Source organism: Rhodoglobus sp. G.S.4 (assembly GCF_056619605.1).
In genome coordinates this window covers 633,054-689,948 of sequence record NZ_CM152748.1, presented here as the reverse complement: position 1 = coordinate 689,948, position 56,895 = coordinate 633,054, and the positions used below count along the sequence as shown (strand labels likewise).

Genomic DNA, 56,895 nt, shown 5'->3' with positions numbered 1-56,895 from the left:
CGAGACAACGGTGATGCGCTTCGCCGAGGCCCGTTTGAGGGCATCCACCATGATCAGTTGTTCCATGAGCCACTCGTTGATGGGCTCAGTGTGCGACTGGATGACGAAGGCGTCGCAGCCACGAACACTCTCGTCGTAGCGAGCGTAGATCTCACCATTCGCGAAGGTGCGTGCGTCAGTGGGGACGAGATCGCTACCGAGCTCTTCAGCAATGTCGAGCGCGAGTTGAGGATGTGCCCGCCCGGAGACAAGCACGAGTCGCTTTTGACCGGAGATCTTAATGCTGGCCACGTGGTGACTCGCTCTCTGCCGCGGTTACGGCGTTGGTCGGTCAGGCAAAGTATCGTCGCTTGCTGCTTTGGCTGCGTGAGCCGCTGCAGTTCCCGCCCGATTGGTTTCAACCCAGCCACTGATGTTGCGCTGTGGAGCAACATTGATACCGAGAGACCCTGCCGGTACATCTTTTCGGATGACCGACCCTGCCCCGGTATACGCTCCGTCAGCAATTCTAACCGGAGCGACGAAGACGTTGTGTGACCCACTTCTCACATGAGAGCCAACTACCGTTCGGCTCTTGTTCACGCCGTCGTAGTTTGCCGTGATAGTTCCGGCGCCAATGTTGGATTGTTCGCCAACCTCGGTGTCACCGATGTAGCTGAGGTGCGGCACCTTACTTCCCTCGCCGATAGTGGAGTTTTTGGTCTCCACGAAGGTTCCGATCTTGCCGCCAACGCCGAGTTTCGTGTTCGGGCGAAGGTAAGCAAACGGACCAACGGATGCATTCGCACCGATCACGCTGAGCGTCGCGTCGGTGCGTTTGACGACAGCATTCTCGCCAACTTCACAGTCAACAAGGGTGGTGTCTGGCCCGATGATGGCACCGGACAGCACGAGCGTTGCTCCCTTGAGCTGGGTGCCGGGCAGAATTTCGACGTCAGGGTTGAGAGTGACGTCGGCGTCGATCCAGGTTGTGGCCGGATCTTCGATGGTTACGCCTTCCCGCTGCCACTTCTGCACAATGAGTTCGTTCATACGACGGGCCGCTTCTGCCAGTTGTACGCGGTCGTTGACCCCGGCGACCATCCAGCCGGCGGCGACGGGCATTGCTGAAACGATTGCTCCGACACCCCGTAGCAGGCCGACGACATCGGTGATGTATTTCTCGGCCTGGGCGTTGTCTGTGGTGATGCGCACGAGCTGCTCACGCAGCGGGCCAACGCTGAAGACGTAGGTGCCGGAATTGATTTCGGTGATCGCGATCTCGTCGGCGTTAGCGTCTTTTTGCTCGACGATGCGGTCGAGGCCGCCATCGACCCCACGCACGACGCGGCCGTAGCCTGTGGCGTCTTCAAGGATTGCCGAGAGCACTGTTGCGGCGGCAGACTCGGCGCGGTGTTGCGCGAGCAGCGACGCCAAGGTAACGGAGTCGAGCAATGGAACATCGCCACTGACAACAACGACATCCCCGTCGAAGTCTGCTGGGAGCGAATCAACCGCAACTTCGACGGCACGACCGGTGCCGGGAACATCGTCTTGATCAACGATCAGGATGTCGGGCATCAACTCGGAGAGTGTGGCAACAACTTCGTCACGCTGGTGGCGCACAACAGCGATTACGTGGTCAGGGTTGAGCTCGCGTGCGGCGGCAACCACGTGGCCAATGAGTTCGCGACCAGCAAGGCGGTGCAGAACTTTAGGCTTGGCAGACTTCATGCGGGTGCCTTGGCCAGCGGCGAGAACAATGACGGCGAGTTTGTGTTCGGTCATAGACCTATTGTGCCCTGAATGAGCCGCACTGAAAACGCCCCCTCACGTGAGGGAAAAGGTAAGAACAAGCTCCGCCTCTAGGATTCGAACCTAGACTGGACAGCTCCAAAGGCTGCCGTGCTGCCATTACACCAAAGCGGACCGCACCCGAAGGCGCTAACCAATTCTGCCAGATCATTGGCGCTCTGTCGTCCAACTAGCCCGATTCGGAGCCTTCACACACGATTGTGGCCGTTTCGGGGGGCCGCAACAGCACACATCCGGGTTGTGAAACTGAGATAATAACCGGATGCCCCAACGCGACGAAGTCGACCGAATTGTCGAAGCGTGGTCGCGTGAGCGCCCCGACCTCGACTTTGCGCCTCTGCATGTTTTGAGCCGGGTTGGTCGTCTCGCGAAACATCTGGAGCGAGCCCGCAGGGCGGCGTTCGCTGTTGCCGGTGTTGAGCCGTGGGAATTCGATGTGCTGTCGGCGTTGCGCAAGGCGGGAGCTCCGTATCAGTTGAGCCCGACCGCGCTAGTGCAACAAACGATGGTGTCGAGTGGAACGATGACGAATCGCATCGACCGGATGGTGGCGCGAGGCCTCGTGGAGCGCCGCACTGACCCCAACGATGGTCGTGGCGTCATTGTGCTGATGACGGCGAGTGGTCGTGAGCGCGTTGATGAGGCCATCACTTCTCTCGTGCACGATGAAACTAAGTTGCTGTCTCGTATGTCCCCGCTCGAACAAGAACGATTGAGCTCGCTGCTCAGAAAGTTGAGCCTCGACGGTGAATAGCCCGCAAGAGCAGACTGCGTTCCGGCGAATCTCTCCCGGTCTCGGTCTTGCACTTGGTGCTTTTGGTCTTGCTCTGCTGATCAGTTTTTTGGTGCCAGCGATCCCGACGCTGACCGCGTGTGTTGTGTTGGGCATCCTGTTTAGCGCGCTGCCGTGGCGCACTGCGGTGCGTTCTGAGGTGAAGCCGGGCCTCGCAATTGCTGCCCGTCGTTTGTTGCGTATCGGTGTGGTGTTGTTGGGTTTCAAGCTGAGCCTCGTGAACATTGCCGAGTTGGGCTGGTTGGTGCTCGGCATGATTGTCGCAATCGTCATCATCACGTTTTTCTTCACGTGGGGATTGGGGCGGATGCTGCGCCTCCCCGGTCAGCAGCCGATGCTGATTGCTGCTGGCTTTTCGATCTGTGGCGCTTCGGCGATTGGTGCGATGGCGGGCATGACGCGCGCGAAAGACTCCGACACTGCGACTCCGATCGCGCTTGTCACCCTGTGCGGCACTCTCGCTATCGCACTCCTGCCTGCTCTTCGCCCCCTTCTCGGTCTCGATACTGCCGAGTTCGGGATGTGGGTTGGCGCGAGTGTTCACGATGTCGGTCAGGTTGTCGCGACGGCTCAGATTGCGGGAGCAACTGCACTTGCCGTTGCCGTAGTTGTGAAGCTCACGCGTGTTGCGATGCTCGCCCCAATGGTTGCTCTTGCGGGGGTTGTTGTTGCCCGCAGCGACCGCCGGGCGGCCACCGCGGGCACCCTCACTGCTGCTGACTCAGCGTCTATCGACTCTGCCGCGCAACTTACTCGAGCGAAGCGGCCTGCGATTCTCCCCCTCTTTGTCGTCGGCTTTCTCGCTGCCGTGCTTGTGCGCACGTTCGTGCCGTTGCCTGATGGCTTTCTTGAGGTAGCTGCCTACGGTCAAGAACTCGTACTGGGCATGGCTCTCTTTGGGCTTGGCGCCTCGATCAGCCTCGGCAATCTCATTCGCACTGGCGGTCGCGCCCTCGGCGTCGCCCTTATCTCGTGGGCGGTCATCGCGCTGCTGTCGCTTGGTGCGGTGGAGATTGCGCGCGCCGCTGGTGTAGCGGCGCTCGGCTAGAGCCAGCGTCGAACAGCTAGAGCCAGCGCCGCACGGGAGCCACGAACCAGCGCGATTCTGGGTTCTTTCGCAGCACGATTTTCTCACCGATCGTGGTTACAGAAATCAGTGAAGCACTGACCGCGAACACTGCGGTGATTACCGAGAGGGCGAGCATGATTGGATACTCCTCGATGAGTTGATCGGCAAGCCAGTAGGTCAGGAGCGTAAACGCACTCATGAGTGCGGCTGGCAACGTCAGCACACCGAGGATGAGAGCGATGCCGAGTCCAACTTCGAGAGCCGGGATGGCCCAGCCAAAGAAGTCGGGAGCCCCACCGAGGAACGTGGTGGTGAATGCCTCGAAGAAGTCAGGCACGCGATTGTTGGAGACAGCGCTGTCCACGACGAGTCCGATGTCCGCCCCGCCAAATCCTGCCTTCAGCTTGAACAATCCTTCATTCAGCCACAGGATGCCGAGGCCAACCCTCGCCGCTCCCGTGATGACGGAAGCGACGAGGGAAAGCGCACGGTTCATCATGAGAGTGAAGCGGAACCGAAGATTGCCTTGACCTTGTCGCAATAGATGACGACAGTGTCGTAACCGGCAACATCCACGCCATCAAGCGTGAAGGTCTGGCTGGCTTCGTCGAAGACAACCGAGTCGATCAGCATGCCCGCTGCAACGGCATCCTCATCGGAACCGTTGGTCAAGTACACGTGCAGGTCGGGGCCCTCATCGGAGGAGTAACCCGAGAGAACGATCTCGGAGTCGCTGACGGTGACCGTGCCAGCCACTGACTTGTCTCCAGCACCCTCAAAGGTGCCGGTGCGGGTTACCTCATCAGTCTGCGATTGCGAAGCCTCAGGGGCTGCAGGTTCACTGCTTGACGTGTCGGTTGCTGCACCGCTACAAGCGCTGAGCATGAGCGAGAGAGCCAAAATTGCGGATGCGGTGAGTGCTGTTTTTCTCATGGGAGAGTTCCTAAGTTCGATGGTGCGTGGAGGATGCCGGCGGGCGTGACACTCGCTGACGACTACGAACTTAGGCACCGGCATCCGCCTCTATGGCGAATGTTTCACGAGCGTAAGAATTGAAACCGGTTACGCCATGACCGCCCGGATTAGGCTGGGGTCATGGAGAACAAGGCGAACGTGACCATCGTGGAAGACGATGCCACCGTGCTCTCCGTTGTCTCCGAATACCTGCGCGGGCGCGGATATTCCGTCACCGGAATTAGCGATGGAATCCAGGCGCGCGACGCACTGCGTGGTCCCCTTCCTGACGTGCTCATTCTCGACCGGATGCTGCCAGGCGTCGGCGGCGATGAACTCTGTCGCCAAGCGCGAGCGGCATCACCGCAACTGCCGATAATCATGCTGACCGCTCTCGATGCTGTTGAAGAACGCATCGATGGTCTGGAACACGGCGCAGATGACTACATCGCCAAACCCTTCTCACTTCGTGAGTTGCAGCTGCGAATCGATGCGATGGTGCGCCGAAGCCGAAGCTCGCACGTCACCTCCGAGATGTTCACCCTGGGCCAGTTTCGGGTAGACCCCGCCCATCGCAAGATTCTGCTCGATGGCAAAGAGATGACGTTGACTACCCGCGAATACGAGCTGTTTCTCTTTTTGCTCCAGAACCCCGATCGGGTTCTCAGCCGCGACGACATTCTGCGTGAGGTGTGGGGTTGGAGTTTCGGCGAAGCCTCGACCGTCACCGTGCATGTGCGTCGCCTGCGCGAAAAAATTGAACCCGAACCGCGTTTTCCCCGCTACCTCCTCACCGAGTGGGGTCAGGGCTATCGCTTCAGTGTGAAGGGTGCCGCATGATCCTCAACGCCAACGAACTGCTCCAGATTCTTGCCACCGCTGCCGCCTGCACCGCCATGGTGATGGTGGCCGCGATGATCGTGCTTCGCCTCAATCGACGCCGCACGATCGCGTTCCAGTTCACCATTGTGGTGATTGCCGCGATCCTGTCGATCGCCGTCTCGACAGTTGTCATCACCGCCCAAATGCATTTCTCCACCCACGACCTGCAAGTTGTTCTCGGCGTGGTCGCAATTTCCGCGCTGATGAGTCTCGTCGCTGCGTTAGTCAGCGGCCGTGCTGTTCACCGTGCCTTTGCGGCGCTGCGAGATTCCGTGGCCCGTGTGGGTGCCGGGGATGTCGTAGCCGCCGATTCGGGCACGTGGAAGGAAGTCGCCGAGGTATCAACGCAACTCTCTGAAGCATCCCTACGTCTCGCCGCTGCCCGCGACGAGATTGCGAGGCTCGATGCCTCTCGCCGCCAGTTTTTCGCGTGGATCTCCCACGACCTCCGCACACCCCTCACCGGCATCAGCGCGCTCGCTGAAGCCCTCGATGCGGGAACCGTCGATGATCCGAGCGACTACCTGCGCCAGATTCGAGCCCAAGTTGGCACGATGAACCGTCTCGTCGATGATCTCTTCGAGCTCTCGCTCATCCAGAGCGGCACCCTCAAGCTGCGCCCCGAGAACATCGAGCTGCTCGATATTGTGTCGGATGCTGTCGCCGACGTGAGCCAACTGGCTGCGGCCCGTGGCATCCAGATCAGCCATGCCGGGGTCGAAGGTCGGATGCTCTGGGCCGACCCCCATGAGCTCACTCGCGTTGTCGTGAACCTGCTCACCAACAGCATTCGCTACTCACCCGCCGATTCGCAGATTCTGGTGAGCGCCGACCAGCGCGACGACACCAGCCTCGTGCTTTCGGTGCTCGATCAGGGCAGCGGCGTTGCCAGCGAAGACCTCAGCCACATGTTCGAGATCGGATGGCGCGCTACCGAAGCCCGCACCCCAGAACAGCACAGCGGTGGCTCACCCGGTGCCGGGCTTGGGCTCGCAATCGTGCGCGGCATCGTCGAAGCTCACGGCGGCGGCGTGAACGCCGAAAATCATCCGGATGGGTTTCGGCTCAGCGTCGCTTTGCCGACAACCGCGGTGTAGTTACTACGCGAGAAGTTCTTCGAGCTCCAGCCAGCGCATTTCAACTGTGTCGAGTGCCTCTTGGAGGGCCTGCTGTTCGCCAACGAGCGCGCCAAGTCCAGCAAAATCTGACTGGTCGTGGGCGGCCATCCGCTGGTGAAGTTCAGCGATCTGCCCCTGCAGCTTCGTGATCTTGCGGCTGGCAGCAGCGTGCTCTTTTTGCGAGTTGCGCAATTCGGCGCCGCCCAGCTTGGGCTTCGCTTTCGCAGCGGTGGCATCCGGAGCACCGGCGGCAGCACCCGCGGCGTTGCCCGAGGAATCCTTGAGCTGCTGGTGACGTAATTCGAGATACTGGTCAACACCACGCGGAAGGTGACGGAAGCCGCCCTCCATTACCGCATACTGCTGGTCGGTTACACGCTCGATGAGGTACCGGTCGTGACTCACCACCAGCAGGGTTCCCGGGAACGTGTCGAGAAGGTCTTCGATCGCGGCAAGCATGTCAGTGTCGAGGTCGTTAGTTGGCTCATCCAGAATCAGAACGTTCGGCTCAGAGAGCAGAATAAGCAACAGCTGTAGTCGACGCTTCTGGCCTCCCGAAAGATCCTTCACCGGCGTCGAGAGCTGGGTGCTGGTGAAACCAACGCGCTCGAGCATCTGCGTCGGCGTCATCTCTTTGCCACCAGTGACATAGGTGCTCTTGTGACGACCGATGACGGTGCTGACGCGCTCATTCCAGATGTCTTCGAGCTCAGCGAGCTGCTGGGTGAGGGTGGCGACCTTGATGGTCTTTCCGCGCTTCACGCGACCACTCGTCGGGTTCAGGCTGCCGGCAACGAGCGACAACAGGGTCGATTTTCCGGCACCGTTGACACCGAGGATTCCGGTGCGTTCGCCTGGCGCAATACGCCACGTGATGTCATTCAGCACCGTCTTCTCGCCGGCAACGCCCGTTGTCGGATCAATGACGGGATACGTGACGGTGACCCCTTCGAGGTCAACAACGTCTTTGCCCAGTCGCTGCATCGCCATCGACGACAGTGAAACACTGTCCCGTGCTGGCGGCTCGTTCTCGATCAAATCGTTTGCCGCATCAATACGGAACTTGGGTTTCGTCGTGCGCGCTGGGGCACCGCGGCGCAACCACGCAAGCTCCTTGCGCATGAGGTTCTGGCGCTTTGATTCGGAAGCCGCCGCCATCCGGTCGCGCTCAACGCGCTGAAGAATGTAGGCAGCGTACCCGCCCTCGAAAGGTTCGATCAGTCGATCGTGGACCTCCCACGTTGCGGTACAAATCTCGTCGAGGAACCACCGGTCGTGAGTGACGACCAACAGCCCGCCGGCGTTCGTGCCCCAACGACGCTTGAGGTGGCCAGCAAGCCAAGAAATACCTTCGACGTCGAGGTGGTTAGTTGGCTCATCCAAGAAGATGACGTCCCAGTCACCGATGAGGAGAGCAGCGAGAGCAACACGACGACGCTGACCACCAGAGAGGTCGCCGACTTTGGCCTCCCAGGGGATGTCAGCAGCAAGGCCCGCAATAACGTCGCGAACCTTGGGGTCGCCCGCCCACACGTGCTCATCAATATCGCCGATCACGGTCTCGTGCACCGTTTTGGTGCCATCGAGCTCATCGGCCTGATCGAGCATGCCGAGGGTCACGCCATTGCGGCGCGTAACCCGCCCCTCGTCGGGGTCGAGCTTGCCCGAGAGCATCCGCATGAGGGTGGTTTTGCCGTCACCGTTGCGGCCGACGATGCCGATACGGTCGCCCTCGTCGAGGCCGATCGTGACATTGTCGAAGATTACGCGGGTCGGAAATTCAAGATGAAGGGACTCAGCGCCAAGAAGGTGTGCCATTCGGGCAAGCCTAGCCGGGTTAGTCGGTGATGATTCGCGCTCCGTGCACGGGACCTGTTGCCCGCACGACTGTCATTTGGGCTGCGCTTAACGCAATTTGTAGTTCTAACGCCGAATCAAGGTCAGCAGTGAGGAAGGCGACGGTGGGGCCAGAACCCGAAATGACGCCGGCAAGGGCACCATTCTTTTCGCCAAGTTCGATGACCGAAGCCAGCGATGGCTCCATCTTGAGTGCGGGAGCTTGAAGGTCATTGTGCAGGCACTCTGCCAACATATGTGGGTCGCCGGCACGCAACGCCTGCAACACATCCGCCTCAACAATGGGTGCCACCTGGGCGGGAAAGATGTCCTGAGAATGACGCTGGCGGTGGCGGTCGAGCTCTTCGTAGACCTCCGGAGTTGAGAGCCCGAAGTCGGCGAGCGCCAACACCCACTGAAACTGACCCTTGGCGAGAGCCGGGCTGAGTTGGTCGCCACGACCCGTTCCTATGGCTGTTCCCCCGGTAAGAGAGAACGGCACGTCGGCGCCAAGTTCCGCAGCCAGGGAGATCATTTCTTCGCGAGAGAGTGCCGTGCCCCACAGGGCGTCACAGGCAAGGAGCGTTGCTGCGGCATCCGCAGAACCACCGCCCATGCCTCCCGTAACCGGGACATGCTTATCGATTTCCAAACGCACGCCGCCACGGTAGCCAGTGCGGCGAGCGAGTAGTCGAGCGGCTTTGATCGCGATGTTCGAGCCATCGGTGGGCACTCGAGAAAGATTGACTGTTCCTGAAACAGAAACCGAGAAGTCGTCGGCGTGGAAAGCGCGAACATCTTCATAGAGAGACACCGCCTGATAGGCGATTGCAACGTCGTGGTAACCATCGTCAAGGAGCGAGCCCACTTTGAGGAAGACATTGATCTTGCCTGGGGCACGGGTGTGAACCATTGAGGAGGCTGCCGGGACGGTAGTCATGAACCAAACTTACCTTGTGTCACGGACCGTTCTGTGCGCTCAATCGCAGCCAGCTCGCTCTAGCCGGGAGAGTTGAGAATCAATTTACGGTGCGGAAACTACTCGGAAATACTCAACCCACGCGCAGTGGCATAACGCGTCGTCACTGACTCGGCCCATTCCGTGCTCACTTCACTCGCGTTGGCGTCAAACCAGTCAATGATCTGCGAGCGCTGCCATTTGCTTGCGCCAGCCATATCGAGAAAGGCGAACCATTCGTCTGGGTGCCTCCCGGTGCCGTCGAGCACATCGCGATCACTGGGAATGTTGTTCGTTTGTTCCGACATAACAACAACCTACCCCCGGGAGCTCACGCCCCACAGCACCCGGGGCAAGATTGTTAGCTTCCGAACGCTTCGGCGATTAACTCTCCCGCTAGTTCCTCAGGGTCGCAGTCGACACCGTGGCGCTGAAACCATGAACACACGTTTCGGCAATCGCGCTCAACCAACTCAATACCGCTCGGATTACTGACGATGTCCACAATCTGTGGCACATCAATGACCACAACCCGACCGTGATGCACGAGCAAGTTATACGGCGAGAGGTCACCATGCGCATACCCGGCCCGCGCAAAAATACGCATGAGTTCAACAACTTGATGCCACAGGTCAGCAAGCTCCGCAGCATCCGCCCGCACCGTGGCTAGGCGAGGTGCCGCTTCTCGACCATCGCCAATGAATTCCATCAGCAACTCAGTGTTATCAACCTGCACCGGATACGGCACCGGCGCACCACGCGAATGGAGTTCGCTCAGCGCACTGAATTCGGCAGACGCCCACAAACCTGCTGACAGCGCACGGCCATAAGCAGACTTTTTCTGCAACGCGCGACTGTCACGCGAGCGCCGAGTGCGGCGCCCTTCGGTGTACTGCGACGAACGATGGAAGTCGCTCGTCTCCGTGCCGCGGTAGCGCTTTGCCGCCAACAACACAGATTCAGCATCGGGAACAGCGCGCTCGATGAGAAACACGTCGGCCTCTTTGCCCGACTTGAGCACGCCAAGCTCCGTATCCATTGCGCCGGCGGACGTCACGAGCCAGGAAGGCCACGGGCGTGGCCCTCGAAGCGACGGAATGATCGATGGCCAGGTTGACCAACGCTGATCTTCGCCAGGAGTCGCCGACGAGAACGATAAAGCAGATTGCGAAAAAGTGTCGTCACTGAGTGACATAGGTGGTTCTCCAGAACGGAGGTCACCGCAGACCTATTAGGCAGTGACCTCAATGAGTGGGGGGTCGAAAGAAGACTCGACAGAAACAGTCATTACCTTCCCCTCCCTTCGGGCCAGTGGCCCCACTTCTGAATAACTCGCACCCTGGATTCGCGTGCAGTGCGATGACAGGATTTTAGCTAGGCCGCCCGCGCAATAGCAAGGAAATCGTGCACCGTAAGCTCCTCGCCTCGAGCCGTCGGTGCGACACCAGCCGCAATGAGACGCTCGGAGGCGGCCGTTGAGCTGCCCAGCAGACTCGAGAGCGACTGACGCAACATTTTGCGACGCTGCTGGAAGGCGGCATCCACTAGGGCGAACGTTGCTTTGCGCTCGTCAATCGTGCCGGGTTGTTCGCGACGCTCAAAGCGCACAAGCACCGAGTCGACGTTGGGCACGGGCCAGAAAACTTGACGACTCACGAGGCCTGCGGTGGAGAACTCTCCGTACCAAGCGGCCTTGATGCTCGGCGAACCGTAGACCTTGCTGCCGGGGCCGGCCGCGACACGATTGCCGACCTCCGCCTGCACCATCACGAGCCCGCGATCGAGCGAATCGAAGTGCTCTAAGAAATGCAGCAGCACGGGAACCGACACGTTGTAGGGCAGGTTCGCCACGAAAACACGGGGGTCGTCGGGCAACTCGGTGACGCGCAACGCGTCTTCGGTGATGACCGTGAGGCGCGCATCCGGCTGCATCTGACTCACCGTGAGCGGCAACTGGGCAGCAAGCCGTTTGTCGATTTCGACGGCGACAACGGATGCCCCGGTCTCAAGCAACCCGAGCGTGAGCGATCCCAGCCCTGGGCCAACCTCCACCACTGTTTCACCAGAAACGACATGCGCTGCCTTCACGATGCGGCGCACCGTATTGGGATCGATAACAAAGTTTTGGCCCAACTTCTTGGTGGGCTGAATGCCGAGCAGATCAGCGAGATCGCGGATTTCGGCTGGGCCGAGCAGTGTGCTCATCGAGTGCCTGCATTCTCTGGAAGTTCGGTATCCCACGAGCCATAAACGGCCTCGGTGGTGGCGGCGAGCTGTGCCGAAAGTTCGAGTTCGTCGATCTCCAAGTGAGCCGCCATTGCACGCACCGTGTGCGGCATCAGGTAGGGAGCATTCGGTCGACCTCGCAGCGGATGCGGCGTGAGGTAGGGCGCATCGGTCTCGACCAAAATGTGGTCGCGATCGATCACTGAAAGAGCTTCGCGCAGGTTGGCCGCGTTCTTGAACGTGACCGTGCCAGCGAACGACAAGTACCAGCCGTGATCGGCAGCAATGCGCGCCATCGCTGCATCACCCGAGAAGCAGTGGAAGACGGTGCGCTCCGGCGCCCCAACCCGCAGCAGGGTCTCAATGACGTCGTCGTGGGCGTCGCGATCGTGAATCTGCAGCGCAAGGCCGTGCCGCTTGGCGATCGCAATGTGCTCTTCGAAGGAACGGAACTGCGCGGGGCGGCCCTCGTCTTCCGTGCGAAAAAAGTCGAGACCGGTTTCGCCGACGGCGCGCACTCGAGGAAGCGCGGCGAGTTCGTCGATCGCGGCGAGCGCCGCATCCAACTCCCCTGCGGCTTCGAGCTCAGGAGCGTCGTTGGGGTGAATTGCTACCGCTGCGAGAACACGGGGGTTGGTGGCCGCGAGCTCGGCCGACCAGCGGCTCGTCGCGACATCCGTGCCGACCTGCACAACGCCGCGAACGCCCACCGAGGCTGCCCGCGCCAGGTGTTCGTGAAAGTCGAGTTGGTTATCGGGCCCGCCGTCAGCAATCTCGAGGTGAGTGTGATTGTCATAGACAACGCCCTCAAGAGGGTCGGGCAGCGGCGGATACTGCAGCTTCTCGGAGGCTTTCTCGTCGGCGCTGCGGTGACGCTGCCTGATGAACGGTTCGGTCACGCCGTGCCGCTCTCGGCATCCACTTCGATGCGGGGGAACAGCGACGATTCGAGCGCGGTCACGCGACCGCTGTTCGACCAGTTCTGGGCAGTATCGATGCGCTGCTCGCGCAGTTCGCCGAAACCACCGATCGCTTGCCACAGCTTCTCGGTTGCCTTGGGCAGCACCGGCGAAAGCAAAATGGCGAGCGTGCCCAAACCGTTCACGGTCGTGGCCAGCACAGTGCCGAGACGCTCGCGGTTGGCGGGGTCTTTCGACAGCGCCCAGGGCTCTTGCTCGGTGATGTACCCGTTGAGTTCATCCACGAGCTCCCACACCGCGGAGAGTGCTTCGTTGATCGCAAACGTATCGATGAAGGCGTTCGACTGCTCGGTCGCGCGCTTCTGGGTCGCAATAATCGCTTCGTCGGATGCCGTCAGCTCACCGAACGCCGGAATCTCGCCATCGAAGTACTTATTGACCATCGCAATGACGCGCGAAGCCAGGTTGCCGAAGCCGTTAGCCAGCTCTGATTGGTAGCGCGCGCTCAGGTCTTCCCAACTAAAGGAGCCGTCTTGACCGAAGGTGATGGCGCTCATGAAGTAGTAGCGGAACGCGTCAGAGCCGAAGGTGTCAGTGATCTGGCTGGGAGCAATACCGGTCAGTTTCGACTTGGACATTTTTTCGCCACCGACGAGCAACCAGCCGTGGCCGAAGACGGCGCGCGGCACGGGAAGTCCTGCGGCCATGAGCATGGCGGGCCAGATGACGGCGTGGAAGCGAGCAATGTCTTTTCCGACAAGCTGAACGGCAGGCCAGCGCTTGGTGAATTGTTCGTCGTCGACGCCGTAGCCGATGGCGCTGATGTAGTTGAGCAGAGCGTCGAACCAGACGTACACGACGTGGGTTTCGTCCCAGGGAACCTTGACACCCCAGTCGAAGCTGGAACGCGAGATCGAGAGGTCGTCGAGACCCTGCTTGACGAACTGCACGATTTCGTTGCGCACGCTCGCGGGCTGCACAAAGTCGGGCTGGCTTTCGTAAAGGTCGAGCAGCTTCTGGCCGAAGTCGCTCATGCGGAAGAAGTAGTTTTTCTCTTTGAGAATTTCGACGGGGCGCGAGTGGATCGCACACACGAGTTGGCCCTTGTATTCGCCGTCGGGAGCGGTGACGAGGTCGTCGAGCTGCTTGTACTCTTCGCAACCGACGCAGTAGTAACCCTCGTATTCGCCGGCGTAGATGTGGCCATCGTCGTAGAGGCGCTGCAAGAACGTGGCGACAGCCTTCTCGTGACGCTCGTCGGTCGTGCGGATGAAGTCGTCGTTGGCGATGTCGATTGTTTCGAGCAGTGGCTGCCAGGAGTCGGCAACGAGGCGGTCGGCCCACTCCTGCGGAGTCGTGTTGTTGGCCACGGCGGTGCGCAGAATTTTCTGGCCGTGCTCATCGGTTCCCGTCAGCAGCCAGGCATCTTCTCCGCGCTGACGGTGCCAGCGCGCGAGAACATCGGCGGCCACCTCCGTGTACGCGTGCCCGATGTGGGGAACGTCGTTCACATAGAAAATGGGCGTCGCAATATAGAAGGAGTCGCCAGCAGACATGCGTTCATTCTATTCGCCAGCGGCAATTCATTACGCCCGGCGGAGGCGCGGTGTCGGGCATCCACCACTTCGACCGCTTCCACTCGCGCGGACACGAGGTCAGATGTGGGATTATGTGGCTTTTTCTTTATTTCTATTGCAATCCCACAAGAACGGGCGTATTCTCACAGAAACGCATTCGGGTGCGTTAACCAATCACAGGAGATTACGGAATGTATGCAGAAGAGCGGCAGCAGCACATCGAGGGAAAACTCGCTGTCGCCGGTCGCGTTGCCGTAATCGACCTCGCTCGCACGTTTGACGTGTCAAGTGAAACCGTTCGCCGAGACCTTGATCAACTCGAGGCCAGGGGGGTGCTGCGCCGTGTTCATGGCGGCGCAGTCTCGGCGGCTCGGGTCAGCCGCATCGAAGAAAGTGTCGCTCAGCGCACCGACCGTAACTCCGATGCCAAAGAGCGAATCGCGCAGGCCGCGCTAGCCCTCATTCCCTCCAACTTCTCCGGCGCGATCAGCATCGACGGCGGAACCACCACGAGCCGGCTCGCCCAGCACTTAGTCAATTGGGTTCCCGCGACATCCGAGAGCACTCTGACCGTCATCACCCACTCCATCTCCATCGCCGCAATCGTGAGCGAAAATCCCCACATCGATGTTCAGGTCATTGGCGGTCGCCTTCGCGGAATCACCGGTGTCGCCGTCGGAGCGACGACCCTCGACCAATTGGCCAGCATCCGCCCCGATATTTCATTCTTGGGAGCAAACGGAGTGCACGCCGACTTCGGATTCAGCACGCCAGACCCCGATGAAGCTGCGGTCAAAAGCGCTCTCACTCGGGGCTCACGACGCGCCATCGCCCTCGTCGATGCGTCGAAGCTCGGCATCGAAGCTCTCATGAGTTTCGCCTCACTCTCTGACGTCGACACCATCATCACCGATCACTCCCCAGATGATGAGCTCACACTCGCCCTCGAGCACGCCGATGTAGAAACGGTGATCGCATGATTGTCACTGTCACCGCAAATCCCAGTCTCGACCGCACTATCGAGCTCGATTCCGCTCTCGACCGCGGCGAAGTTCAGCGCTCACTCTCGAGCAGCGAACAGCCAGGCGGCAAAGGCGTCAACGTCTCTCGGGCACTGATCGCGTCCGGCCTGGACACCGTTGCTGTTCTTCCTGGCGATGCCTCAGATCCGATGCTCGTCGCTTTGCGCGCTGAACACACTCCTACCGCTGGCTTGCCCATTGCCGGCCGCGTGCGTTCCAACATTTCGCTCACCGAGCCCGATGGAACGACCACCAAAATCAATGAACCTGGCCCGCAGCTCACCGCAGCCGACGACGCCGCGCTCATTGAGCTCGTTGTGTCCCATGCGCGTCGCGCCGAATGGGTTGTTTTGGCAGGGTCCCTCCCTCCCGGTTTGAGCGACGACTTCTACGTTCGGGTCGTTGAAGCGATTCGCGCCGCGACCGATGGGCCACTCCCCCGCATCGCCGTTGATTCCTCTGGCGCCCCCATGCACGCGCTCGTTAAGGCTGGCGTCGTGGTTGATCTCATCAAACCCAACGCAGAAGAACTCGCCGAACTCACCGGGCTCCCCGACACCTTCGAGAACGATACGGATGCCGCGGCCGCCGCCGCGCTCAGCCTCGTCTCGCAGGTATGCCGAGCCGTACTCGCCACTCTCGGATCTCGCGGAGCACTCCTCGTGACCGCAGATGAGACTTGGCGAGCAACAATGCCTCCCGTCGCCGCCAAGAGCACCGTTGGTGCAGGAGACGCTTCCCTCGCCGGCTACCTCTTAGCCGATCAGCGCGGCGCAACACCGGAAGGGCGACTGGCACAAGCTGTCGCTCACGGAGCCGCTGCCGCATCCCTTCCCGGCAGCACCATGCCAACCCCCGACCAGACCCATCCCGACTCTGCTGACGTTCACGTGCTCAGCAGAGCGGGCGCCAAATAAACCTCAGCACCACCACTGCTGCATACAAGGAGAAAGCAATGACGCAACTCATCACCCCCGACCTCGTGTTGTTGGATGCCGATCTCGGCACCGACCGCGCCGGGGTAATCCGAGCGCTGACGAATCTTGTCGCCGAGCAGGGTCGCGCTACCAACGCTGAGTCCCTTTTCGATGACGCGTGGGCTCGCGAACAGAAAACCGATACCGGCGTTCCTGGCGGCATTGCGATTCCTCACTGCCGCTCAGAGGCAGTCACCGATGCAACTCTCGTCATGGCGCGCCTCAAGCCTGCCGTTGATTTTGGTGCCACGGATGCTCCCGCCGACCTCATCTTCCTGATTGCCGCCCCCGCCGGCGCCGACCAAGAACATCTCACGCTGCTCTCGGCTCTCGCCCGCTCACTCGTCAACCCCGAGTTCGTCGACAGCCTGCGCGCAGCAGGCACTCGTGAAGAGATTGTGGCGCTTGTCGAGCAGGCAACGGCACCAGAGAGCGAAGCAGCACCCGCTGCCGCTGCAGGCGCCGCGAAGCATGCTGCTCCGGACTCTGGATCAGCGGCACGACCCAGCCTCGTCGCTGTCACCGCCTGCCCAACCGGAATCGCCCACACCTACATGGCCGCTGATTCCCTCGTGGCTGCCGGTGAACGCGCCGGCATCGATGTTCACGTCGAGACTCAGGGTTCGTCAGGCGCAACGCCACTTGACCCCGCCATCATTGCTGCAGCATCCGCCGTCATCTTTGCTGTTGATGTGGATGTTCGCGACAAGGGCCGTTTCGCGGGCAAAGCGCTCGTGCAGTCGCCGGTAAAGCGCGGCATTGACGCTCCTGACGAGATGATCGCCGAAGCTATGGCTGCTGCCAACGATCCCAGCGCTCCTCGTGTTGCTGCCACTGGCGGAGCAAGCGAAAGCGCTGGCTCGACCAACAACGAGCACTTCGGCCAGACCGTCAAGCGCGCACTGCTGACGGGTGTGAGCTACATGATTCCGTTTGTTGCCGGTGGCGGTCTGCTGATCGCGCTCGGCTTCTTGCTCGGCGGCTACCTCATCACTGACACGGCAAGCGACATCATCACGCAGAACAGTCTGTGGAACCTACCTGATGGCGGAGTCGCCGCCTACCTCGGTGCTGCCGCCTTCAAGATCGGTGCTGCCTCGATGGGGTTCCTCGTTCCTGCCCTTGCCGGTTACATCGCCTATGCGATTGCTGACCGTCCCGGCATCGCCCCCGGTTTCACTGCCGGTGCTGTTGCTGGCCTCATGGGTGCGGGCTTCCTCGGCGGTATCGTTGGTGGACTCCTCGCCGGTGTTGCCGCTCACTGGCTCGCTCAGCGCAAGACGGCGGCCTGGTTCCGTGGTCTCATGCCCGTAGTTGTGATCCCGCTGTTGGCGTCGATCTTCGCTTCCGGCCTGATGGTGCTGATCCTCGGCGGCCCGATCGCATCGCTCACCGTTGCACTGAACGACTTCCTTAATGGCTTGAACGGTGCATCCGCTGTCGTTCTTGGCCTCATTCTGGGCGCCATGATGGGCTTCGACCTCGGTGGCCCTGTCAACAAGGTTGCTTACTCGTTTGCCGTTGCTGGCCTCGGTGCCGGTGCGCTCGACAATCAGGGACCGTGGATGATCATGGCCGCTGTCATGGCATCGGGAATGGTTGCTCCACTCGCGATGGCTCTCGCCTCCACCGTGCTCGCTCGTCGCCTGTTCTCGCCCGTCGAGAAGGAAAACGGCAAGGCCGCGTGGCTGCTCGGCGCTTCGTTTATCTCCGAAGGCGCCATTCCGTTCGCTGCTGCTGACCCGCTGCGCGTCATCCCCGCCAGCGCGATCGGTAGTGCTGTCACCGGCGGGCTCATCATGGCGTTCGGCGTCACATCGCAGGCACCCCACGGCGGAGTGTTCGTGTTCTTCGCGATCAACCCATTCCCGATGTTCCTGGTTGCGATTGTCGCGGGAATGGTCGTCACGGCACTGATCGTGGTCGCCCTCAAGCGCTTCGTACGCAAGAGCGAGACGGTCACCACTACCGCCGCGGCTCAAGTACCGGTCGCAGCCTAACCGCACAGATCGTCACAGCCTCCACCACTAGTGGGCGCCATCGCCCGAGTTGCACCCCCTCGCAGAGTTTCTGCGAAGGGGTTGCGGCTCGGGCGATCGTCGTTTCTGCGGCGCGATTACCGTGCGGCGTCAGAGCTCTGCCGAACGCATAATGGGCGGCGTTGCTACTTTTTCTTAGCCTGCAGCGCTGCTTCATACAGTTCGCGCTTGCTCAGTCCGGTCTGCTCAGCCACCTCGGTAGCCGCCTCTTTCAGACGGGCCCCGTCGGCAACAAGCGAGAGCACATACCTGACGGCTGTCGGCAGATCAGAGGTCGCGGGGGCAGCACCCTCGACGACGAGACAGATCTCGCCCCGAGCGCCATCCTTGAATTTCGCGGCAAGTTCAGCAGCCGTGCCTCTGACGACTTCTTCGTACATTTTGGTGAGCTCGCGGCAGACGACAGCGCGACGATCATCACCGAGGGCCGTGGCCAAATCGGCGAGCGCCGCCGGCAGACGATTGGGGCTTTCGAAGAACACCATCGTGCGTTCTTCGCGAGCGAGGCTGCGGAAGTAGGCGACGCGGCCCTTGCGAGGCAGGAAGCCTTCGAAACTGAAGCGGTCGGTCGGTAGGCCAGAGACGGCGAGGGCAGTGAGGACGGCGCTCGGTCCAGGCAGAGCGGTGACGGTTACTCCGGCGGCGGCGGCCGCGGCGACGAGAGGGAATCCGGGATCGCTAATGGCGGGCATCCCGGCATCGCTCAAGACGAGAACATCAGCTTCGCGAGCAAGTTCGACAATCTCAACGGCCTTTTCTGACTCGTTGTGTTCGTGGAGCGGGATGAGCCGTGGCCGGTTGTCGATACCGAGGGCGCGCATGAGATGGATTGTTGTTCGAGTGTCTTCGCTAGCAATCACCTCAGCGTTTGTCAGTGCCTCGATGAGGCGCTGGGAGGCGTCGCCAAGGTTGCCGATGGGTGTCGCCGCAAGAATGATCACGTGCCCATTCTCCCACCCACACTCCGCCACCGTTGTGCGCCCGCCGATCGTGCGTTGAGCGCCTCAGTGAGGTCGTAGTGTTGCACTATGTCGACTCCGCCGCCCTTGAGGGGAACACCACTCGGTGCTGTCATGCTCGTGGTCTTGGGGCTCATCTTTCAAGACGTCGGTGCGTCTGTTGCCGTGTTGCTATTTCCCGAGGTCGGGCCAGCAGGAATGGTCTCGCTCAGACTCGTGTTTTCGGCCGCCATTCTGCTCGCAATTGCCCGCCCCAATCTGCGCGCGATCTCGAAGCGCGCCTGGCTGATGGCGTTGATCTTTGGAATATCGCTCGGCGGAATGAACCTCCTGTTCTACGAAGCTCTTTCGCGGGTTGATCTGGGAGCAACGGTAACGATCGAGGTGCTTGGGCCTCTCGTGCTGTCTGTGATTGTGGCGCGGCGGGCGAGTGCGTGGCTGTGGGCGCTGCTCGCTTTTGCCGGGGTCGCCCTGCTGAGCCTCGGCAGCATCGGCGCTCTCGACCCGGTCGGTGTCGCCTTCGCGCTGGCCGCCGCAGTGTCGTGGGCCGGCTATATTTTGGCCTCGCGCAAGACTGGGCAGGTTTTCGCTGGACTGGATGGTCTGGCCATCGCTATGGCAATCGGCGCGATCATCAGCCTCCCTTTCGGCATCGCGCAAGCGGGCAGCACTCTGCTCGAGCCGTCAATTCTGGTGCGGGGGCTCGCGGTGGCTGTATGTTCCTCAGCAATCCCTTATGCGCTCGAACTCATTGCCTTGCGGCGCATCTCTGCTGCCGCTTTCTCGGTGCTGATGGCGTTGGCGCCCGCTATCGCGACGGGCGCGGGATTCTTCGTGCTCGGCCAGAGCATCACTCTCGTGCAGGGTGTCGGAATCGTGCTCGTTATTGCGGCCTCGATTGGGGCGGTGAGGGCAGCATCCCGTGTGCCGGGCGCTCCGGGAGCGGGGCCGAACGCACTACTGCCCGAAGAGACCCCGCTTTAAGGCGGAACCCCTCCGGGCAGTGTGGGTGAGGTACTCTGCGCTGACTTAGTGCGCGGTGCCTGTCGGCGTCGCGGTCGCGCCGGGTGCGTCATCCGTCTCGGGCGCGTGCATGGGGTGGCTGCGCTCAAGCGCGGCACCTTCAACATCGACGCTCGGGATGATGCGGTCAAGCCACTTCGGCAACCACCACGCGGATGCACCGAGCAGGTGCATGAGCGAGGGGATCAGCAACATGCGCACAACGAAAGCGTCGAAGAGCACGCCGATTGCGAGACCGAACCCAATGGGCCGCACCATCGCGAGGTGGGAGAACACGAAGCCACCGAAGACGGCAATCATGATGATCGCTGCAGCAGTCACCACTGCCCGCCCGCTGCGGAGTCCGCTCATGACGGCGGCCTTGGCAGGAACGCCATGAACGTACGCCTCTCGCATGCCTGACACGAGGAACAACTGGTAGTCCATCGCGAGGCCAAAGAGCACACCCATGATGATGATCGGCGCAAAGTTCAGCACGGGACCAGGGTCGGTGATGCCGAAGATCGCCCCCAACCATCCCCACTGGTAGACGGCGACGATGGCACCGAAGGCCGCCAAGAGCGACAGGACGTATCCCGCGGTGGCGATGATCGGAACAAGTATCGAGCGGAACACGAGAATCAGAATTAGCAGAGATAGCCCCACAACTACCGCAAGATACAGGGGCAATACCGATGCCAGCTTCTCTGAGATATCGATATTTCCGCTGGCGGTACCCGCGACACCGAGAGCGATGTCTCCATCGATCGGTGAGCTATCGCGCAGGTTGTGCACGAGCGCTTCAGTCGAGACGCTCGAAGGGCCATCTGTGGGGATCACTTGGAAAGCGAAAAAGTCGTTCTCGTCAGAAACACCCACGGGCGCCACTGCGACCACGTCATCGAACGCCATCAACTGATCAGCGAGGTCGGCCTGAGTTTTGAGAACATCATCTTCAGAAACCGCATCCTGCAGACTCGCGGTGACCAAGAGTGCACCGTTTTGACCGGCTCCAAACTCTTCAGCGACGAGCTTGTAGGAACGATATTGGGTCGAGTCTGCGGGCTCGGAGGAACCGTCTGGCAACCCCAAGCGCATCGACATCGCGGGAATCGCAATGATGAGAAGACCGATCACCGTCAGCACGAGAGTCGCTACCGCGCGACCGGTTCGCATCGGGCGCGGTGGCTTCTGCTGCTGATACTCGTGGCCAATCTTGGCGCGTGATCGACGCGACAACACTCGCTTGCCGAGAAGAGACAGCAGCGCTGGGGTGAGGCTCACCGCGATCAGAACTGAGATCAGCACGCAGACGGCGCCGACTGTTCCCATCACTCCCAGGAACGGGATTCCACTGACGTTCAGCGCCAGCAAAGCGACGAGCACTGTAGAGCCGGCAAACAACACGGCGTTGCCGGAGGTTCCGTTGGCGAGACCGATTGATTCGTGAAGATCCATACCGGCAGCGAGTTGCCTGCGGTGGCGTTGCACGATGAAGAGCGTGTAGTCAATTCCGACCGCGAGGCCAAGCATCACTCCAAGAATCGGGGTGACGGATGTCATCTGCACAACATCGGAGAAGGCCAACGCTCCGGCGACACCAATGCCGACACCGATGACCGACGACACGATGGGGAGCACGGCGGGCAGGAATGCGCGGAAAAGGATGAGCAAGACGAGCCCGGCCAAGATCACACCGATGATTTCACCGACGCCGAGAAGGCCATCGGTGGAGTTAGCGATCGCCGAAGAGTAGTCGACCTGAACACCCGGGATATCGGCATTCTCGAGCTGCGATGCGATCGTGCTCTTGAGGTCTCCCGACACATCGAAAAGGTCGACGTCGAAGGTGACGAGGCCCAAGGCCGTCGCCCCATCATCCGAGATGGTGGTGATGTTGGCCGCCGCCTCCATGAGGCGCTCGCCATATTCAAGCTTCTGCTCGTTCTCTTCGATGGTCGCAGCGTTGTCGTCGATCGTGGCTTGCTGCTCGTCGATCTGTGCCATGCCGGCATCGATTTTGGCCTGCTGAGCCTCAAACTCCGCTACCGATGCGTCGTAGACACCGGCTGCTTTTGCCTGTTCGATGGCAGCATCGAGTTGCGCTTGACCGGCTTGAAGTTCTTGCTTCGCCGCATCCAGTTGCGTCTGACCGTCAACGATCTGCTGCTTGCCTGCCACAATCTGATCGCGGCCGTCAGAGAGTTCCTGCGCCTGTTCGGTGCGCTGAGCATCCGTCTCGAAGGGATCAATAACGCCGCTGACGTGGTCGAGCGGGGTGAGGTCGTCGAGAGTTTCGGTGATCTTCTCGCGCTGCTCGGCGGTGAACTCGTCGCCACTTTCGGAGGCGAAAACGATTGTCGCGGATGCACCGCTCACGTCTCCGATTCGATCGCTGAGCTCCGCGGAGACCCGGTCTGTCTCGGTTCCCGGAATCGACATCGATGAGGTGAGGGTGCCACCGAAGAGGGCGAAGGCACCCACGGCCAAACCCAATACGGCGAGCCAGCTCACGATGACAAGCCAGACGCGGCGGGCCGAGAATCGACCAAGGCGGTAAAGGAGTTCAGCCATGCTGAAATAGACCTCTCGTTGGGAATGTAGAACGAGCACGTCGTTGGGCCAGTGACCATGGTATTCGCAGAATTACCGCTTTTCCAACAGTTGTCGGAAAACTCACGGCTTCGCGCCCACAATCTGTCAGAATCAAGGGATGGATGCTCGAGTCGAACGAACCCGGCGAAGCCTGCAAGAGGCACTCTTCGCCCTCACTCAAGAGCGCCCTCTTGATGAAGTGACGGTCGGCGATATCGCCGAACGTGCCGGCGTAAACCGCAGCAGTTTCTACCAGCACTACCCCGATAAAGAGACATTGCTTGCCTTCGCTATCGAAGCAGCAGCGGATGAAGCGGGCGTGCAACTGGCCGACCTCGATCCCGAAAGCGACGAACCCCCGCCCGCCCTCACCAACTACCTCTCTCACATCGACTCGAACTCAGAGGTCTATTCGAGCGCGCTCGGGCCGCGCGGCTCGGCGCTCGTTGCCTCACGAATGCGAACTCGACTGAAAATGATTGTGCGCGAGGGAATCCTGAGCCACAGCGCGGAGCACCGAGACGACCTCGCCTTGGAGATTGAAAGCGCAAGCATCACCGGCGCAACGTTTGGCATCATCGAAGCCTGGCTCGCGATGGATCCCCGCCCGCCCGCCGAAACCGCCGTCGCGTGGATCTGGCAGTCATTCGGCACACCCAGCGGGCGCTGGACGGCGCCGCACGAGTGATCCGCGAGGGCATACAGTCCTCACTCGGGCTGCGCTCGGCAGCAGCACGGCACAACGCTCAGTAACATTGCGGGGTGAGCCAGAGAATCCCGCGCGACTTCGACGAACTGCTGTCGAGTGCCCCCGACAACTCTGCTGACAGCGATGGCACCCCGTCGTCGCCCCTCCCGAACTCACCGTCGAACACCGCTCGCTACCACGATGAAGGTTCCCGCCTCGATGACTGGTGGGCGGCGAGAAATCCCCTGCTCCAGCGCTGGCTCGGGTGGGCTGGGCCGGCGATAGTGCTGGTAATCGCCGCGTTCACTCGATTGGTGGGCCTCGGGCATCCGTCGTCGCTGGTTTTTGATGAGACCTTCTATGTGAAGGATTCGTGGACTCTTGTGAACCTCGGCTACGAGGCGCAGTGGCCTGCCGAAGCCGATGCCTTGTTCAATGGCGGCAAAGTCAACATCTTCTTGAACGACCCGTCGTTTGTCGTGCATCCGCCGCTCGGCAAATGGTTGATCGGGTTGGGCATGCTGCCGGGCGGAGGCGAAGACCCTTTCGGGTGGCGCATCGCAACCGCCATCGTGGGCATTCTTGCGGTCATTGTGCTCATGCTGATCGCCAAAAAACTGTTCGGTTCCACACTGCTCGCGACCCTCGCTGGACTGTTGATGGCGATCGACGGCAACGCGATTGTGATGAGCCGCGTCGCGCTACTCGACAACTCTGTGATGATCTTCGCGCTGCTCGGGGTGGGCGCAATGCTGCTCGATCGCGAGCACTCTGCAACCCGGCTGGCGCTGTGGATCAGCCGTCGCGGTGCACGTGGAGCAGCAACAGAATGGGGCCCCGCCCTGTGGTGGCGACCGTGGCTCATGCTTGCCGCCGTAGCCTTCGGTCTCGCTGCCGCCGTCAAGTGGAACGGCCTCTACTTCTTGGCCGCTTTCGCTGTCTACAGTCTGGTGGTGGATGCTCTGGCTCGCCGCCGCGCTGGCATCAGCTTCTGGGGCTCCGGCACCCTCTTCAAGCAGGCTCCGGTGAGTTTCTTGTTAACCGTTCCGGTTGCTCTGCTCGTGTATCTCGCATCGTGGACCGGCTGGTTCCTCAGCGACAATGGCTACGACCGTTCGTGGGCCGAAACCGACGGAAACGCGTGGACGGGCATTTTCAGCTGGGTGCCCCTCGACCTCCAAAGCCTCTGGCATTTTCAGTCGAGCGTGTACAGCTATCACGTCGGCGAGAGCCGACCCCACCCCTATCAAGCGAACCCGTTGACGTGGTTGCTGCTCATCCGCCCGACGAGCATGTTTTACGAAAGCATTGCGCGCGGCGATGATGGCTGTCTCGCAGATGCCTGCGGCGCCTCGATCTCCGGAATCGCCAACCCCATCATCTGGTGGGCGGCAACCGCGGCCGTCCTCTACCTTGTGTACCGACTGGTTTGCTACCGCCAGTGGCAGACCGGCTTCATTCTGATGGGTGTCGCCGCGGGCTACCTGCCGTGGTTGCTCTATCTGAACCGCACCGTTTTTCAGTTCTACACAATCGTGTTCGAGCCGTACCTGATTTTGGCGCTCGTGGCCGCACTGGGGGTGATCCTCGGCAGACCCGATGACGACCGCTATCGACGCACAAGCGGCCTCGGTGTTGTTGCCGTGTTTGTGGTTGTCGCCATCGCGGTCAGTGTCTTCTTCTGGCCGCTGTGGACGGGCCAGACCATCGACTATGACCTGCTGCGGCTGCGCTGGTGGTTGCCGACCTGGGTGTAGTCGAGCGCGGGTTCGGCCTTCCGAGGTCGAAGCCGAGTCGTTTCGTGGCGTTCTGTTACGCCGAAAGTCCGCTGACGGCATCCGGTTAGGTAGCCTGTGGCTATGGCTGATGAGGGTGGTTCCGACCGCAACTATGGTTTTCGCACGCGCGCAATTCACGCGGGAAATATCCCCGATGCGACAACGGGCTCTCGTGCTCTGCCGATCTACCAGACGAGCGCGTATGTCTTTGATGACACCGCGGATGCCGCCGCCCGCTTTGCTCTGCAGAAGTACGGCAACATCTATTCTCGGCTTGCTAACCCGACGGTCGCGAGTTTTGAGGAACGAGTTGCGTCTCTGGAGGGCGGACTCGGCGCTGTTGCGACCGGCAGCGGGCTGAGCGCGCAGTTCATCACCTTCGCGTCGCTGGCGGGTGCTGGCGATCACATCGTCGCGAGCGCCAATTTGTATGGCGGCTCGATTACTCAGTTGGATGTCACGCTGCGCCGTTTCGGCGTCGACACCACGTTCGTGCGCTCCTCTGACCCTGCCGACTATGCGGCGGCCATTACGGACAAGACGAAGCTAATCTTTGCGGAAACTATCGCCAACCCCTCGGGCGAGATCGCCGATATCGAGGGCTTGGCCGAGGTTGCTCACGCCCACAATCTGCCCCTCATCATCGACTCGACGGTGGCGACTCCGTATCTGAACCGGCCGATCGAGTGGGGCGCGGATGTTGTCACCCACTCGGCGACGAAGTTTCTCGGCGGCGCAGGCACAACTCTCGGCGGTGTTGTTGTGGAGAGTGGCCGTTTCGATTGGGCAACCGACCGTTTCCCGCTCTTCGATGAGACCGTGCCGAGCTACGGCGGCCTCAACTGGAGCGGAAACTTCGGTGAGTACGCCTTCCTCACGCGGCTGCGGGCTGAGCAACTGCGTGACATCGGACCGGCCCTGTCGCCGCACTCGGCGTGGTTGCTCGCGACCGGCGTTGAGACTCTTCCCTTCCGGATGCAAGCCCACGTCGACAATGCACGCATCGTCGCGGAGTGGCTCGAGGCCGACTCGCGTATCGAGAAGGTGTACTGGGCTGGACTTCCGGGGCATCCACACTTCGAACGGGCCCAGAAGTATTTGCCCAAGGGTGCCGGTTCGGTCTTCTCCTTTGAGGTGAAGGGTGGCCGCGCTGTCGGCCAGACGTTCATCGAGAGCGTCGAGCTGGCCAGCCATCTCGCCAACATTGGTGACGCGAAGACGCTCGTGATTCATCCCGCTTCGACAACGCACGCGCAGCTCACCGAGCAGCAGCTGGTCGATGCCGGCGTACTGCCCGGTGTGGTTCGCATCAGTGTGGGAATCGAAGACCCAGAAGACATCATCGCTGACATCGACCAGGCGCTGACCGCAGCGACGAAGGGCTAAGGATGTCGACCGAAGAACTGCAGACCACCCAGCTCAGCAACGGGCTCACGTGCGACCTGCCCGCCAGTTCGCCTCTCGCCAAACTGCTCAAGTCGCAGCGAACCTGGGTGGGCCCGGATGCCAAAAAGCGTGCCGCCATTCTTCGCGCGGCTAAGTCGATCGCGATAGTCGGAGCCTCACCGAACCCCGCGCGGTCGAGCTACTTCGTGGGCACCTACCTGTTGCAGTCGACCGACTACCGCGTGTACTTCGTGAACCCCAACGCCGACACGATCCTCGGCGAGAAGGCGTATCCCGATCTGGCGTCGCTGCCCGAAGTGCCCGACATCGTCGATGTCTTTCGCAAAGCCAGCGACATCCCCAGCGTGATCGACGATGTGCTCGCCATCGGCGCGAAGGCTGTGTGGGTGCAACTGGGCATCTGGAACGAAGAAGCCGCTGTTTATGGTGAGTCGCAGGGGCTCACCGTGGTCATGGACCGTTGCCTCAAGGTCGAGCACGCGCGCTTCAATGGTGGACTCAATCTGATGGGCTTCGACACCGGGGTTATCTCGTCGCGTCGCGCTGGGCGTTAGCGAGGGATCATTGCCCGGCCCACGCCAGTCGCTGCCGCAGCGCACACACAGTGCACTAACTTAGCGGTATGGCTGTGGCTCAGACTCGACGCGCTCGCGCCGCACGACGCCGCAAACGTCGGGTTGATGCCGCCGACAACGATCTCACCGCCGAGCAGTGGGAAGAACTCAAGCGCGAATGGGGCGGCTGCGCCTATTGCACCGCCACCGACTCTGCACTCCAGAAAGACTGCGTGCAGCCGATCTCCCGCGGCGGCAGCTACACCGTCGGCAACGTCGTTCCCGCCTGCGGTTCGTGCAACGCCAGCAAAAGCAACAGCGAAGTGACGTCATGGATGCGCCGCAAACGCCTCGACGAACGCGCCTTCCTCACGCAATACGTGCACGTGCGCACCGCATTGGGGCTCAGCTAGCGCCCGACGAAATGGTCCATGGTGTTGTTCACACCAAGCTGATTCATGAGTTTGTCGAACCAGCGGACCGGAAGCACCCGGGCTGGCGATAAAAGATTTACGAACCGGGGCATGATCAACTGGTGTCGGCCCTTCTCGATCGCTGTTAGCGTTTTCTGAACTACATATTCGGGAGTCAGGATAGGCAACAGCAGAGGGTATTTGGTTTGCACACCCTCAAACATTCCGGTGCTGACGAAGTACGGGCACACGACCAGCGAGTTAACTCCGGTGTTTGCTTTCGATAGTTCCACCCGAAGTGATTCGGCGAATCCGAGAGCCCCGAATTTACTCGCGGAATAGTCGGTTTGCTTAGCTACTCCGACAAGTCCGGCGGCACTGGAGATGGTGACGACGGTGCCGTGACGGTTGGCGATCATGTTCCCGAGGAACGCGCGAGTGACCCAGAACAGAGCAAGCGTGTTCACCCGAATCGTGCGCTCAATCGCATCGTCGGACGCATCAAGAAGGTTCTTGCCTGTGACGACTCCAGCGTTGTTGATCACAACATCCACCGGGCCCGTTTTCTTCGCGGAGGCCTTGACCGCGGCCCGGTCAGACACATCGACGGTGAAGGCCTTGGCGTGATGACCCGCGCCAATGATCTCCTGACACACGCTCTCGGCCGCGGCCGCCGACAGATCCCACACCACGACCCTGGCTCCGCGTTCCGCAGCGCCGAGGGCCAGAAGTCGCCCGATGCCGCTTCCGCCGCCGGTGATCAAAACGGTTTCATTCTTCAAAGGATGAGTCACTCTTCTTCTCCTTCAGCACCACTGCGGACCCGCAATACCAATATTGACCGTTTGGTCAATAGATTGCAATAGCTAAGCTTGAAGCGTGGTCGGAGTAAAGAAACCAGAGATCGAGCGGCGCGACGACATTCTCGCCGCCGCAAAAACCGTGGCGATCCGTAGCGGGCTAGAAACTGTCTCGGCTCGCACAGTTGCCGCTGAAGCCGACCTCTCGAACGGCCTCATCTACTTCTACTTTGAATCCAAAGACGGACTCCTGCACGCTTTGCTTGCGCGACTGCTCTCCACAACTCTCGACGGCCCCGAAAATGGTTTCGGCAGCGAATTGCCAGCAGACGTCGCCCTGTTTCAGATGGTGGCCACTGAACTGGAAGGTCTGCACACTCAACGCGACGACGTCGATCTTCTTTTTCAGTTCTACTTCTTCCGTCAGAGCACGGAGTTTCGTGACGAACTCAACACCGGCCTGAGCCGCTACGCCGACACCATGGAGCCGATCACAAACCGATTCGCTCACGAGCAGGGCCTTGCCCCCGAAGCGTTCCGATCGACACTCATCGCTCTCATCCAGGGAGCCGCGATCGATGTTGTGCGTCGCCCCCAAGAGTTCAGCGCCGAAAAGCTTCTCCAGATAGTCGCTGCTATCGCATCGACCGCGACTCGCAATGTACATTTTGGCAGTTGAAACGTACAATTGTCGCATGTCGACCACCAGCATCGCTGACGCCCGCAAGAACTTCTCCGAGGTCATCGCCACGTCAGAGCACGAAGCTGTTTTTATCGAGCGCCGCGGGCAGCGTGCTGCCGTTGTCGTGAGTCCGGAGCAGTATGAGCGCATGATGGATGCGCTAGAAGATGCTGAGGACGTTGCCGCCTTTGACGAAGCAATGGCCAATGAGGGGCCGAACATTCCCTGGGATCAGGTCAAGGCCGATCTGGGCTGGTAGTGGCCTACCGCATCGAGGTCACGCCCGCCGCGGCGCGCGCCCTTAAGCGAGCTGACCATCAGCATCGCGACCGAATCCGTGGCGCAATCGCCCTCCTGGGCCACGACCCACGGCCTCCGGGCGCCAAGGCGCTTCACGGGCGGCCTGGTTTTCGCGTGCGCATCGGCGACTATCGCATCGTCTACACAATTCAGGATGACGTGCTGCTCGTCGTTGTCGTCACCCTCGGGCATCGGCGCGACGTCTACAACCGCTAGTTCGCGCTCAGCAGCGCCTCCAACGCGGGCGCATCCGTGAGCGGCAGGCGGCACACAAACTCTTCGCACAGGTACGCCGTCGGTGCGCCGCCGGTCGCGGTGCGTGCAGCAAACAGCTCGAAACCGGATGCCGCAAAAGCGTCTGCCTGAGCCTGCGAGACCGCGACACCAATGCCGCCAGCGCGGTGCAGCGTGCGGGCCAGAATCGTTAGCTCACCGCTGGCGGTGGCGCTCACCTCGGAGGCGTCGCCGCCAGCCGCACCAGCAGCCACGCCACCCGTCTCAGCGCCCGTCACGACGACGAGCTGGCGCAGGGGTGCGCCGAGCTCCGACATGAGGGTGAGGGCGGTTCCGAACGAGATCGGTTGCTGGGCTGCGAGTTGGCCGACCAACTTCATGGAAGCCTCAGCGGCATCCCTGTACTGGGCGTCGCCGGTGAGAGCGAAGAGGGTGTGGGCGGCGGCGGCCATGGCGCTGAGGCCACTGGGGTGGGCTCCGTCGCTGATGTCGGCTTCGGTGGAGAGGCCCTGCGCGGCGAGCACAGAGTCACTGCCGCCGGGGAGGCCGAAGGGTGAGCTTCCCGAACCTGCCGCGCCCGCGGCGAGTGCGCCGTCGATGAGGGCGCGGGCGGCGAGCGCGTAGCGAACCTCGCCGGTAGCGATCGAGAGTTCGAGCAGTCCCTGGGCGAGCATCCCGCTGTCTTCGAGGGTTGCTGCTGCGCCAGAGAGGATGCCGTCGATGGAGGTACGCACGAGTCGCTCCCCCGCCGCGCCAACGCTCGCAACCGCACCGGCCCCAACACCAGCACCCGAACCCCCACCACGCACGTGCTCAGCAAGCAGGAAGTCGGCGGCACCGCGGGCCAGCACGATCCACTCGGGGTTGCCATGACGAGCGCCGGCGAGGGCGAGAGCTTCGATGGCAAGACCATTCCAACCGGTGAGGATCTTGTCGTCGCGGGGCGGGGCTTCGACGCGGGCGCGGCTCGCGGCATCCAGCGAATAGTAGAAGCCTTCAACGCGCTTGCCGTCGACGGTGCTTTCGGAGTCGAGGCCCGACGCAAACGCTCCCGAGGGCAGCAGCAGTTTGTCACGCAAGAACTCGGCGACGCCCGTCGCGATCTCAGCCGAGTCGGCGAGCGCATACGCGGCGAGCAGTTGGGCGTTGTCGTAGAGCATGCGTTCGTAGTGTGGGTCGGTCCAGTCAGCCTGGGTGGAGTAGCGGAAGAAGCCGCCATCGACCGGGTCGCGCAGGGCGGATGCCGCCATCGCCTTCAGCGTGCGGTCAGCGAGGCCGGCTGCCTCGGGCGAGTGTTCCGCGGAGCGGGCGCCGCGATCGAGAAGGAACCGCAGCACCGGCGTGACCGGAAATTTGGGGGCGTCACCAAATCCGCCGTGTTCGAGGTCTTCGGCGGCAGCGAGCGCATCAATCACGGGCGCGAAGTCGGCTACAAGCTCGCTCTCGACACCGCGGCTCTGCGCGAGCGCCTGAGCAATCGCGGCTCCGCTCGTCTCCACTTGCTCACGCCGCGCCGTCCACGCATCCGTCACTGATTCGAGCACTTGCCGGAATGCCGGATGCTGCCCCACAGCGGTCGGCGGCCAGTACGTGCCGGCAAAGAAGGCTCGCCCCGCGGGTGTGACGAACACGTTGAGGGGCCAGCCCAGGTTGGGCGTGAAGGCGGACGCCGCCGCTAGATAGGTGGAGTCCACTTCGGCGTGCTCTTCGCGGTCGACTTTGATCGCCACAAAGTTTTCGTTGAGGTAGGCGGCCAGCACGGGATCGCTGAAGGATTCGCGGGCCATGACGTGACACCAGTGGCAGGTGGAGTAGCCGATGGAGACCAGCACGGGCACATCTCGGCGTTCCGCTTCGGCAAAAGCTTCGGCAGACCATTCCCACCAGTCCACCGGATTTGTGGCGTGTGATCTCAGGTATGGGCTCGCAGCAGTTTCCAGACGATTGGGCATAGTCTCAGAGTATGTCGAAGTTGACCGTGACCTACATTGGCGGCCCCACCGCTTTGCTCGAATATGCCGGATTGCGCATTGTGACTGATCCCACATTCGATGCCCCACAGCTTTACCCCGACGAGGGCGGTGTGCCGCTCACGAAGACGGCGGGTCCGGCGCTGAGCCGAGCGGATGTTGGCACTGTCGATCTGGTGTTGCTGTCGCATCACGAACACCAAGACAACCTCGACTACGAGGGACTCGAACTTCTCGCCACCGGTGTGCTTACGATCAGCACCATGAAGGCGGGTTCTGACCTTTTCGGCGGCGGCGTTGTCGGTCTCGACTCCTGGGAAACCGTCGGAGTAGGTGCCGTCACCGTCACCGCGGTGCCCGCACTGCACGGCCCTCCCGGTGCGGAAGCTCTCGTTGGCCCGGTCACCGGTTTTGTGCTGCAGGCCGAGGGCGAACCCACCATCTACGTCAGTGGTGACAACGCTTCCCTACCGCTGGTACAGCAGATCGCAGACCGCTTCCCCGACATCAGCATCGCCGTGCTGTTCGCGGGTGCAGCCCGCATCTCTGCTATCAACAGCCCCCTCACTTTGACGTCAGCGGATGCCGCAGAAGCCGCCCGCATTTTGGGCGCCACCCACGTGGTCGGCCTCCACACTGAAGGGTGGGAACACTTCACCGAAACCCGTGCCGATCTCGAAGCTGCGTTCGCGGGAACGGGGTTGCTCGTGGAGACGCCGCCGGGGGTTGCGGTTGATATTACTTCTGCCAACTCTCGCATCTAGTAATCGACCGCCCGTTGGTCGCTGTCGGTAGCGCGAGTCAGCCCGTCGTGCTGGCGGCTAGTGAGGGCTGGTCAGGCTCTGAGGCGACGGCGGAGTCACATTCAGTCTTCTCGAGGCTTACGCCAATGCTCTGCCACAGCGGCGCCGTTTCGGGTGTGGGCTTTCACCAGAATCGCCCCGGCGTTACGGGCAGCCATCGGAATCGTCGTTGGCGGAAATGCTGCTCGGATTGACTTCGCTATCTCGAGCTGTTTCTCGTCGAATGCTTGACTAATCAGATCGGTCTGGGATGCGGGCAACCCATAGGTTGCGGCTACATCGCGCCATTTCTCGACTGCGGTCGCGATCCGAAAAACTGATTCCGCTGCCTCCGCCGACGAGAGTCCGTATGTTGCGGAACTGCTGATCAGGTTCCTGATATCTCGCTCCCGCGGATCGTCGTCAGCATTGATGGCTCGGGAGTTGATGGAGCCGCGGTGTGGGCTGGGGTTGATGTCGAATGCGGGAGCCAACCGCCAGCCACCGCCGTCACGGAGGAACCCGTGGTTGCGCCAATGGTCGTCGACATTGTTGATGAGCACGGTCAGCGCTACGCGGGAAAACATTTCGCGCAGGTCAGCGCTTGGGTCTGTCGACAGGCTGCCGATCGCATCGGCAAAATCCTCATAGGTGCGGGTGCTCGTGTCATTGGCACCGATTCCGAGCGCTGTTGCGCCCGAAATGTATCCTCTTCGGGAGCGTGGCTCGGTGCGGTCAAATCGTTCAACGACCAGCACCGACTTTCCGTTGGGCGTCTGAACGAGTTGGAATTGCGGGGTGTGGATGTCTACGGAGCTCGCGATTGTCAAGGCGACAGCCTCCCACGCTTCGACATCGAGGTTGCGATCTTTTGAGTGCGGGAGCTTCGCGATAGCTAAGCGCCCCTTCTTCGTCACTACGTTCGCTTTGGGACGGGCACCGCCGGGGCTCGTGGCGATGTCATTCAAATAGGCGATATCTTCGTCGGTTGCCTCGTTGTTGTCGTATCGCGCGGCAACCTCGACAATTTTGTTCAAGTTGTGGATGTTTGCGATCCCATGGTCGGGAGCCTGCCACGGGCCGTCCGTGAATCGAAGCCGAATGTCTCCCACTCTGGTCGCGTCGGATACGGCCATCAGGTAGTCGAACTCGCCCAGCACTCTCGGGAGTTCGGGGTTTTTCTTCCGGAGGATGACCCTGTTGGCTTCGATGACCTTCTGGCCCCATTCATCTGGGGAGGCGTCGGAGAAGGCACCAAAGAGTGTCTTGTTCGCGGGCGTGAAGATGCGTCCTGTTGTCAAAGGGAGGTCGGGTGACAGCGGGGCGGCGTTCCCTGATCCTAGATATTCTGAGGTGTATTCGAACGAGGAGCTGGCGAGAGCTCGGCCGCCTTGGAAGGACGGGCGGAGGATGCCGACCGTGGTCGGCGAGGCTCCGCTTCCAATTGCGACTTCGATGATGTCCGAGGGTTTCATATGCTGCCGCCGCTGCGGAGAATGTCGTCAATTCGGCTTCGCCCGGCATTGTTGTTGTAGGGGTCCGCCGCGTCCACGATGATGCCTTCGACACCCAATACGGCGAGCACGGCAAACATCGAGTCCATGCGCGCGGTGCCGGTACCGTTCTCTATATTTCGAAGTGTTTCGCGGGTGATAAATGCTCGCTCGGCAACCTGTACTGCGGTCAGACCATTCACCTTGCGCCACCGCTGGAGGTTGGCGCCGAAGTCCCTGAGCAGTCGCTTCTGCTGGGATGAGTCACGCTGTACCATGGCGCCCCCTTTTTTGATAGCTATAGATGCCAATATAACAAGTTTTGATGGCTATAGCTATCAAAAGCCCGGCACCAGCATTTGCTGTGCTGTTCGCGGACGCTGCCCGGAGTTGCTGTGGGGGTAGGGCTTCCGCCGGTCGAACAACGGCGGCCTCCTTAGCGCATCGCGATAGCCCTTGCTAGATGCTCAAGAAGACAAACACAACGCCGGCCAGGAGAGACAGCATCCCCAACGCGCCCCCGACCACCGCGAAGACAACTGATATCCGGTGCCACCTACGGTCGGGCATCCGGCGCGCGAACCAAGTCCAACCCAATTTCTCGAAACGCTCGCGACTTTTGCGCGCGTAAGTTTCTCGCTGGATCCAAGTGTATGTGGCGGCAACCAGAAGTATCACGCCAAGAAAGAGAAACCCTTGGGCATTAGTTGCCGGCATGGGAGCCCCAGCAGCTAGCGTTAGTCCGTCCATGACCATCCCACTCCTACAGAACATCCCGCACCGCCACCTTCACACCATAACGAAGGCGCCCGCCCACAGTCTCGAAGTCCAGCTCCATCCCGGAAATTGTGTCAACTTTTGGCTTGCCGTCTCACGGATGGTCGCCACGATTCGTTTTCGAGGCCCCTCGCAGCACGTAGCCTGTTCGATCGTCGACCAATGGCAACTCGTATCTCAGCTGACTGATCGTGTTGTAACCCGCTTCGGCTTCCAGCACTGCTCTGCGATCCACACGCAGACTTCCATAGAGTGACACCCACTTCACAACAACGACGCTTAGTCCGAAGAAAGGAAGCGCGATATACAGCAAGACGGTGTTCCCTTGAGTGCCAACAAACCCAAAGATGCCAGACACCACCATCATAAGGAGTGCCACTCCCGCGATAGCGTTCTGATGCCTGTGGAGGCGAAGCGCTGACAAGCCAGGCAACAGAGAAACTCGATCGCTGGCTGGCAAATCCGGTCCGTGAGTCCCCGCTAGCATGCGTGTCCTTTAGATCTAGCGGCTCGTCCCGAACCCGACTCCTGGCTCTCCCGAGATCTACTCCGCGGGAGGAACATCAGACTCCAGTTCCACGATGACGTGCTGGACTACCCCGGTTACGTCTAACCGCCACCGGACGTCGATCTCGCTCAATTCAGTCTCACGGTGGGCGCCGAGTAGACGCTCCCTGTCGAGATCAGCGAGGTAGTCAAGAGATATTTGCACCGCGAAGAATGTTTCCTCGACAGCCTCGTCGAAAGGAGACAACTCGATCTCCAGACCGATAGACGGATCGAGCTCAAATAACTCGTCGCAGAGCAGATCCCGGTCCTCTGGGCTAAGCCCAAGTAGGTAGCGTCTGAGATTGCTCAGTTCTTCAATATCGGCGGGCACAGCTACGGAATTCATCCTGCCGTCTGCGGATCGCCACATCGAGGTCGCCTCTCTATTGAATAGTGATGACTATTCCACACGAAATCACATCAGCAGGGCTTGCCGAGTTAGCGTTTTCGCAATGGAGGTCACTTCGCACCGAACCAACGACTGAACCGTGCAGACCACGAACGACTATCGACCTCGCCCGATACAAACATCTGGAAGCCGATCAGAAGTTTAAGATTTCAGCTCGAGCGCATTCGAAATGCATGAAGTGTCAACAAGTTAGGAGCGAAAATATCGCCTCGCGAGCTCATCGGAAAATTTCCCTTGGGAGATGAATTTCGCGCTGAGCTCCCGCAATTCTGATCGCAGCTCTTCTGCTGACAATCCTTCCGATTCGTGCAATGTTCTCCATGGAAATCTTCCCTCTGCGACCTCGTAGCCCGCCGATCCAAACTCATCGTTTTTAAGCCGCACGAGAACATAATCCGCTCTGGTGTGGCTCCGGTTGACCACCCCAATGATCGGACGAGAAGCGTCAAAAGTGTCCACGTCGGAGATGCTCCGTTTGGCGCGCTTTATCGATTCGCTCGCAATCAGCAAAAGATCCTTCCTCTTGAGCCGGTAGAACTGAAATATCGAACCCGCGATAGCAAGGCTGGAAACAACCGCCAACAAGAAGAGTCGGTAAACCACAGTGCCATCGGTCACCAAAAAGAGAATCAGCCCGACAAGGAACAGAACCGGACCGCCACTTCGGAGAAAGAAGCTGAACCAAGCACTCATCGTGCCAGCCTCCCACCGTATTTGTGCATAATCCGATCCAAAGACTGCCAAGTCGCGACATATCCGTAAACTCTGGTTCCTAAATTGTAAGGGCGAATTACGTCCCGATTAAACCTGCTGTGTTGGCTTTTGATTTGCCTGATAACAGCTCTGTTCGCGGGTTTCCCGCGGTCCCACCGAGCGATATTATTCACCCTTGCTGCTTTGATGCCCGAGTTTGCCAGCTGAAGAGCTTTGCCCACGCCCAGAGTAGCGGCAACCGCGATGTCTTCTAAACCACCGACGTCCCCGGAGACCAACCGGACGATCCCCTTGACTGCAGATATTCCTGCCGACACGACGCCGCATGCAACGCAACCAAAGATTGCAGCAACCGCTAGACCTCCAGCGACGATGTCGGCGACATCGCCAACGACGTTCCAATCGATCGATCCCCAAAACTCGCCGCTCAGATCAAGTTTGTTGATCGGGTCAGCCGGATAGTCATACGCATTCGTCACCCCACCCTCAACCGGGTCAACCTCGAGGAACCTGCCGAGCCCGGCAACATACTGCCGGGCACCCATCTCGATCGTCGCGATCGATCCCTGATGCTCATAGAGTTTTCGGTGCTGGCTCACGAACGCGTAATCAGCCTCCCCCGGGGACGTGTCCGTGACCGCGTCATCCGCAACCTCTGTGCCGATATCACCGGTGACGGGATCGATGGGTTGCCCGAACGGATCGAACGCCGCTCGCGCACCGATCCGGATACCAACATGGTCAGTGAGGATGATCGAGTCACCGTGCAGGTTCGGGTACGACCACTTCGCATCCGCACCCACTGGCAGAGAAACACTTACCCCACCCGGCAACGACAGAGTCTCCTCAATCAGCGCACCAGCACCATCCAACACACCAAACATGCCACCAGCAGTAAACGTGTAACGGATAACCTCCGCCGTCTCGCCCGGTGCTTGGGAGCTGCGCTGCACAATCCGCCCCGTCGCATCCCGCACATATTCGATTACGGTGCCGTCATCCAACACCGTCTTCATGTGGCGGTCAGCACCGTCATAGAACAGCTGCTGATCCGCCAACCTCGTCGTGTTGCCATGCGCGTCATACGTCAGACTCGCCGCACCCAGGTTCGTGGAGAGCAGGGTGTTTGCCCCTGCCGGAGCACCCGCCACCGTAGTCGACACCAACCGGTCAGACCCGTCGTAACAGTAGCCAGTGGTGATCGGGGTGCCGTCATCCTTCACATCAGAGAACGACGTGCGGTTACCGTTGCGACCGGCAAGATCACTCGCACCCGCACCACACGTGGTGTCACCGAAACCATACGAGAGCACATGCCTCGGGATGACCGCCCGGGTCAAACGACCCGCAGCATCGAAGGTGTAGGTCGAGGTTTCCGGACGCGGAGTTCCTCACCAAACACTCAGCGAGCATTTTTCTCGTCGAGAACTCATTGGCAACTTGAGCGAGTTCAAAATGGGAACCCTCTTGCTCTCGTCACGGCGTAGCTTGACTACCACTGGGATCGTGGTTGGCATCCAACGCGATTTTCGCCTCAGCGAGCAACTCTCGTGCAGTTCGGTCGTCCCAGTTGAGGCGCCCGGTAAAAATTGTCTCGAACGCGTAGTCGAATGGGTCGACGGGCGGAACAAAAGCTGGAAGTTTCGACAAGTGTTGTGCTATTTTCAAGTTTTCTGAAAACTGCCCTTGTGCACTCAGGCAGTCATACAACACGAGCCAGTTCAAGACCCACGAAGGCTGCGCCTTCACAGCGATCCTCGCCCACCTGGTAGCTTTTCCGTTCGGATTTTCACGTCCCGAGTGATCCCACCAGTGCGCCAAAATCGCCGCCCTGGTTGCCGCTCCAGCGACGATCGCTGGATCCTCATTGGTGAGAAGTGCAGATAGTTCATCGATCACATGGGCGTTCTGCTCGTCCGTCCAAATTTCATTGATGGCCGCAAAGCTGGCCGCAATCGCAAGCAACGGAGATGCTTCCCATTCACTCGACGAGACGTCGAAAAGTCGATCAGTTGCCACCGCAACTATGACTTCTCGTTCACGGGCAGTCGGCGAGAGTCGCAACAATGCACTCACGGAATTACCCCACTCCACTCGATTACGACTCGTGCAGTACCGAGCAAGAATACTCCTTCATCAGTAACCATGCCTCCTATTACGACTGTTTGCCCGTCAACCCACCGCGTAATCGGATTGTGCCCCTGATGATAAATCCCAGGAGGTAGCTGCCCTACACTAGCGACGACCTTTTCCGCCCATAGTTGCTGCTCAGCTGGAGTCAGGCCATCAAGTTTGTGTTGTTTGGTGAAGATGTGGTCTCTCTTAGCCTTATCTAGATTAATGCGTCCGATCGAGGCCTCGAGCTGATTTTTTGTCATTGAGCGCGTGTCTGTCACGCGTGAAGCTGCGGTAGTCGTTCTAGGGGTTTCCGCCTTCGGCCACTTTACGACTCCGGGCTTCGTTGTGGTTCTAGTGATTCCTTTGCCGATCACCGACACGAAGGCCCGCTCGATTTTTTTGAAGAGGTTTCCAAGGAAACCGCCGAGGAACTGACCGCTCAGATCAAGTTGGTTGATCGGGTCAGCCGGGTAGTCATAAGCATTAGTAACCCCACCCTCAACCGGGTCGACCTCTAAGAATCTGCCGAGGCCGGCAACATACTGCCGGGCACCCATCTCGATCGTCGCGATCGATCCCTGATGCTCATAGAGTTTTCGGTGCTGTCCAACGAACGCGTAATCAGCATCCCCCGGCGAGGTGTCCGTGACCGCGTCATCCGCCACCTCGGTGCCGATGTCGCCGGTGACCGGGTCGATGGGTTGCCCGAACGGATCAAACGCCGCGCGTGCACCGATTCGAATACCGAGGTGGTCGGTGAGGATGATCGAGTCACCGTGCAGGTTCGGGTACGACCACTTCGCATCCGCACCCACTGGCAGAGAAACACTTACCCCACCCGGCAACGACAGAGTCTCCTCGATCAACTCACCGGCACCATCCAACACACCAAACATGCCACCGGCAGTAAACGTGTAACGGATAACCTCCGCCGTCTCGCCCGGTGCTTGGGAGCTGCGCTGCACAATCCGCCCCGTCGCATCCCGCACGTATTCGATTACGGTGCCGTCATCCAACACCGTCTTCATGTGGCGGTCAGCGCCGTCATAGAACAGCTGCTGATCCGCCAACCTCGTCGTGTTGCCATGCGCGTCATACGTCAGACTCGCCGCACCCAGGTTCGTGGAGAGCAGGGTGTTTGCCCCTGCCGGAGCACCCGCCACCACCGTCGACAGCAACCGGTCAGAGGCGTCGTAACAGTAGCCAGTGGTGATCGGGGTGCCGTCATCCTTCACATCAGAGAACGACGTGCGGTTACCGTTACGACCGGCAAGATCACTCGCACCCGCACCACACGTGGTGTCACCGAAACCATACGAGAGCACATGCCTCGGGATGACCGCCTCAGTCAAACGACCAGCAGCATCAAAGGTGTAAGTCGAGGTTTCCGTACGCGGATCAGCCACCCACGAATCCGACAACGTGTTCTGAATAATCCGACCCGACTGCGACCGCACCACCGAATCCGACACCACCGTTGAATCCGGGAAACCCCAACTGAAACCAGTACCCGCACCAGCCTCATTACGGGTGATACTACCCAGGCTGCTGCCGTTGGCATACGCGACCGACTCCAGAAGCTGCGTCGCCGACACGTACGAGGGTGTCGCAATTACAACGTCGTTGTGTTTGACCACAGTGACCTTGCCATCTGCGTCGTATGTGAAGGACTGCGTGCTGGTCACACCACCACCGGTTGTCGTAACCGACTCAACACGACCCGTCTTGTCCTCATACGCCGGCGTCGTCACCGTGCCCCAGACATCCCGGTAGGTAACCGTGCGGCCGAGTAGGTCGCTGGTGGAGATAATCTCGGCGTTCGGCACTGAGCTAAGGGCAGAATCTGTGGTCGTCACCACCATTTCATCTCCGACGAACCCGTAGGTTGTCGTGGTCGTGCGGGCCGGAGACGAACCGAATGCAGACAGCACACTCGAGGTTGCCCTACCGCGATCGTCGAAGTAGTTGCAACTCCAACTCGTGTCGCCGGAGCGCTTCGTTCCGACCGAGCGACCCCACAAGTCATAAACGAACTCCGTCACCACGGCGCTGCCCACAGCCGGCGTTGCACCCGTCGAAGTCTTCATGAAGCCGTGCTGCGGTGTGCTCAGCGGAACCCCACACACGTCAGCAGTGAAACCAGCCTCGGCCAGCGTTTCGGTGTCGCCGTAGTAAATCGAGGAGTTGCCCTCAGACGCAGCCGGAGCGGAAGCTCCTGCCGCCTCAACAGCACCAGGAAGGTGACGAGTCAAACGACGCAGATACCCACTGCCGCCCGGAGCTTCGTAGCCTTCCTTCGTCGTCAACGCCAAACCACCCGGATCGATCGTCGTGCTCGTTGCCGCCCCCAACCACGGGTGCTCATACTGCAACGACGTCACGATATCGGGCACCTGCGCATCAGACAGACCACTCGATGCCGGTGCCGAATCATGCACCGTGGTGCGGTTCGCCAGCCCATAATCGGGTGAGAACGCTGATGCAGGAACCGTTGCCCAGACTGCCGATCCCGGCACCTTCCACTGCAGATCCAACTCGGCGTCCCCCGTGCGATCGGCGTAAGCCAGACGGATGCTCTTCGTCTGGCCCGCCGTCACCGCGGGAATATCGCGCTCAGCAGAAGTGTGAGCGTTCTCCCCCGCCCAGTCGCCGATCACCAAAATGTCATCGATCCACAACTGCGTCGCGTCATCGGCGACCGTGCGGAAGTTGTAGACCCCAGCATCCGGGAACGTGATCAAACCAGTAGCCCGAAGTGACCAATTATCGGTGACGCCCAGCCCTGCCGGTGCTGCTGCGCCCCAGTCCTTGGCCAGCGCGCCACCGGGGCCCTCCAGCCCAAAGTTGAATGCCTTCGGGGAGCCCGACAAAATCGGGTTCGAGTAGAACGCGACGTGCAAACCCTCAAGTGAGTCATCGAACGCGGTCTCAGTGTGCGCAGGCACAATCGCACAGGACGGCAAAGGCAGCCGGTCCGTGCCGAAGCACGTTGTCGGCGCTGGACCATAACTATCGGTCGCGCGATCTTCGCCCTCGTAGATCGTTGTCGTCATCAGTCCGGTGGCATCCGTCGCCGACAGAATCATGTCGTCGTCGTTCCACACCTGTGATGCGGTGAGTCCCATCGCGGATGTTGCCGTCAGCTGACGCCACGCAGAGTCGAAGGTGACCGTCTTTGATGGGGTTGCCGGGGCGTCAGAGAGACCAGCTACTCGAACCGCGGTGCTGCCTGCGCCATACTCATAACTCTTCTCGGGGCGATCCGCGGCCGTGGTGCCATCGGGTGCCGGCAACGTCACCGACGTCGCCTTACCCGCTGCGTCATAGACAATCTCCACCGTCGACTCCGCTGCCGGAGTAGTCGAGGTCGCCGCGAGCCAATCATTAGCCAACGAATCGCGGATGACCGACATGCGGCCCTCGGCGTCGTATCCGAAGCTCGACAGTTCGTTACCGGGATCAAGAATCGCGGCAAGTTGCCCATTGCTGTTGTAGAACAGACGGGTCGTGTCATCCGCGCCCTCAACATGGCCAGGGTAAATGAGGCGACACAGCATGTTCGCCGGTGGCTCGGCATAGCCGAGACCCGATTCGAATGGGTAGGCATTGCCAGACAGATCAGTGGTGTCAGTGATGCCTAGCCCCACATCGCCAACGACATCGCCCGCATAGGCGAAGCGCACCTCGCGAAAGAACGTCGGCGGATACGTCGCCGGCAGAACCTCAGAAAGGGGGTCAGAGATCCGGTCAATCTGACCAGTGCCCTCCCGGTAGTGCACGATCGGCGTCGCAGGCTTCTGCGAATCTGCTGGGCTCGTAACCGAACCCACCTTGCCCTGTGCCGTGAAGGCGTAAACCGTGCCGTCATCCTCCGTGAGGGTGACAAGCCCCGCGCCATCGACCGAAAGCACACCGTACTCACCCTTCGGAGTTGTGTACCCGCCCGACGACTTCTTGGCATAAATGTGCACAGAACCCGAGATGTCGGTGAGCGTCACCGACGATTCGCTGACCGTCGCCGAAGCGTAGACACCCGAGCTGCCATTCACCGGAGCAGAACCATTCCAGCCGAACGGCAGAACAGGGATCTCGGTGGTGAACCAGTCCGGTGGTACCGGAATAGCGGCAGCACCGTTGAATTTCACGAGAAGCTGAACGCTCGAATTGGCTGCAGCTTCGTAGTAGTCGAGTTGGAATCGTGCAGGCACACCCGCCGTCAGCGAAATCGGGGTGCCCGTTGTTTCTGCAAAGCCGTTTGTCCAAGCGTTGATCAGCTGGGTGTCGGCGACTCGCAGTGTGACCCCGTCATCAGCCTTGATGACGAACTCATAGCTGCCGGTGCCTCCCGTCGGCGGAGTGATGTAACCCGTCCAGCGAGCCAAGAAATTATATATGGGAACAGCCGGTGCCGGAGATTCAGCCGCCCAATCAAAAGACACCGCCGGATCCGTGCGAACAAGCACTGGTAGCTTGTCGTCGAAATCAAACTCTGGGGTGGATGTTGGTGACGCTTTCGCAGTGAAGTAGCTGCCAATGAGACCCTTCTTCGATGAAGGCGACCGCAGCGAGTTGTACGCAAACGACATCCCCATCGGCCCACCGACAGTCGACACCATCGGGGAGGTGAAGCCCAAGCTCACATTACCGTTGGCGAGGTTGACCGAGACCGGACCTGCAGCATCAGTCGGAGCTGGGCCCGCAGAACCGATGCGCTGATCTACTTTGAACGAATTGACCCACGCACCGTCGAGATCAACGTCGATACCATCACTTGTCAGGGCAACCCACGTGTACGTGCCACCATCTTGGAGCGTGCCCGCAGGCACTGTCCACGTCGGAGCGCTCAACCATCCCGAGGAGATGATCGCGCCCGACTTTCCATCGGTGCCCGTCGCAATACGGAATTGGTACTCCACCGTTGCGCCCTCAGCGTCAACTACTGTGTCTGTGCTCAGCGTCGGGGTCAGCGAAACCAGCACAGCATCGTCGACGGGTGCCGCGGAAACGTGGTCCGGAGTCGGAGCCGGAAAGTTAGTGGTGAATGATCGCGTTGACGACGACCGGATTGTGGAAGTGCCGAGGTGGCCGTTGTAGCCGTCCCTAACGTAAGCCTTCCAGTAGTAGGTCGTGCCCGCATCCAACTGATCCTGCGGAGGCACCTGCTGCTGTGCCGTAGTCGACCACGGCGACGTGAACACCGTGCTCGCCTCAACGTTGCTCGTCGTGCCGACCTTGTATTGGTATGCCAAACCCTGCCCGCCCGGATCACTACCCGTGACCTTGAAAGTGGGCATCACCGGGGCACCAACAGCCCCGTTAGCCGGTGTCGGCGCAGCAAACCCTGACACAGATGGGTAGTTCTTCCAAGCGATTGCTAACGCTGTGTCGAGTTGCTTATAGGTGTAGTTCGAGCTTTCATCCCCACGGATATTCAGCGCGCCACTGGTTCCTCCAGCATTAACTACGTTCGAGTAGAACTGTGCGATAGGAGTGGCGGAAGTGCTCCCCGAACCAGAACCTATTGAGAATGACCCAAGAGTTGGGCCATAGCAGTTGTAACCCCAACACTGGTTGGCGGTGATTTTTTGGGTACGTGTCGTTGTTGTGCCATAGCCGCCATATGCCCCAGCAAACGTCGCAGCTAAGACCTGCTTCCCCGCCAGCGTAGGGAACCTATATGTCGCACCAGTGCGCCAGAAGGTGTTCCCGTTGCTGCGCGAATTTCCTACCTGAACAGCGTCCGTGCGAATGTAGCCATCGGATTTGTAAGCTCGCAGGGAAGAAACCCCCACGCTGAGCGTGGGGTCGACCATCACGGGGTATTCGCGGTCCGGTGCCGCGAGCCACTTGGGGTCAGCAGATAGCTGCAGTCGCCACTTGTTGCCGACTTGGCTCAGCTTCGTGTCGAGGTTGATCAGCGAAGGCTCACGGACTTCTTCGATACCGGATGAGTCCCAAGCGATCGGCGCAGGAATGTGAAATTTGGTGACACCCTCCTTGTCAAGGAACACGATTTCGCGGAACTCGTTTACTTCCAAGGTGAGACCAGGTGCGGATACTATCCACGACCACGACGATTCAGCCTTCGACGGGATTTCGTTCAACACGAGCGTCTCTTTGACTGAACCGGCTTCGACGTCGTACTGAAGATCAACATCGTCAAAAACGTCGTGGTACTCGACACTGCTCGGGTCCGCTAGCCGACGGTTCGCAATCGGACGAGACATCCGACTGTCAGCAGAACCTTCGAGAGCAAACGAAACTCTGTAGCCATCACGCGCAACTTCGAGCACCGCATCATCATCGGCTTCGTTGCCGAAAGTTGGCTTTAGCGGATGCTCGTCTGCGCCCCAGCGGCCAGCCTCCCAATCGGTGACATCAGTCGAAAGTTCGGCCCAGTTTCCGTCCGGCGTGCGAACGTTCAGCGGAACAAGCGAAAGCTCCGACACGTTGGTGCCGTCTTCGAGGCGGTAGGTCGTTTCAAACTCGGTCCGTGACACAACATCAGTAGCTGCCGGGTCAAATTCATCTAGGTCAACTTGTGTAGGCCTCGGTGCCGACTTAGCCAACCCTCTGCTCGTTGCTTCATTGAGCGGCCCACTCGACGCCTCATCGAAGCGGCCCGCGGGAAACTCTGTAGCGTCTGGCACAACCGTTGGCGAATCGATTGCCGGAATGAGCTCGATCGACTTGGCGAGGTCAGCAGGTGCGGCCGCCGCTTGCTGCACGGGCTGGATCAAAGTCACAACTAACACCAAAGAGGTAGTCATGGCCATGACGAAGAATAGGGACCAACGAACAGAGAGAAGCAAAGCAACACCTTCGGATGGCGGTACCCATGACCCTCGGGGAGGACATGGGGGCGAGTCCACGCGAATGGTTGCCAATCGAGAAGCTATCGCTAATGAGATTTCCTCCGCTGTCCGCATTAATGAGGACAGCCCAGCTTTCCTTGGCCCCAGTTCAGGGGTGCACCGTCGACCTCCAACAGTGTCGAAGTCGGGCGATTTGGGCCAGCATAGTGCGCCATCGGGCCACCCCCGATTCGCACGAAGGTGGAGCGAAGCGCTTCAAAGCTAAAACTACTACCAGCGAATCAACAAAGCACCTAAGACGATAAAACGGGGCATCTCCGTGTTAGATGCCCAAGAAGACAAACACAACGCCGGCCAGGAGAGACAGCATCCCCAACGCTCCCCCGACCACCGCGAAGAATACCCCCACCCGGCGCCACCGACGCTCGTGCATCCGACGCGCAAACCACAACCAACCCAACTTCTCGGAGCCCTCGCGACGCCTTATCGCGAAAGCGTCTCGATCGCGCTGGAGAAGCACCCGCTTCACTCCAGTTCGCTCCACAAATTCGGAGAGCGCGCGGCCGTTGCTATAGCCCAACGAGGTATCGAACTCCCAGCGAAGACCATGCTCATCGACGAGTGCCATAGTCATCATCCGCACCTTAGATGGAGATTTCTGCCCGCGCTTGCTCATGATTCCTCCTGCGCTCGAGTCTAGTGAGGAGCGATCTCGGCAGTGATCGTGGACAGTCCAGCGAGCGGGAGCATCCGGAATTACATGAGCTAACCAAAATATGTTTTCCAAGCTATATTTGGGAGAAAGAAGAGCGGTGATCACTATGGCAAATGCATCCACGTTGATCCGTGCTGCCCGAAAAAGTCGTCGCCTAACCCAGGAGCAGCTCGCTTCCCGCTCCTCGATCGATCAGGGCAGCGTTTCTCGCTCTGAACGGGGGCGCGATGCAAGCTTCGACACCATCGATCGCCTTTTAGCTGGAGCAGGGCACCGGTTGTATTCGGCACCCACTCGCCGGGACGACGCGGCAACCGCCGCTACCGAAATCCGTCACCAGCTCGCTGCCGGCGACAAAGACAGGGCGCTTCGGGCCTTGCTGCAGCTCAACGACAATCTTGTGGCCGAGCACGGACTGATTCGCGGAGTCCTCGGGCTTGCCGAGCCCGAGTCGACTCGAGACCCGGTGTGGGATGCCGCACTAGCGGCGCTTGTAGCGTGGCGTCTCTCCGACGAGGGCATTCCTCTGCCGCAGTGGGTTGATCTCCCCAACCGGTTCCTCATCAGCCACCGGACCCTTGAAGTGGACCCCGCAGACCCTGTTGCTCCACTCGCAGAAGTCCCCACCGAGTTCGCTAAACGCGGCGTTCTTGCGTGGCGCGACACGTTCAAGAGCGTGTAGTCGTGGCAACCACTCTCGGCGATGAAATTGCGCGCCAACCGCCCCGGTCGCGACACCCGCGACATCCGACTACTCCTGAGCTTGTGCGAGATCAGCTCCCTCGACGACGCTGACGAGTTGTACGAGGAGTTCTACCCGGGTGACAGCCTCGACCCCCGAGCGGTATCGATGGTGACCGCGATACTCGCCGATGGGAAAAGCGACACCCCGCCGCCGGGTCCGATCAACCTATGAAGCTAATTAAGCGAATTGCCGTCACGTTTCAATGGTGAATTCAAGTTTGCTCGCACCTTCAAACTGCTTGCCAACGTTGGCCTTTCACTGGAATATCTGCGGGATTTCTCGCAGCGGTGAGAAATCACCTTTGAACACGTCGAGCTCAAAAAGTTCATCGAACTGATCCACGTTCAACGTGGCGGAAACCCACATGCCGTCAACATCAAAGAAAGTTACCTCCGCTACTTGATCCTCGAAACGTCGTTCGAGCGAAGGAGGGCCGATCGCCAAGCTGCCCATACCGCCATCGTTCATTAACGCAACGGTCAGCGCTGAGAGGGTGGCAAGCGAACCCGAGAACCGCGGGGTTCGTTTGACCAAAGCACGCAAAAGCCGCAGTTCTGCCTCGGTCGGGGATCGATAAGTCAGTTCCAGCGAAAGCAGCGCATTTTCGACTAGGGCATGTTGGCCAGACACTGCTGACCGTGCGCCGAACCGCTCTCTCGCCAAGTGAGACAGCATCCAACGCATGGTTCCGATTCTGTGGCGCTTTGCTCCCCGTATTGCATGAGAGACACCAGAAGTCTCATCGACCGAATCGGCGGCCTGAGCTTTCTTTATCGAGCTGGCAAGAAACTCTTTCGCTTTGCGTTTCGTCCATTCCAGGCGCCCTGTGAAAATGAGCTCGAATGCCACATCAAACGGGTCCCCGGGTGGGGCCAACGTTGGCAACTGCGCCAAATGCTGCGCGATCTCTACTGTTTCCAAAAACCGCCGCTGTGCGTCGAAACAGTCTGACAGCTTGAGCCAATTCAGCACCCAATCTGGCCGAGCTTCGACCGCGAGCTCAGCCCATTTGGTTTCTCGCCCATTCGGGTCTTCGAGCATCGAGCTATCCCACCAGCCCGACAAAACCGCCGCGCGAGTTGCCGCTCCGGCCACGATCGCCGGGTCGTCGTGAGAAAGAAGCTTCGAGAGCACATCGATCACATGAGCATTTTGCTCGTCCGTCCAAATGTCGTTGATAGCTGCGAAGCTAGCCGCAATAGTGAGCAATGCCGATTGTTCCCACTCGCGCGAAGGCACGTCGAAGGGCTGCTCCGCCGCTACTGCGATCAGCACCTCACGCTCTCGGCTCGTCGGAGGAACCCGCAACGATGTGCTCATAGTTCGACTCCAACCTTCCGGATGCTTAGGCGCGCCAATTACCGCGGCTCGGGCACCACTTTGTGCCACCAAAAATACCGCTTCTGAGGCAACCTCGAAATGCCCCGTTGTGGGCAGCCCACGGCAAGTGAGCCTTCGGGCCCGACACCTAGCTGGCGCCCGCCATGACTGAGTTACCACGTAGCTGAGAACAGACCCCACAGCCTAAAACCTGTAACCCCGGCAAGTCCTTTAGTTCCGATTACCTCTAGGTGCTCGACGATCTCATCGACAGTATCGCCTGAGTCGTCGCTCACGCTGCCGCCCTCAAAGTGAAAGTGAGAGCCAACATTGAGAACATAGGAGCCGTCGTAGGCCACGAATACTTCGGCATAAGCAGCCCGAGGGTTTGAGGGGCAGAATTCGACGGCAACTCCGTGGAACATCTCCGATGGACCGTGGAAATTAATGCGCACACGGGGAAAGCGCACGTCGACCCGCTGCACCACGTCGGTCGCGATACTCCGCGCGAAACTGTAGTCCACGCCATTGTCTGGTGGTTGCTTATTCATTAGATAGCTCTTTGTTTGCGAATAGCCCAGCGCCCTCGGTATTTAGGAACAGGAACACTCCAAGCAGAAGTAGGGGGCCGCGATATGGAAGAGCGAACTGAAACCACGAAGTCATCGGTCTCAGTTACCCCTACCTTGCGTTCTCCAGTCCCGGCTTGCTTGAGAGTTCACTCCCATGCAATTTCGACTTTCCAGCCTGCGAAACCGAAAACCTTCACAAGCCGTTCTACAACCAGCGAGCGTGGCCGCGATGCGGTATCCGGGATTGTGTTCGCATAAACCACCACTGATATCCCTCGCGCCGCGAGCGGTTCAGAAAAGATGCGCAGTTCCCCCTCTGAATCGCAGTACCGGGTCTGAGTGCGCGCCGAGAGGATCACCGAATAGCCCTGCGAAGAAGTCACCTTTGATCGCAACCAATTCTTCGTGAACCGCTCCTGATCCTCCGCCATCATGGTGCTGAGTATTGCAGAGGGAAGCGGCCACACATCACGAGCGCGCGCACTTCCACGAGTTTTTGCCAGTCGATCTAGGCGCTGAGCGACGGATTCCCGCTCAGGCGAATAACCACTGGCCAGTCGCTTGTGCGTCGCGCACGAATTCTGGGCTGAAGCCATGGCGACCTTGCACCACGACCGAAACATCTTCGATTTGCAACAGATCCGCATCCTCCTCAACTGTACGGACTTTGGTCAGCAGGATGCTTTGCAAGGCAGACATCATGCGGATCACCCCCAACGACGTCACGCTTCCGATGCTCGAAAGTTCGAGTCCCCGAAGCGAGGTGTAGTTAGGCAGCGCCTCCAAGTCGAGCGAACTGGGGCCGTCAATGCTGAGTGTTTCGAGGTGCTGGGGATGGCGAATCACCGGAACCGCGCGAAGGTTGCCGGTGTGAACGATTGACAAGGTGGTGAGCGGGCCCTCTATCTCTTCGACCAGATGAGGAAGCGCCGGGTACAACGTGAGCTCAGTCAACGAAGTGCGCGCGGCCAGCGTTTCAAAATTTTTGTGAGGCCCAAAGTAGGTTGTGAGATTCTCCAACCTGCTGAGATCGACGGGACACACGAGGTTGCCCGAATAACTCAATTCTTCCAAGCGGATCAACGACTCGATCGCACGGGCATCCGTGGGGCCAATCGCACTCACGTCAAGATGAGTAAGGGAATCAGCAAACTTCACGAGACCATCGAGAGCAGCAACCTCGTGAGGAACACTAGCGAGGCGTAACCCCAGCCCCTCCCTCTTGATCGTCGCAATTTCAGACCGCGAAGGAAACTGGCCGAATTCGAAAACCGCATATTCCACGCCGTTGCGGGGCGAGGTTATCCTCAACATTTTCGCGCTCAGTCCTCGGACTGCTTCGAGGCGGAATCGCTAGATGACTCGACGCGAGCGGAGGCCCTCGACCGCAGCGCGCGAGAACTTGGGGCACTCATCTAATTCCTTAGGCTGAGTTTTGTAGATCGAGCTGACCGCATCCGCGACCAGAAGCCGAACCACACGACACCAACAACGGCGAAGGTGATCGGCAGCCACGTGGGGAACGTGGTGCCGAGGGACTCTCCCATAAACCAGGTCAAGAGCACTGCGACTGCCAGCAGGAAGGTGCTCGAGCCCAATGCCACCGTGGTGCTGTTGAGACGGCCGCCGGTGCTGAGGATGGCACGGAGGCCGAGCCCTACCGTGACCGACGCCAGCCCTACGGTGCTCCCACCGATGATCCCGAAGAACAGCGATGCAGGCAGGAACCTTAAGAACGCCTCAGTTCCCCAGTACTCGCTGATGAGGGCGAGCGCAAAAACCGCCCCAGCGACTGCACCGAACAGCGATGCGTAGAGCGCAACGACCCACGGGCCCACGTTGAGCGTTCGTCGGATTCCGCGGATCATTCACTCAATGTAGCGGCAGCAGCGTGCAGCGCGAAGCATCCGGAGGCGTGAATCACCGCAGCCCTCACTGGCGTGCTTATGCAGGCTGCTCGAAACGAGCCCACGGGCCGTCCGCGGCGACGCGTGAGGCAATGTGAGGTTGGTCGCCATCGCTTTCCCACCCCGAGGGATGCTGAATGGGTACATCAATCCTGAGCCCGTGAAACAACTCGCGGCGGGCAACATTCTGCAGGTGCGCCGGAGCCCACTCGATGTCAAGGTCGCGAATGGTTGCGACTCCGAGGCCGTCTTCCGCAAAAAATAGTTCGTCGTCGCCGCCGGGGCCGCCTCCGACAATGACGATGTCCCACATGCGCTCAGCGACGGGAAAGAGATTAAGAAGATTCGAAAACAGGTACAGCCCCTGATACTCACCGGCACGACAGAAGCCCACCGTCGGCAGCAACGGAATAGGGAAATTCGCTCGATCCTCATCAGTCACGGGAGCAAACATCGAGTGTTCATCGCTGAAGGAAGCGCGCGGCGGACGCCGGGACAGCATCCTCCACGAATCACGAACTCTGAGCCCGAGAGCGAGCGGCTGGCCGAAGACATCCACAGCGCCATCCACCACAACAAACGGAAGTCGGAAAAGCCTCGACGTGCGGGTCGACCAATCGCCAGCAAGGTACGCCAGCGCGGCCCGGAAGTATTGCTCCAGGTACTCCTGCACAGTTTCGTCTGAGGCGAGATCATCCGCCTGCGCGTGGTAAAAACCGGCCGAGACGTCCAACTGAAACCAGCCGGTCGTGTCCACGGAAACGATCGCGTACTCATCGCGGTTCGACAGCGAAGTGAGCTGCAGAAAAGTCTCATCGTGCGGGTGCACTCCCCCAATACCGACCTCGGCGTGGACGCCCACATCTGACGCAGCAAGCTCCTTCAGAAGCGCGAGTATCGCAGAACGACCCATGCTGCCTCCTCTTACCTAGCCCATACTGGCGTTCGGCGTCGTCGCGGCGCAAGAGGCAGTACTTCAGCAGCCACAACCCACAACACAGGCCGACACCCTCTCACCGAAATGAGTGAGGATGCCGGCCTGTGCCAGAAACGAGAAGTGCGCCCTAGAAGGTAGCTTCGTCGGGGTTCGCACCGACACGCTGGTCGCGGTCGATCGCATCAATCGATGCCATCTCATCCGCGGAAAGCTCGAAGCCAAAGACATCGAAGTTCTCAGCCATACGCTCGCGCGAGTTCGACTTGGGGAACACGATGATGCCGTTCTGCAGGTGCCAACGAATGGCAACCTGAGCGGGTGAAACACCGTGTGCTTCAGCAGCAGACTGGAGAGCAGTCTCACCAAACAGGTCATACTTGCCCTGGCCGAGAGGGCCCCACGCCTCAATGTGCATACCCAGTTCTGCCCCATACGCGCGCAAGTCACGCTGTGCGAAAGCGGGGTGCAGCTCGATCTGGTCAACCGCAGGAACGGTGTTGCTGCCCGCGATGATCTTCTCAAGGTGAGGGCGGTGGAAGTTGCTGACACCAATCGAACGCGTCTTGCCCTCTTCTTTCAGCTGCTCAAGCGTGAGCCAGCTGTCAAGGTAGCGGTCAAGGTCGGGGCGAGGCCAGTGGATGAGGTACAGATCCACATAGTCGAGGCCCAACTTCTCGAGACTGAGATCCATGGCGTCGCGAGCAGAGTCGGTGCCCTGGTCGCTGTTCCACAGCTTCGTCGTGATGAAGATTTCTTCACGCGGGATGCCCGACGCTTTAATGGCGTTGCCGACGCCCTGCTCGTTGCCGTAAATCATGGCGGTGTCGAGGTGGCGGTAGCCAACCTCGAGTGCGTCGGTGACGATGCGCTCGGTCTCCTCGGGGTCCACTTTGAAGACACCGAAGCCGAGCTGGGGGATGAAATTTCCGTCGTTCAGTTCAATCTGGGGAACAGTCATATCCCCATCCTGCCACTCACGACTGACGGTTCCATCCCCGCGCGTCAAGCTCCTAGCTAATGTGGCGCTCGTCGACTCCCGAATACGCAGCGAGGGGACGGATGAGCGCATTCGATGCCGCCTGCTCCATGATGTGGGCGGTCCAGCCAGTGACTCGCGCCGCAACGAACAGCGGCGTAAACATGTCGGTGTCGAACCCGATGAGGTTGTACGCCGGGCCGCTCGGGTAATCAAGATTGGGCTTGATGTTCTTGCGGCTCGTCATTGCCGTCTCGAGGGCGTCATACATGGCAAGCATGTCAGGGCGGTCGAATTCGGCAACGAGGGTTTCAAGCGCAGCCTTCATGGTGGGCACTCGTGAGTCGCCGTTCTTGTACACCCGGTGGCCGAATCCCATAATTTTGCGCTTCTCAGCAAGGGCATTCTCGAGCCACGCTTCCGCATTTTCTGCTGAGCCGACCTCATCGAAAACGTGCATAACAGCCTCGTTCGCGCCACCGTGCAGTTGACCCTTGAGAGCACCAATTGCTGCCGTGACGGCACTGTAGAGATCGCTGAGCGTGCTCGTCACCACACGACCGGTGAAAGTCGACGCGTTGAAGGAGTGCTCGGCATACAGAATCATCGACACATCAAAAGCGTTGACAATAACGAGGTCAGGAACCTCGCCGAACGTCATGTGCAAAAAGTTGGCCGAATAGCTGAGGTCATCCCGCGGCTCAACAAGTTCCTGATCGCGACGACGACGCTGGTCGTAGGCGATGATCGCCGGCAGCTTGGCAAACAGAGTGAGCGAGCGCTGAAGATTGAGTTCTTCATCAACCATGCTCGCGGGGTCAGTGAGGGTGTCGTCCAAGGCACCGATCACGCTGACCGCGGTGCGAACGACATCCATCGGATGCGCGGAAAGAGGCAACTCGTCAATGACGCGCTTGGTGTGCGCGTCGAGGTGGCGCTGCGCACGCTCCACATTCTGGAACTCCTCTAGCTGCTCATCTGTGGGCAACTCACCGTGCCACAGCAGATACGCAACCTCTTCAAAGGTGCACTTCTCGGCCAGTTCTTGCACGGGGTAGCCGCGGTACAGCAACGAGTTGGTCTCGGGGTTCACCTTCGAGATCGCAGTCGTGTCGGCGACGACGCCGGCCAAACCTTTACGAATCTCGGTTTCAGGGGTTCCTGTTAGGTCAGTCATGGTGCTCCTCGGTAGTGGTATCGAGTCAAAGTTGTGAGTGTGGTTAGTAGGGGTGGGCGGTAATTGGTGTGGTTCTGAAGTTAGTAATGGCCATCGAGCGTGAAGTTGAACACTGACGAATCAAACGAGTTGTAGCTCTCATAGTCGAGCAGTTCATACAGGCGAGCCCTCGTCTGCATTTCGGCCACGACAGACTGCTGGGTGCCGTCGGCGTTGATTGCATCGAGGGTGCGCTCTGCAGCACCCATTGCACTACGCAACAGGGTTACGGGGTAAATAACAATGTTTACGCCGATATTGCTCAATTGCGTTGTCGTGAAAAGTTCGCTCTTACCAAACTCTGTCATGTTTGCGAGGATCGGAACATCCACGGCCTTACGCATCGCCTCGAACTCACCGAGATCCTTCATGGCCTCGGGGAAGATTGCGTCAGCACCCGCATCAACTAATTGCTTGGCACGGTCCATTGCGGCATCCAAACCATCAACGGCGCGGATGTCGGTGCGAGCCATGATCAGCAGGTTGGGGTCGCGGCGTGCATCGGCAGCCGCTCGGATGCGCTTGAGGGCGGTATCCGTGTCGACAACGGCTTTGCCGTCGAGGTGTCCGCAACGCTTCGGATTGACCTGATCTTCGATGTGGAGGCCCGAGACCCCCGCATCTTCGAGAGTCTGCACGGTGCGAGCCACATTCATGGGCTCACCGAAACCGGTGTCGGCATCGACGAGTGTCGGGAGGTCGGTCATCCGCGAAATCTGTTGCGAACGACCAGCCACCTCTGTGAGCGTCGTCAGGCCGATGTCGGGCAACCCGAGGTCGGCACTGATAACCGCACCCGAAATGTAGACGCCGTCGAAACCCTTGTCTTGGATGAGGCGAGCACTCAACGGGTTGAACGCACCGGGCACGCGCAGCAGTTCGCCGCTCGCCAGACGCTCACGGAACTGCGCACGCTTGGTTGCTGGGTCTGTTTGGGCATACAGCATTAGAAAATTCCTTTAGCGGTGGTGGCGGGGAAGTTGCCGCGTACGGTCAGTTCTCCCAGTTCGGATGCCGACAGTTCGGGCAGTCGCACGGCCGCGGCCAAGAAGCGTTCAATTTCGTCGCTCGCGAGCACACCATCCGCGAGGGTGCGGAACTTGGTGATGTACTGCTCGCGGGCGAAGGGTCGAGCACCGAGCGGATGCGCGTCAGCAACGGCAATTTCTTCGACGATGCGGCTGCCGTCGGTCATCTCGATCTCGACGCGACCACCAAACGCCTTCTCGGCGGGGTCGATCGAGTGGTAGCGACGCGTCCATTCGGTGTCTTCTTGAGTCGTGACGCGCTTCCACAGCGCAACCGTGTCTGCGCGGTTGGCTCGCTCGGGAGCGTAGCTGTTGACGTGGTGCCACTCCTGGTCCTGCAGGGCAACCGTGAAAATGTACGGAATGGAGTGGTCGAGCGTTTCGCGGCTCGCGTTGGGGTCGTACTTCTGCGGGTCGTTGGCACCCGAACCGATCACGTAGTGCGTGTGGTGGCTCGTGTGCAGCACGATGCGGTTGATGTTTTCTTCGACCAGCTCTGGATGCTCGCGCCCCAGTTTGCGGGCGAGGTCGATCCACGCCTGCGCCTGATACTCGGCCGAGTGCTCCTTCGTGTACGAGTCGAGGATCGCGGTGCGCGGCTCCCCCAGCTCAGGCAGCGGAACCTCGTAGTGCGCGTCTGGGCCGTCGAGCATCCACGCGATCACGCCGTCTTCGCCCTCGTAAATCGGGGTGGGGCTGGTCTGGCCACGCATGGCACGGTCAACTGCTTCGACGGCCATCTTGCCGGCGAAAGCGGGAGCGTGCGCCTTCCACGTGGAGATCTCACCCTTGCGCGACTGACGCGTGGCGGTGGTCGTGTGGAGTGCTTGGCCAACAGCCTGGAAAATGGTTTCGGTGTCGAGACCGAGGAGGGTTCCGATGCCAGCGGCAGCGCTCGGGCCGAGGTGAGCAACGTGGTCAATCTTGTGCTTGTGCAAGCAGATCGCCTTCACGAGGTCGATCTGGATTTCGTACCCCGTGACGATCCCGCGCAGCAGGTCAGCACCCGTGCGGCCCGTGTGCTGAGCAACAGCCAAGATCGGCGGGATGTTGTCGCCCGGATGCGAATAATCGGCGGCCAAAAAAGTGTCGTGATAGTCGAGCTCGCGAACCGCAACACCGTTAGCCCACGCAGCCCACTCCGGGCTCACGCGCTCGTCGGAGCCAAACACGGTGGCTCCCGGCGTGTAGGGGTGACGCTCGGCCTGCGCACGCGCAGCAACCACCGGCGCACGCGTGAGGGACGCGGTAGCAACCGCAGCATTGTCAATCACACGGTTGATTACCATGTCGGTCACGGCATCCGTTGGTTCGAGCTGTTCGGCAGCGATCGCGGCAATCTTGTGGGCAAGTTGGTCTTCGCGAGCGAGGTTCTCGTCGCTGCGGTAAACGCGGAGGGCGTGATCTTTCACAGTGGAGCCTTTCAATTGGCGGCGCGCAAGGGAGATTCCGCGGCCGTGGCTAAAGCGCTCGTGAGCGCGTGATGGAGATGAACGTGGGTGGCATGGGCAGCAAGTTCGGGATCGCGCGCGACAATGGCCTGCACGATAAGGAGGTGTTCGCGGGCGGCAGCCGTCAACCGCTCTGGATTGTCTTTGGCAAGGCGACGCACCCGAACCAGGTGGGTGCGCAGCGAGCTGAGGGCGCCGGTGAGGTAATCGTTTTCGACCGCGTCATCGACTGCCGCATCGAACCGGCGAACGAGGTCGAAGTAGGCACTGCGGTCGCTGTCATCGCGAGCGAGCAATGCCGGTACTGCATCGAATTCGCGCTCAAGGTCGGCAAAAATACTGCCGGTGTGATGCAGGGCCGCGAGGCGCATCGCCTTCACTTCGAGCGCCTTGCGCACATCGAAAAGTTCGCGGATGTTGTCAACAGAAACGTCAGTGACGACCAGTCCCCGACCGGATTGGCTTGCCACCAGCCCATCAGTTATCAGTCGGGACAGTGCTCCTCGCAGCGGGGTGCGGGACACCCCGAGCCGCGCAGCCTGTTCGACCTCGCCCAGAATGGTGCCTGGCGAGAGTCGCCACTCCACGATGTCGTCACGGAGGGCTTGGTAGGCGCGATCGCTGGCTCTTACCGGTGTCGCCATACGCACCTCCCGAAACTGGTTACTTGACCACCTTGCGGTTTACCCACTGATGGCTTTGTATACAAGATCTTCAGTCTAGAGCTGATTCAAGAGAAATCAAGCCAAATTCTGAGTGAACTGTATACAGATGACGCTCTCTGGCGGCGCGGAACCGGCATCCGGATCTATGCTGAATCGCAT

The 56,895-nt window shown here is 60.2% G+C and carries 54 protein-coding genes and 1 tRNA gene (2 of these 55 running past the window's edge); 20 read left to right on the top strand and 35 right to left on the bottom strand.

Going from position 1 to position 56,895, the window contains the following annotated elements; all coding sequences use genetic code 11:
• The 3 genes from AC061P_RS03385 to AC061P_RS03375 all read right to left on the bottom strand — a co-directional run.
• Positions 1-291, bottom strand: partial view of a ribose-phosphate diphosphokinase gene (locus AC061P_RS03385; RefSeq protein WP_449648746.1) — the 5' portion only. It extends 687 nt beyond the left edge of the window; 291 of the gene's 978 nt are visible here — the first part of the coding sequence; the start codon lies at positions 289-291; its stop codon lies off the left edge, out of view.
• A 24-nt stretch (positions 292-315) separates the two neighbouring features.
• Positions 316-1,767, bottom strand: a complete 1,452-nt coding sequence (gene glmU / locus AC061P_RS03380; RefSeq protein WP_480391829.1) for a bifunctional UDP-N-acetylglucosamine diphosphorylase/glucosamine-1-phosphate N-acetyltransferase GlmU — start codon at positions 1,765-1,767, stop codon at positions 316-318.
• Between the two features lie 69 nt (positions 1,768-1,836).
• Positions 1,837-1,908, bottom strand: a tRNA-Gln gene (locus AC061P_RS03375).
• A 148-nt stretch (positions 1,909-2,056) separates the two neighbouring features.
• Here AC061P_RS03375 and AC061P_RS03370 point away from each other — a divergent pair.
• Positions 2,057-2,548: a MarR family winged helix-turn-helix transcriptional regulator gene (locus tag AC061P_RS03370; RefSeq protein WP_449648748.1), complete on the top strand. Its 492-nt coding sequence runs from the start codon at positions 2,057-2,059 to the stop codon at positions 2,546-2,548.
• Positions 2,541-3,635 carry a YeiH family protein gene (locus AC061P_RS03365; protein ID WP_480391828.1) on the top strand — a complete coding sequence of 365 codons (1,095 nt, stop codon included), beginning with the start codon at positions 2,541-2,543 and terminating at the stop codon, positions 3,633-3,635. Before AC061P_RS03370 ends, AC061P_RS03365 begins: the two co-directional genes overlap by 8 nt.
• A 16-nt stretch (positions 3,636-3,651) precedes the next feature.
• Here the strand turns inward: AC061P_RS03365 and AC061P_RS03360 are convergent, their stop codons facing one another.
• Both AC061P_RS03360 and AC061P_RS03355 read right to left on the bottom strand, forming a co-directional pair.
• On the bottom strand, positions 3,652-4,155 hold the full coding sequence (locus AC061P_RS03360; RefSeq protein ID WP_480391827.1) for a DoxX family protein: 504 nt from the start codon (positions 4,153-4,155) through the stop codon (positions 3,652-3,654).
• Complete coding sequence (locus AC061P_RS03355) at positions 4,152-4,589, bottom strand: DM13 domain-containing protein (RefSeq protein WP_449648751.1); 438 nt, start codon at positions 4,587-4,589, stop codon at positions 4,152-4,154. The genes AC061P_RS03360 and AC061P_RS03355 overlap by 4 nt, the downstream gene beginning before the upstream one ends.
• Positions 4,590-4,751: 162 nt before the next feature.
• Here AC061P_RS03355 and AC061P_RS03350 point away from each other — a divergent pair, with 162 nt between their 5' ends.
• Complete coding sequence (locus tag AC061P_RS03350; RefSeq protein WP_480391826.1) at positions 4,752-5,450, top strand: response regulator transcription factor; 699 nt, start codon at positions 4,752-4,754, stop codon at positions 5,448-5,450.
• The gene (locus tag AC061P_RS03345) at positions 5,447-6,589 is read left to right on the top strand and encodes a sensor histidine kinase (protein ID WP_480391825.1); all 1,143 of its coding nucleotides are present in this window, start codon (positions 5,447-5,449) and stop codon (positions 6,587-6,589) included. The genes AC061P_RS03350 and AC061P_RS03345 overlap by 4 nt, the downstream gene beginning before the upstream one ends.
• Positions 6,590-6,592: 3 nt before the next feature.
• Here AC061P_RS03345 and AC061P_RS03340 read toward each other — a convergent pair whose 3' ends face one another.
• From AC061P_RS03340 to metG, 7 genes are all read right to left on the bottom strand, one after another.
• Positions 6,593-8,428, bottom strand: a complete 1,836-nt coding sequence (locus AC061P_RS03340) for an ABC-F family ATP-binding cassette domain-containing protein (RefSeq protein WP_480391824.1) — start codon at positions 8,426-8,428, stop codon at positions 6,593-6,595.
• Positions 8,429-8,447: 19 nt separating this feature from the next.
• Entirely contained in the window at positions 8,448-9,386 is a 939-nt protein-coding gene (locus tag AC061P_RS03335) for a 4-(cytidine 5'-diphospho)-2-C-methyl-D-erythritol kinase (protein ID WP_449648755.1), read from the bottom strand.
• Between the two features lie 98 nt (positions 9,387-9,484).
• Positions 9,485-9,712: a 4-diphosphocytidyl-2C-methyl-D-erythritol kinase gene (locus tag AC061P_RS03330; RefSeq protein WP_480391823.1), complete on the bottom strand. Its 228-nt coding sequence runs from the start codon at positions 9,710-9,712 to the stop codon at positions 9,485-9,487.
• 53 nt (positions 9,713-9,765) lie between these two features.
• Complete coding sequence (locus AC061P_RS03325; RefSeq protein ID WP_449648757.1) at positions 9,766-10,599, bottom strand: serine protein kinase RIO; 834 nt, start codon at positions 10,597-10,599, stop codon at positions 9,766-9,768.
• A gap of 179 nt (positions 10,600-10,778) precedes the next feature.
• Entirely contained in the window at positions 10,779-11,609 is an 831-nt protein-coding gene (gene rsmA / locus AC061P_RS03320) for a 16S rRNA (adenine(1518)-N(6)/adenine(1519)-N(6))-dimethyltransferase RsmA (RefSeq protein WP_449648758.1), read from the bottom strand.
• Positions 11,606-12,529, bottom strand: a complete 924-nt coding sequence (locus tag AC061P_RS03315) for a TatD family hydrolase (RefSeq protein WP_480391822.1) — start codon at positions 12,527-12,529, stop codon at positions 11,606-11,608. Before AC061P_RS03315 ends, rsmA begins: the two co-directional genes overlap by 4 nt.
• The gene (gene metG / locus AC061P_RS03310; RefSeq protein ID WP_480391821.1) at positions 12,526-14,106 is read right to left on the bottom strand and encodes a methionine--tRNA ligase; all 1,581 of its coding nucleotides are present in this window, start codon (positions 14,104-14,106) and stop codon (positions 12,526-12,528) included. The genes AC061P_RS03315 and metG overlap by 4 nt, the downstream gene beginning before the upstream one ends.
• A 212-nt stretch (positions 14,107-14,318) precedes the next feature.
• Between metG and AC061P_RS03305 the strand changes: the two genes are divergently transcribed.
• The 3 genes from AC061P_RS03305 to AC061P_RS03295 are packed head-to-tail and all read left to right on the top strand — an operon-like array spanning position 14,319 to position 18,126.
• On the top strand, positions 14,319-15,107 hold the full coding sequence (locus tag AC061P_RS03305) for a DeoR/GlpR family DNA-binding transcription regulator (protein WP_449648761.1): 789 nt from the start codon (positions 14,319-14,321) through the stop codon (positions 15,105-15,107).
• Positions 15,104-16,066 carry a 1-phosphofructokinase family hexose kinase gene (locus tag AC061P_RS03300; RefSeq protein ID WP_480391820.1) on the top strand — a complete coding sequence of 321 codons (963 nt, stop codon included), beginning with the start codon at positions 15,104-15,106 and terminating at the stop codon, positions 16,064-16,066. The genes AC061P_RS03305 and AC061P_RS03300 overlap by 4 nt, the downstream gene beginning before the upstream one ends.
• A gap of 38 nt (positions 16,067-16,104) precedes the next feature.
• Positions 16,105-18,126 carry a PTS fructose transporter subunit IIABC gene (locus AC061P_RS03295; protein WP_480391819.1) on the top strand — a complete coding sequence of 674 codons (2,022 nt, stop codon included), beginning with the start codon at positions 16,105-16,107 and terminating at the stop codon, positions 18,124-18,126.
• Between the two features lie 164 nt (positions 18,127-18,290).
• On the opposite strand, the gene rsmI is transcribed toward AC061P_RS03295, so the two are convergent.
• Positions 18,291-19,106 (bottom strand): 16S rRNA (cytidine(1402)-2'-O)-methyltransferase, encoded by an 816-nt coding sequence (rsmI, locus tag AC061P_RS03290; protein WP_480391818.1) that lies wholly within the window; start codon positions 19,104-19,106, stop codon positions 18,291-18,293.
• A gap of 132 nt (positions 19,107-19,238) precedes the next feature.
• On the opposite strand from rsmI, the gene AC061P_RS03285 reads away from it, so the two are divergent.
• Positions 19,239-20,108 (top strand): EamA family transporter, encoded by an 870-nt coding sequence (locus tag AC061P_RS03285; protein WP_480392154.1) that lies wholly within the window; start codon positions 19,239-19,241, stop codon positions 20,106-20,108.
• 45 nt (positions 20,109-20,153) lie between these two features.
• On the opposite strand, the gene AC061P_RS03280 is transcribed toward AC061P_RS03285, so the two are convergent.
• A complete protein-coding gene (locus AC061P_RS03280) occupies positions 20,154-22,700 on the bottom strand; it encodes an MMPL family transporter (RefSeq protein WP_480391817.1) in 2,547 nt (848 codons plus the stop codon).
• 139 nt (positions 22,701-22,839) lie between these two features.
• Between AC061P_RS03280 and AC061P_RS03275 the strand changes: the two genes are divergently transcribed.
• From AC061P_RS03275 to AC061P_RS03255, 5 genes are all read left to right on the top strand, one after another.
• Positions 22,840-23,409 carry a TetR/AcrR family transcriptional regulator gene (locus tag AC061P_RS03275; RefSeq protein ID WP_449648766.1) on the top strand — a complete coding sequence of 190 codons (570 nt, stop codon included), beginning with the start codon at positions 22,840-22,842 and terminating at the stop codon, positions 23,407-23,409.
• Between the two features lie 74 nt (positions 23,410-23,483).
• The gene (locus AC061P_RS03270; protein WP_449648767.1) at positions 23,484-25,166 is read left to right on the top strand and encodes a dolichyl-phosphate-mannose--protein mannosyltransferase; all 1,683 of its coding nucleotides are present in this window, start codon (positions 23,484-23,486) and stop codon (positions 25,164-25,166) included.
• 102 nt (positions 25,167-25,268) lie between these two features.
• Positions 25,269-26,573 carry an O-acetylhomoserine aminocarboxypropyltransferase/cysteine synthase family protein gene (locus AC061P_RS03265; protein ID WP_480391816.1) on the top strand — a complete coding sequence of 435 codons (1,305 nt, stop codon included), beginning with the start codon at positions 25,269-25,271 and terminating at the stop codon, positions 26,571-26,573.
• A gap of 2 nt (positions 26,574-26,575) precedes the next feature.
• Positions 26,576-27,148: a CoA-binding protein gene (locus AC061P_RS03260; RefSeq protein ID WP_480391815.1), complete on the top strand. Its 573-nt coding sequence runs from the start codon at positions 26,576-26,578 to the stop codon at positions 27,146-27,148.
• Between the two features lie 68 nt (positions 27,149-27,216).
• Positions 27,217-27,561 (top strand): HNH endonuclease, encoded by a 345-nt coding sequence (locus AC061P_RS03255; protein WP_480391814.1) that lies wholly within the window; start codon positions 27,217-27,219, stop codon positions 27,559-27,561.
• Here AC061P_RS03255 and AC061P_RS03250 read toward each other — a convergent pair.
• On the bottom strand, positions 27,558-28,355 hold the full coding sequence (locus AC061P_RS03250) for an SDR family oxidoreductase (RefSeq protein ID WP_449648771.1): 798 nt from the start codon (positions 28,353-28,355) through the stop codon (positions 27,558-27,560). The genes AC061P_RS03255 and AC061P_RS03250 overlap by 4 nt on opposite strands.
• An 85-nt stretch (positions 28,356-28,440) precedes the next feature.
• Between AC061P_RS03250 and AC061P_RS03245 the strand changes: the two genes are divergently transcribed.
• The 3 genes from AC061P_RS03245 to AC061P_RS03235 are packed head-to-tail and all read left to right on the top strand — an operon-like array spanning position 28,441 to position 29,559.
• A complete protein-coding gene (locus AC061P_RS03245; RefSeq protein ID WP_449648772.1) occupies positions 28,441-29,040 on the top strand; it encodes a TetR/AcrR family transcriptional regulator in 600 nt (199 codons plus the stop codon).
• A 16-nt stretch (positions 29,041-29,056) separates the two neighbouring features.
• Complete coding sequence (locus AC061P_RS03240; protein ID WP_449648773.1) at positions 29,057-29,302, top strand: type II toxin-antitoxin system Phd/YefM family antitoxin; 246 nt, start codon at positions 29,057-29,059, stop codon at positions 29,300-29,302.
• Positions 29,302-29,559: a type II toxin-antitoxin system RelE family toxin gene (locus AC061P_RS03235; RefSeq protein WP_480391813.1), complete on the top strand. Its 258-nt coding sequence runs from the start codon at positions 29,302-29,304 to the stop codon at positions 29,557-29,559. The genes AC061P_RS03240 and AC061P_RS03235 overlap by 1 nt, the downstream gene beginning before the upstream one ends.
• Here AC061P_RS03235 and AC061P_RS03230 read toward each other — a convergent pair.
• Positions 29,556-31,529 (bottom strand): thioredoxin domain-containing protein, encoded by a 1,974-nt coding sequence (locus tag AC061P_RS03230; RefSeq protein WP_480391812.1) that lies wholly within the window; start codon positions 31,527-31,529, stop codon positions 29,556-29,558. The genes AC061P_RS03235 and AC061P_RS03230 overlap by 4 nt on opposite strands.
• Positions 31,530-31,540: 11 nt before the next feature.
• Here AC061P_RS03230 and AC061P_RS03225 point away from each other — a divergent pair, with 11 nt between their 5' ends.
• Positions 31,541-32,311: an MBL fold metallo-hydrolase gene (locus AC061P_RS03225; protein WP_480391811.1), complete on the top strand. Its 771-nt coding sequence runs from the start codon at positions 31,541-31,543 to the stop codon at positions 32,309-32,311.
• A 101-nt stretch (positions 32,312-32,412) separates the two neighbouring features.
• On the opposite strand, the gene AC061P_RS03220 is transcribed toward AC061P_RS03225, so the two are convergent.
• From AC061P_RS03220 to AC061P_RS03185, 8 genes are all read right to left on the bottom strand, one after another.
• Positions 32,413-33,804: a type II toxin-antitoxin system HipA family toxin gene (locus AC061P_RS03220; RefSeq protein WP_480391810.1), complete on the bottom strand. Its 1,392-nt coding sequence runs from the start codon at positions 33,802-33,804 to the stop codon at positions 32,413-32,415.
• Positions 33,801-34,100, bottom strand: a complete 300-nt coding sequence (locus AC061P_RS03215) for a helix-turn-helix domain-containing protein (protein WP_480391809.1) — start codon at positions 34,098-34,100, stop codon at positions 33,801-33,803. The genes AC061P_RS03220 and AC061P_RS03215 overlap by 4 nt, the downstream gene beginning before the upstream one ends.
• A gap of 1,043 nt (positions 34,101-35,143) precedes the next feature.
• Positions 35,144-35,494 (bottom strand): hypothetical protein, encoded by a 351-nt coding sequence (locus AC061P_RS03210; protein ID WP_449648780.1) that lies wholly within the window; start codon positions 35,492-35,494, stop codon positions 35,144-35,146.
• A gap of 252 nt (positions 35,495-35,746) precedes the next feature.
• Positions 35,747-36,250 carry a hypothetical protein gene (locus AC061P_RS03205; RefSeq protein WP_480391808.1) on the bottom strand — a complete coding sequence of 168 codons (504 nt, stop codon included), beginning with the start codon at positions 36,248-36,250 and terminating at the stop codon, positions 35,747-35,749.
• Complete coding sequence (locus AC061P_RS03200; RefSeq protein WP_480391807.1) at positions 36,247-37,584, bottom strand: RHS repeat-associated core domain-containing protein; 1,338 nt, start codon at positions 37,582-37,584, stop codon at positions 36,247-36,249. Before AC061P_RS03200 ends, AC061P_RS03205 begins: the two co-directional genes overlap by 4 nt.
• Positions 37,585-37,747: 163 nt before the next feature.
• On the bottom strand, positions 37,748-38,236 hold the full coding sequence (locus AC061P_RS03195; protein ID WP_480391806.1) for a hypothetical protein: 489 nt from the start codon (positions 38,234-38,236) through the stop codon (positions 37,748-37,750).
• Between the two features lie 107 nt (positions 38,237-38,343).
• Positions 38,344-45,135, bottom strand: a complete 6,792-nt coding sequence (locus AC061P_RS03190) for a PA14 domain-containing protein (protein ID WP_480391805.1) — start codon at positions 45,133-45,135, stop codon at positions 38,344-38,346.
• Positions 45,136-45,526: 391 nt separating this feature from the next.
• On the bottom strand, positions 45,527-45,880 hold the full coding sequence (locus tag AC061P_RS03185; RefSeq protein WP_480391804.1) for a hypothetical protein: 354 nt from the start codon (positions 45,878-45,880) through the stop codon (positions 45,527-45,529).
• A gap of 145 nt (positions 45,881-46,025) precedes the next feature.
• On the opposite strand from AC061P_RS03185, the gene AC061P_RS03180 reads away from it, so the two are divergent.
• Positions 46,026-46,601, top strand: coding sequence for a helix-turn-helix domain-containing protein (locus AC061P_RS03180; protein ID WP_449648229.1), 576 nt, complete (start codon positions 46,026-46,028; stop codon positions 46,599-46,601).
• Positions 46,602-46,622: 21 nt separating this feature from the next.
• A complete protein-coding gene (locus AC061P_RS03175; RefSeq protein WP_480391803.1) occupies positions 46,623-46,835 on the top strand; it encodes a hypothetical protein in 213 nt (70 codons plus the stop codon).
• An 84-nt stretch (positions 46,836-46,919) separates the two neighbouring features.
• Here the strand turns inward: AC061P_RS03175 and AC061P_RS03170 are convergent, their stop codons facing one another.
• The 11 genes from AC061P_RS03170 to AC061P_RS03120 all read right to left on the bottom strand — a co-directional run bounded on the left by AC061P_RS03170 (position 46,920) and on the right by AC061P_RS03120 (position 56,715).
• Positions 46,920-47,984, bottom strand: a complete 1,065-nt coding sequence (locus AC061P_RS03170) for a DUF6984 family protein (protein ID WP_480391802.1) — start codon at positions 47,982-47,984, stop codon at positions 46,920-46,922.
• Positions 47,985-48,157: 173 nt separating this feature from the next.
• Positions 48,158-48,535, bottom strand: coding sequence for a hypothetical protein (locus AC061P_RS03165; protein WP_449648232.1), 378 nt, complete (start codon positions 48,533-48,535; stop codon positions 48,158-48,160).
• Positions 48,536-48,702: 167 nt separating this feature from the next.
• Positions 48,703-48,990: a hypothetical protein gene (locus AC061P_RS03160; RefSeq protein ID WP_449648233.1), complete on the bottom strand. Its 288-nt coding sequence runs from the start codon at positions 48,988-48,990 to the stop codon at positions 48,703-48,705.
• Between the two features lie 100 nt (positions 48,991-49,090).
• A complete protein-coding gene (locus tag AC061P_RS03155; protein ID WP_449648234.1) occupies positions 49,091-49,870 on the bottom strand; it encodes a hypothetical protein in 780 nt (259 codons plus the stop codon).
• 101 nt (positions 49,871-49,971) lie between these two features.
• Positions 49,972-50,424 carry a hypothetical protein gene (locus tag AC061P_RS03150; protein ID WP_480391801.1) on the bottom strand — a complete coding sequence of 151 codons (453 nt, stop codon included), beginning with the start codon at positions 50,422-50,424 and terminating at the stop codon, positions 49,972-49,974.
• 76 nt (positions 50,425-50,500) lie between these two features.
• Positions 50,501-51,376, bottom strand: coding sequence for a hypothetical protein (locus AC061P_RS03145; RefSeq protein WP_480391800.1), 876 nt, complete (start codon positions 51,374-51,376; stop codon positions 50,501-50,503).
• A 151-nt stretch (positions 51,377-51,527) separates the two neighbouring features.
• Entirely contained in the window at positions 51,528-52,358 is an 831-nt protein-coding gene (locus AC061P_RS03140; RefSeq protein WP_480391799.1) for an aldo/keto reductase, read from the bottom strand.
• Positions 52,359-52,410: 52 nt separating this feature from the next.
• Positions 52,411-53,553 (bottom strand): bifunctional 2-methylcitrate synthase/citrate synthase, encoded by a 1,143-nt coding sequence (locus tag AC061P_RS03135; RefSeq protein ID WP_480391798.1) that lies wholly within the window; start codon positions 53,551-53,553, stop codon positions 52,411-52,413.
• Positions 53,554-53,633: 80 nt separating this feature from the next.
• A complete protein-coding gene (gene prpB, locus AC061P_RS03130; RefSeq protein WP_480391797.1) occupies positions 53,634-54,539 on the bottom strand; it encodes a methylisocitrate lyase in 906 nt (301 codons plus the stop codon).
• Positions 54,539-56,032, bottom strand: a complete 1,494-nt coding sequence (locus tag AC061P_RS03125) for an MmgE/PrpD family protein (RefSeq protein WP_480391796.1) — start codon at positions 56,030-56,032, stop codon at positions 54,539-54,541. Before AC061P_RS03125 ends, prpB begins: the two co-directional genes overlap by 1 nt.
• A gap of 11 nt (positions 56,033-56,043) precedes the next feature.
• Positions 56,044-56,715: a GntR family transcriptional regulator gene (locus tag AC061P_RS03120; RefSeq protein WP_480391795.1), complete on the bottom strand. Its 672-nt coding sequence runs from the start codon at positions 56,713-56,715 to the stop codon at positions 56,044-56,046.
• A 178-nt stretch (positions 56,716-56,893) separates the two neighbouring features.
• Here AC061P_RS03120 and AC061P_RS03115 point away from each other — a divergent pair, with 178 nt between their 5' ends.
• Positions 56,894-56,895, top strand: a 2-nt sliver of a protein-coding gene (locus tag AC061P_RS03115) for a GNAT family N-acetyltransferase (RefSeq protein ID WP_449648242.1). Its footprint extends 808 nt past the window's final position; a 2-nt sliver of its 810-nt coding sequence is all that appears in the window; only part of the start codon is in view: it crosses the right edge, with 2 bases visible at positions 56,894-56,895; the stop codon falls past the right edge of the window.

What these genes read in the sequence shown, in the direction of transcription:
- glmU (WP_480391829.1), bottom strand. Translation starts at nt 1,767, where the DNA reads ATGACCGAACACAAACTCGCCGTCATTGTTCTCGCCGCTGGCCAAGGC.
- AC061P_RS03370 (WP_449648748.1), top strand. Translation starts at nt 2,057, where the DNA reads ATGCCCCAACGCGACGAAGTCGACCGAATTGTCGAAGCGTGGTCGCGT.
- AC061P_RS03360 (WP_480391827.1), bottom strand. Translation starts at nt 4,155, where the DNA reads ATGATGAACCGTGCGCTTTCCCTCGTCGCTTCCGTCATCACGGGAGCG.
- AC061P_RS03355 (WP_449648751.1), bottom strand. Translation starts at nt 4,589, where the DNA reads ATGAGAAAAACAGCACTCACCGCATCCGCAATTTTGGCTCTCTCGCTC.
- AC061P_RS03350 (WP_480391826.1), top strand. Translation starts at nt 4,752, where the DNA reads ATGGAGAACAAGGCGAACGTGACCATCGTGGAAGACGATGCCACCGTG.
- AC061P_RS03345 (WP_480391825.1), top strand. Translation starts at nt 5,447, where the DNA reads ATGATCCTCAACGCCAACGAACTGCTCCAGATTCTTGCCACCGCTGCC.
- AC061P_RS03340 (WP_480391824.1), bottom strand. Translation starts at nt 8,428, where the DNA reads ATGGCACACCTTCTTGGCGCTGAGTCCCTTCATCTTGAATTTCCGACC.
- AC061P_RS03335 (WP_449648755.1), bottom strand. Translation starts at nt 9,386, where the DNA reads ATGACTACCGTCCCGGCAGCCTCCTCAATGGTTCACACCCGTGCCCCA.
- AC061P_RS03330 (WP_480391823.1), bottom strand. Translation starts at nt 9,712, where the DNA reads ATGTCGGAACAAACGAACAACATTCCCAGTGATCGCGATGTGCTCGAC.
- AC061P_RS03325 (WP_449648757.1), bottom strand. Translation starts at nt 10,599, where the DNA reads ATGTCACTCAGTGACGACACTTTTTCGCAATCTGCTTTATCGTTCTCG.
- rsmA (WP_449648758.1), bottom strand. Translation starts at nt 11,609, where the DNA reads ATGAGCACACTGCTCGGCCCAGCCGAAATCCGCGATCTCGCTGATCTG.
- metG (WP_480391821.1), bottom strand. Translation starts at nt 14,106, where the DNA reads ATGTCTGCTGGCGACTCCTTCTATATTGCGACGCCCATTTTCTATGTG.
- AC061P_RS03305 (WP_449648761.1), top strand. Translation starts at nt 14,319, where the DNA reads ATGTATGCAGAAGAGCGGCAGCAGCACATCGAGGGAAAACTCGCTGTC.
- AC061P_RS03300 (WP_480391820.1), top strand. Translation starts at nt 15,104, where the DNA reads ATGATTGTCACTGTCACCGCAAATCCCAGTCTCGACCGCACTATCGAG.
- AC061P_RS03295 (WP_480391819.1), top strand. Translation starts at nt 16,105, where the DNA reads ATGACGCAACTCATCACCCCCGACCTCGTGTTGTTGGATGCCGATCTC.
- AC061P_RS03285 (WP_480392154.1), top strand. Translation starts at nt 19,239, where the DNA reads ATGCTCGTGGTCTTGGGGCTCATCTTTCAAGACGTCGGTGCGTCTGTT.
- AC061P_RS03280 (WP_480391817.1), bottom strand. Translation starts at nt 22,700, where the DNA reads ATGGCTGAACTCCTTTACCGCCTTGGTCGATTCTCGGCCCGCCGCGTC.
- AC061P_RS03275 (WP_449648766.1), top strand. Translation starts at nt 22,840, where the DNA reads ATGGATGCTCGAGTCGAACGAACCCGGCGAAGCCTGCAAGAGGCACTC.
- AC061P_RS03265 (WP_480391816.1), top strand. Translation starts at nt 25,269, where the DNA reads ATGGCTGATGAGGGTGGTTCCGACCGCAACTATGGTTTTCGCACGCGC.
- AC061P_RS03260 (WP_480391815.1), top strand. Translation starts at nt 26,576, where the DNA reads ATGTCGACCGAAGAACTGCAGACCACCCAGCTCAGCAACGGGCTCACG.
- AC061P_RS03255 (WP_480391814.1), top strand. Translation starts at nt 27,217, where the DNA reads ATGGCTGTGGCTCAGACTCGACGCGCTCGCGCCGCACGACGCCGCAAA.
- AC061P_RS03240 (WP_449648773.1), top strand. Translation starts at nt 29,057, where the DNA reads ATGTCGACCACCAGCATCGCTGACGCCCGCAAGAACTTCTCCGAGGTC.
- AC061P_RS03230 (WP_480391812.1), bottom strand. Translation starts at nt 31,529, where the DNA reads ATGCCCAATCGTCTGGAAACTGCTGCGAGCCCATACCTGAGATCACAC.
- AC061P_RS03225 (WP_480391811.1), top strand. Translation starts at nt 31,541, where the DNA reads ATGTCGAAGTTGACCGTGACCTACATTGGCGGCCCCACCGCTTTGCTC.
- AC061P_RS03220 (WP_480391810.1), bottom strand. Translation starts at nt 33,804, where the DNA reads ATGAAACCCTCGGACATCATCGAAGTCGCAATTGGAAGCGGAGCCTCG.
- AC061P_RS03215 (WP_480391809.1), bottom strand. Translation starts at nt 34,100, where the DNA reads ATGGTACAGCGTGACTCATCCCAGCAGAAGCGACTGCTCAGGGACTTC.
- AC061P_RS03210 (WP_449648780.1), bottom strand. Translation starts at nt 35,494, where the DNA reads ATGAATTCCGTAGCTGTGCCCGCCGATATTGAAGAACTGAGCAATCTC.
- AC061P_RS03205 (WP_480391808.1), bottom strand. Translation starts at nt 36,250, where the DNA reads ATGAGTGCTTGGTTCAGCTTCTTTCTCCGAAGTGGCGGTCCGGTTCTG.
- AC061P_RS03185 (WP_480391804.1), bottom strand. Translation starts at nt 45,880, where the DNA reads ATGAGCAAGCGCGGGCAGAAATCTCCATCTAAGGTGCGGATGATGACT.
- AC061P_RS03180 (WP_449648229.1), top strand. Translation starts at nt 46,026, where the DNA reads ATGGCAAATGCATCCACGTTGATCCGTGCTGCCCGAAAAAGTCGTCGC.
- AC061P_RS03175 (WP_480391803.1), top strand. Translation starts at nt 46,623, where the DNA reads ATGAAATTGCGCGCCAACCGCCCCGGTCGCGACACCCGCGACATCCGA.
- AC061P_RS03170 (WP_480391802.1), bottom strand. Translation starts at nt 47,984, where the DNA reads ATGAGCACATCGTTGCGGGTTCCTCCGACGAGCCGAGAGCGTGAGGTG.
- AC061P_RS03165 (WP_449648232.1), bottom strand. Translation starts at nt 48,535, where the DNA reads ATGAATAAGCAACCACCAGACAATGGCGTGGACTACAGTTTCGCGCGG.
- AC061P_RS03160 (WP_449648233.1), bottom strand. Translation starts at nt 48,990, where the DNA reads ATGATGGCGGAGGATCAGGAGCGGTTCACGAAGAATTGGTTGCGATCA.
- AC061P_RS03155 (WP_449648234.1), bottom strand. Translation starts at nt 49,870, where the DNA reads ATGTTGAGGATAACCTCGCCCCGCAACGGCGTGGAATATGCGGTTTTC.
- AC061P_RS03150 (WP_480391801.1), bottom strand. Translation starts at nt 50,424, where the DNA reads ATGATCCGCGGAATCCGACGAACGCTCAACGTGGGCCCGTGGGTCGTT.
- AC061P_RS03145 (WP_480391800.1), bottom strand. Translation starts at nt 51,376, where the DNA reads ATGGGTCGTTCTGCGATACTCGCGCTTCTGAAGGAGCTTGCTGCGTCA.
- AC061P_RS03140 (WP_480391799.1), bottom strand. Translation starts at nt 52,358, where the DNA reads ATGACTGTTCCCCAGATTGAACTGAACGACGGAAATTTCATCCCCCAG.
- AC061P_RS03135 (WP_480391798.1), bottom strand. Translation starts at nt 53,553, where the DNA reads ATGACTGACCTAACAGGAACCCCTGAAACCGAGATTCGTAAAGGTTTG.
- prpB (WP_480391797.1), bottom strand. Translation starts at nt 54,539, where the DNA reads ATGCTGTATGCCCAAACAGACCCAGCAACCAAGCGTGCGCAGTTCCGT.
- AC061P_RS03120 (WP_480391795.1), bottom strand. Translation starts at nt 56,715, where the DNA reads ATGGCGACACCGGTAAGAGCCAGCGATCGCGCCTACCAAGCCCTCCGT.